This window comes from Halomonas salinarum, assembly GCF_012062845.1.
GTDB lineage: Bacteria > Pseudomonadota > Gammaproteobacteria > Pseudomonadales > Halomonadaceae > Onishia > Onishia salinarum.
Genome location: NZ_WWNB01000005.1, coordinates 114,977 through 172,647 on the forward strand (window position 1 = coordinate 114,977; position 57,671 = coordinate 172,647).

Genomic DNA, 57,671 nt, shown 5'->3' on the forward strand with positions numbered 1-57,671 from the left:
TGACGGGGTCTTGCGAGCGGCGCTCGGCTCGGCGTCGCCTCAGCGCCCTAGCAGCTGGCTCACATCCTTGGCTTCCCAATGCGGGAAGTACTTGCGCACCAGGGCGTTGAGCTCGACCTCGAAGGCTTGCCAGTCGACCTCACCCTTGACCTGGCCACTGCCCTTGGACGTACCACGGATCATGCCGGCGCCGACGGTGACGTTGGTCAGGCGGTCGACGACGATGAAGCTGCCGGTCCCCGGGCTACGGCGGTAGTCATCCACCGGCACCTCGGTGGTCAGCTCCACCTGACAGCGACCGATGGCGTTGAGCTCGAGCCGCTCGGCCGGCTTGTGCTCGAGACTGTTGACGTCGACCTGATAGTCGATCTGGCTCACCTGGCCGGTCAGGTCGCGGGTGGCGAGCTTGAGATCATACGGCCGCCCAGGCTCTAGCGCGGTTTCATGCATCCAGACGATATCGGCCTCGAAGGCGTTGGACATCGGTACCTCGTCATCCACGCCAACCAGCCAGTCCCCGCGCGAGATATCGATCTCGTCCTCAAGCGTCACCGTGATTGCCTGACCGGGGTAGGCCGCATCCAGGTCGCCATCGAAGGTGACAATGCGCTCGACCTTGCTCGTCTTGTTGGACGGCAGCGCCTTGACGGGATGACCGGGACGCAAGACGCCAGCGGCCAGGGTGCCGCAGTAGCCACGGAAGTCGAGATTCGGACGGTTGACGTACTGCACCGGCAGGCGCAGGTCGGTGAGATTGCTGTCGTGGGCGACCTCGACGGTCTCCAGCAGCGAGAGCAGCGGCTCGCCATCGAACCAGTCCATCTGCTCACTGGCGTTGACCACGTTGTCGCCGGTCAGCGCGGACAGCGGCACGAAGCGGATGTCCGGGGCGTTGAGGTTTCCGGCGAAGGCCTGATATTCGGCGACGATCTCGTTGAAGCGCGCTTCACTGAAGTCGACCAGATCCATCTTGTTGACCGCGATCACCAGATGCTGGATGCCCAGCAAGTCGGCGATATAGCTGTGGCGCCGCGTCTGCGTCTGCACGCCATAGCGCGCATCGATCAGAATCACCGCCAGACTCGCGGTAGAGGCCCCGGTGGCCATGTTGCGGGTGTACTGCTCGTGCCCCGGGGTGTCGGCGATGATGAACTTGCGCTTGTCGGTGGAGAAGAAGCGATAGGCGACATCGATGGTGATGCCCTGCTCCCGCTCGGACTGCAGGCCGTCGACCAGCAGGGCCAGGTCGACCTGGTCACCGGTGGTGCCGCTGGTCTTGGAGGCCTGGGTAATGGCGGCGAGCTGATCTTCGTAGATCATCTTGGAGTCATGCAGCAGTCGCCCGATCAGGGTCGACTTGCCGTCATCGACGCTGCCGCAGGTAATGAAGCGCAGCAGGTCCTTGTTCTCGTGCTCGAGCAGGTACTGCTCGATGTTGTCGGCGATCAGATTTGATTGATGAGCCATGACATATCCCGGAAGAGTCTGGCCGACGGGCGAGACGCGCAGTGATCAAGCGCGGCGCGCCGGTCGGCGGAAAAAGGCGAACGAAAAAGGCGGTGGCGCGAGCCTAGAAGTAGCCCTCGCGCTTCTTCCTCTCCATTGAACCGGCCTGGTCGTGGTCGATGGCACGACCGCTGCGCTCGGAGGTGCGGGTCAAGAGCATCTCCTGAATGATCTCGGGCAGCGTGGTGGCCGTGGATTCAACGGCCCCGGTCAGCGGATAGCACCCCAGGGTACGGAAGCGCACCCACTTCTCTTCGGGGACCTCGCCTTCGGCAAGCGGCATCCGCTCATCGTCGACCATGATGTCCATGCCATCGCGATTCACCACCGGGCGCGGCGCGGAGAAGTACAGCGGCACGATGGGGATCGATTCGAGGTAGATGTACTGCCAGATATCGAGCTCGGTCCAGTTGGAAAGCGGGAAGACGCGGATCGACTCGCCCTTGTCGACCTTGGCGTTGTAGATGCTCCACAGCTCCGGGCGCTGCTTCTTAGGATCCCAACGGTGGAACTTGTCACGGAAGGAGTAGACACGCTCCTTGGCGCGACTGGCTTCCTCGTCACGACGTGCGCCACCAAAGGCCGCATCGAAACCATGCTTGTCGAGCGCCTGCTTGAGCGAGGCGGTCTTCATGATGTCGGTGTACTTGGAGCTGCCGTGGTCGAACGGGTTGATGCCCGCCTCGACACCTTCCTGGTTGATGTGCTCGATCAGCTCCATGCCGGCCTCTTTGGCCATGCGGTCACGGAACTCGATCATCTCGCGGAACTTCCAGGTGGTGTTGACGTGCATCAGCGGGAACGGCGGCGTGCCCGGATAGAAGGCCTTGCGCGCCAGATGCAGCATCACCGAGGAGTCCTTGCCGATCGAGTAGAGCATCACCGGATTGGCGAACTCGGCGGCCACCTCACGAATGATATGAATGGACTCGGCTTCGAGTTGCTTCAGATGGGTCAGGCGTTCTGGGGTTAACTCGGTCATCGGCGTTTCGGGCTCTATTGATGGGACACGACCAGCCGAGAATCCCTGCTGGTGCGGACTCGCGGCAGTGTAATGAGCCTAGGGTAACGAGGAGGCGCTGATAACGTCAAAGAATGAAGAACTATCTTTTAAGCTTCAAAAGCTATAAAGATGCCGAATCAGCCTTCCGGCCATGTCCAATGCTGTCACACGCCATGTGAAAGGACTGACATGTGAGAGGACTGAAAACAAGGCGCCCAGCAACGGCGCTAATGGAGGCGCTTGCTTCAGGCGGTGATACAGCGGCCGTCATAGATCGACACGTTCTATCCAGGTGGTCAGTTCATCCTCGTTGAAATCGACCACACGGTAACCGGGCCGCGAGGCCTCATCGACGGCGAAATCCGCCGAGCCACTCAGGAACTGATCCGTGGTGGCCGGGCAGCCAAAGACAGCCACTTCACCCTCGGCAAGCGACTCACGACTGGCGAAGGCCTGGTGGATATGGCCACAGAGGATTGCCCGCACCTGGCCATAGGCAGCGAGTGTCTGCCATAACGCTTCGCGATCAAGAAGGCCGATCTCGTCCATCCACTGCGAGCCGATGAGCACCGGCGGATGGTGCATCACCAGCATGGTCGGGCGATCATCGCCCTCGAGCTGATCGGCCAACGCCTGCAGCTTGGCCTGACCCAGCTCACCATGAGGCTGGCCATGGACACGGGTATCGAGCAGCAGCAGCCGCCAGTGGCCCAGATCGACCTCACTATTGAGCTGGCGATATTCTGCCATCAGTTCCGGCTGGTCATGGTTGCCGGGCAACCAGAACCAGGGGCAGCCAACCGAAGTAAAGGCCGCCTGAGCGTGATCATAAGAGGCCAGGGTCTCGTCCTGGCTGACATCACCGGTCACCATCAGTATGTCTGGCCGCTGTCGCTTCGCATGCTCGAGAACGGCATGGAGTTGGCGCAGCGGAAAGCCGTTACGCGAACGTGCCTTGGGGTCGGCATGCAGGTGTGTATCCGTGACTTGAATCAGACGCATCAGCGCAGCACCGGGACATCAAAGGAGTGACCGTGCGCCATGCCGTGCTCGAGCCATTCGCCCAGGAAGCGATTGAGCTGAAGCTTCTCGTCGGGCTGGTGCATGCGCGCATTGGGATAGCGGTAGCGGCCGTGAAAATGACGCTGACGCTGGAAATCGGTGACCTCGGCCATGCGCACATCATGGTAGAGGTGCACCCGCATGCAGGGCGGGTCGATGACCGCATCGAGCACACCGGACTGGCTGACACGCACGATGGTCGTGTAAGGGGCATGCTCGAGCACCTCGAGGTGTAGCGTGCCGAAGCGCTGATCGCGTCCGGACAGGGCGACATCGCGCTGTTCGCCAGCCCCAAGCTCGCCCAGCAAACGGCTGAGCCGCAGGTAGTTGGCGCTGCATTCGCCCTGCAAGGTCTTCAAATCGGTGACGTAGGCGGTTCTGGCCACAGGGTTACCTCCGTGCGCGCAGTGAGGCCCGCTCGCGCGCCAACCAGTGGAAGGCGATCAGGCACATGGCATTGTCGAGTCGACCAGCGTCGAGCAACTCCCAAGCCTTCAGATACGGTAGCACATGAACCTGAATGTCTTCGTGCTCCTCATCGAGCCCATGCACGCCCCCGAGCGAAGAACTGTCGACCAGGCCACAGAACAGGGTGACCTGCTCATTGCAGGCGCCAGGGCTCGGGTAATAGCGGTGCAGCTCGATCAGCTCATCAATTGGACAGTTGGCCTCTTCGATGGCTTCACGCCTGGCCACCTCGGCTGGCGACTCTCCCGGCTTGACCAGCCCGGCCACTGGCTCCAGCTTCCAGGGGCTGACGGCATCATCCAGGGCACCGGCGCGGATCTGTTCGACGAGCACCACGGCGTCGCGCTCGACGTCATAGAGCAACACGCCCACGGCATCGAAGCGAACATGCACTTCTCGCGCGATCTCGGGGCTCCATCCTCCCTCGAAGCGACGGTGGCGCAGACGCCGACGCTCGAGACGAAAGAAGCCCTGCTGCAGACACTCGTCTTCCAGGCGCTCGACATCAGCCTGACCGAAGCGCGGCTTAGCAAGATCGGGTGTCGGGTCGTGATGCTCGCCCATCGGGCCTCCGGGTCACAATCAAAAAGAGACATTATCCCGACCCGACCGCCCCCTGCCAACCTTGGACATGAGGTCCCTACCATGCGTCAGCGCTCGGCGCGGGGCGGGAAACGCACGTCAAAGCCGCGAGCGTCGAGTTGGCGCACCTCTTGGGGACGCCCCTGATCATCCAGGCGCACCAGGCCGATACCGGCGCCGTTCCACAGTCGCTCGCCGGCCTTGGCCCGGTCAGGGTCGCGTGGGCGAATCCGCAAATCCCGGCGCTTGGTGAGCCGATTGAGCGGCGAGCGCGGCGCATAAAGCCAGCGATTCAGCCGGTCGAACCAGTCGAGCAAAGTATCGGGGAAGGTGTTTTTCAAGCCGCTCGAGGTGATCTGCCAAAGTGTTGGCCCCTGCTCGCGGTGACGTACCTTGATGTCGTAGACAAAAGAGTAATGCACGTCGCCGGAGAGGATCACGTAGTTACCCGGCGTGCGTGAATGGCGGAAGATATTGAGCATCACACTGGCCGCCCCGCGATGGGCCATCCAGTTCTCGGCATCGACCAGCAACGGCTTGCCGGCCAGAGCGAAAAGCTTCTGCACGGTTTCGATCAGCTTGACGCCGAACATCGGGGCCGGCGACACGATCAACACCGAGGGCTCGCCGAGTAGCTCCTGCTGCAGATCGCACAGGGCCTCCCAGTCCATCAGCCCGGAAGGACGATGACGGCGTACTTCGCTGCGCCAGCGCCGGGTGCGGGTATCGAGCATCACAAGCTTGGGCGTGCCAGGTACGACAACCTCCCAGCCCTCGAAGCGCATCAGGTCGGCGATCACCCCATCTTGAGCCTCGGCGTCAAGCCATCCGCCGCTCGCGCTCGCGTAAGGCTGCCCGTCTTCGCGCAGCGTCGCCGCATCGTCTAGCAGGCCGGCCAGCGCCTCGACAGGCTCGGCGAGGCGGTCAGGGTCGTTGCCAACCCCCTGACAGAGCAGATACGCCAGCAGCGCGTTGCCGATGATTCGCCGCGAGAAGGGATGACCGTAGGCGGTTTCCTCCCAGGCAGCGGTGAGGTTCCAGTCATCGGTCACGTCATGATCATCGAAAATCATCAGGGTTGGCACATTGGCCATCACCCGTGCCGCGGCCGGCAAGCCGGCCACAAACTCCTCGATCACCACGGCCTCATCCTCGTACTGCTTGCGGTAGTTGGCATCGAGGGATGGCATCGCCGGTGTGATCAGCCGCCAGGGCACCGGTGACCAGACCAGAAGATACATCGCCAGCATTTCGGCAAAGGTAATCAGATGATTGTGTGCATGGGCGGTCGTGAAGACCGGCTTGCGTACCCCGCCGAAGAAGCGCTCACGTAGCGCCTCGGAGCTGTAAACATCGGGCAACAGCGTTTCACGGGCGTAGAAGCCCTTCGCCGAGGCATAAAGCTCAGGGCTATCTTTCACTTCGCCGCCTTCGAGCGCCTCATCATAAAGCCCAAGGCGTGCGATCAGTGCATGAATGGCGGCAAGCATCGGCCCGGCGACATCGTCGGCATAGATCTGATCACCGGTCATCAACAGCCAGGCCGGCCGCTCACCGGCCTCTGTAACGCGCTCGCCGAGCCATTCATCGGCACGCACCAGGCCATCGCCACCGGGATGATGAGGCTTACGACAGGAGCCGTGCAGCAACTGACCGATACGCGAGGCGATCACAAACCCCGGCAGTGCGGCATCCTCATAACACAGATGGGGCGCCCAGTCGGCAATGCTGCGCTCGCCGTCAGGCGCATCGCGGATCACCAGGTCATAATCGATGCGCACGTCTTCGGGGAGCGGTGTCGCAAGCGTGACGTCGAGCAGGTGAACGACCGCATGGCGCCCAACCGGCAGGCAGCGACACTGCGATTCATCCAGCACGTAGCGCCGGCGTTCGCCGCCATCCGCGGGCATCAGCACAAGCTCGAGGGGCAAGGCGCGCGTGCCTACCAGCCACAGCACCAGCCGCTCGGTACCTGAGCGGCGCAACAGCGGGCCAGCGAGCACATCGGGCAGAGAGGTAGGGTCATCAGTCGGCATCATGGGCACCAAGCGTATCGCAGCCACTGGCAGCGCGTCTTGCATGCGATGGCGACTGCACCTTCTTGCCTACTTTCTTGCCTACTTTCTTGCCTAGCTTCTTGCCTAGTTCTGCCCCGTTCAATAGCGCCCTGCCGGCAGGTTTTTGCAGGGCTTTGTCCACACTATCGGCATAATTGCGATCATCGGCGTTTGAGCGCTTCCGCGTTCATTATCCACGCTTGGCGAGCCGGCGAATGGCCAGCTCGCGCAAGGCCTCGTCGGTCGCCACGCGAGCTTTCCGAGACTGGCCGACGATGGCGCGTTTAAGATGCGCCCAAGCTTCATCCAGCCGCCCTTCTTCCTCAAGGAAGGTGGCAAAATAGAAATGCACGTCGATACCCGTGGGGCGAATTGCCAGCGCCCGCTCGAACATGCGCTCGGCCGTCGCCTCATCGCCAAAGGCCAGCGGCCAGCCCGGTGCCCGGTCGTATAGCGCTCCCAGGGTCACATAGGCCGAGCCCTGGACTCCTTCGGAGTCGAGTTTAACGGCGCGCTCCAGCACCTCTCTGGCTTCCTTGGCGAGCCCCAGCGCGCTGACACCCCCTCTGGCACGTGCTTCGGAGGCGAAGATGATGCCCTGCCACACCAGAACGTCCGCCCGGCTGGGGTAGCGCTCCCCGAGGCCACGCGCCTCGTCGGCCAGCACCTCGAGGGCTTCTGCCTGCTCATCCCCTGAGAGAGTGGTGCTGATACGCTCAAACCGCGCCCGTAGTGCATTCACCTGGCCCCGCCAGGGAGTGGTGGACGTCTGCGACTCGCCCTGAACACTCGTGTTTGACGCCTTGAGAGACGCCGACTGATCCTGGACTGCGTCATCGGCCTGAACGAGTCCCGACATCGACAGGCAGCCCCCGAGGGCCAAGGCAGCAAGTAGCGCGATAGGTGATGACATGGCGAGCGTCCTCTATGACAGGATGGGTGTGATGATCATCACAATCTAACGAACGTTTGATTGCCTCCCTGCGCGACTTGTGTCGTAGGCCTTGCCAAGCACAGCCAGGGCTTGGTGCACCGACACGGCTTGCGTAAGGTACCCAACAATACTGCCAAGAGGGCCATGCCATGAAAGGTCGCAACATGACACGCTGGCGAGATCCCGCCAAGGATCCGCGTCAGGAGCCCAAGAGCCGCCTGATCACCGCCGAGGGCCATGCCCGCCTCAAGGGGATACTCGATCACCTGTCACGGGTAAAGCGCCCTGCCCTTTCAACCAAGGTTGGCGAGGCAGCGGCGCTCGGCGATCGCAGCGAGAACGCCGACTATACCTACAACAAGAAAGAGCTGAACCGTGTCATCGCGCGCATTCGCTACCTGACCAAGCGGCTGGACGAATTGCAGGTGGTGGATCGCTTGCCGGCAGACACCAGCAAGGTCTATTTCGGGGCCTTCGTCACCCTTGAGGATGAGAACGGTGATGAACTCGAGATCCGCATCGTCGGCCACGACGAAACCCGCAGCGACCAGCATTGGATCAGCGTCGATGCCCCCCTGGCCAAGGCCCTGCTAGGCAAGGCACTGGACGAAGAAGCGACGGTCGCGGCCCCTGCCGGAGAAACCACCTACGTGATCACCGACATCCAGTACCGCGACCCGCAGGGCAACTGACCCGCCCTCCGACCGCCCTACTGAACAGGAATGCCTGGAGACGCGGCATCCGCGCCTGCGCGCCGCGCGTTACCCGCGGCGCTTTTTCGCCCGATATACCCGAAAGCGTCGATCATCGGCGAGGATCTCGAAGCCACCGAAGGCCGCCTCGAGCAGGTCGGGATAAGGCAGGAAGGCATTGGCCACCATCACCAGCTGACCGCCGGGAGCCAGATGCGCGGGTGCCTCACGGATCAAGCGTGCGGCCGGGCCATAATCGATCGCTCGCTCCTGATGGAACGGCGGATTGCTGACGATGGTGTCGAAGCGGCGCCCTTCGAGCCGAGAATAGACATCGCTTTCCAGGGCCTCACCTGGCAAGTGATTGGCAGCAAGGGTGCGGCGTGTCGCTTCTACCGCGAAGGCATTGACATCTACTGCCGTCACCGAGGCACCGCGGCGCGCCAGCCAGGCTGAGAGAATGCCGTCGCCGCAGCCCACATCGAGTACGCAAGCGCCAGTCTGGCCCTCACTCTGGGCGCCGGCATCAAGATCAGGCAATGCCTGCGGCAGCGTCTCGAGCAGCAGCCGAGTCCCATCATCAAGCTTGCCGTGACCAAATACGCCGGGGTGGCTCTTGAGCGTCAAGCCTTCTGCGTCGAACTGCGTCCAGGCCAGGTCGGGATCAAGATTCACGGGCTCGAGGCAGGTCTCGAACAGCGTGCAACGACGGGCACTGTCTCGCTGGCGACAGCCAAGTCCCAGCGCCGCCAACACCTTGAGGACACGCTTGATACCGCCCTTGTTTTCACCCACTACCTGTAAGGGGGTGCCGGCAGGAAGCGCCTGGCAGAGTCTGAGCAACCACCACTCCCCCAGGGCATGGGCTTTAGGCCAGAACAAGACCGCACCCGCCGGTGCTGGCAGCGTGGTTTCCAGGGCCGAGAAAGCCACCTTGCCCTGCATCTTCCAACTTTCCACGACGCTGTGATCGGCAGACAGCAATTGCCCGTCGCCATCCTTAAGCCACGTATCCTCGGGTGGTGCCACCCACAGCCAGTCACGGTAATCCATGGATTGGCGTTCCAACAGCTGGCACGTGGGCGTCTCGGCAGACATCAGTCAGGCTCCGGTGGGCGATGAAGAAAAGGATGAAGACACCTCGGCGGTATCGACCGGCCGGGTCAGGGTGTAAAGCAGGTAGCGGCCAAGGCGCCAATGAGGTTCGACATCGCAGTAGCGTCGCTCAAGCTCCACCAGCTTGTCGAGCGCCTCAGGCTCGAGCTCGCGCGCCTTGAGATAATCATGGAAGACACGTACGCCAGCGCAGGCCGTGAGAGTCAGCCCTGCTTCGCTGGCCCAGGTCTCGATCTGGCCATGCGTCAGCGGCGAGATCGGCGTCAGGCGCTGACGCTGGCCGGTGCCCGCGAGTCGGTCATCAAGCACCTTGTCGAAATTGCCTTTGACCACATTAGACAGACGCAGGGCATCACGATTGAAGACCATCAGCGACAGTTGGCCACCGGGCGCCAACGCATCCGCCAGCCGCATCAGCGCACCTCGCGGATCGGACAGCCACTCCAGCACCGCATGGCAGACAATCAGCGGCCAGGGGCCCGGCGCCTGATCCGCCAGATCCTGCAACGGAGCCTGAATCACCCCCACATCATGGGCAGCCAGCATCTCTCGTCCCCGAGCCAGCATCTCGCCCGAGGGCTCGAGCAGCGTCACCGGATGCCCCCGTTCAGCGAACCAGCGCGCCATCTGGCCGAGTCCTCCGCCCACATCCAGCGCGGGTTGGCCAGACAGTGCAAGAAACCTCGGCAACAGATGATCCAGTACGGCTAGGCGAATATCGCCTCGCACACTGCCATAGAGCCCCGTCGCAAACTTGTCGGCCAAGCCATCAAAATGGCGATCGCCATGCCCGGACAGATACGTCGTCGGCGAGTGGGAGGGGGAGCTTGCAGCCATATGGATTCCTGGCAGAGGAAAAGGCGCATATTCTAGACGAAAACGACAATCAGCTCATCGTATTCAGGGAGACACATGGCCGACTCTGTAGGCAATACAGTATAATTAAAAGACTAATGAAAAATAATGAAAATTCTAATGATTTAATTGACAGAAATCATTAATGGCCGCCTATGTTCATGAAAGAATAGCCGGTCAATAATGTGTTCACGCCGGGAGGCCACCATTGACCCACCTTGCCACCCTGCCCGACCAACTAACCAGACTGCTTGATACGCCCGGCCAGGCAATTTCAGTGGCCGACGGCGATATTCAAGACTCCCCCCTGATTTACGTCAACGAGGCCTTCGAGACGCTCACCGGGTATCGCCGCGAAGACGTCATTGGTCGCTCCTGCCGTTTTCTTCAAGACGAGGACACCGACCCGTCAGCCATTCAGCAACTTCGCACGGCCATTCGACAGAGCACGCCAATCACCCTGACGCTAAAAAACCGGCGCAGGGATGGCAGCGAGTTCTGGAATGAATTGAGTCTCTCGGCACTTTATGGCGACTCGGGACGACGCTACCTGGTCGGGCTACAGCGGGATGTCTCCGAGCGCGAGCGAGCCTGGCAACAAATGAAGTTGAACCAGGCCGTATTCCACAATACGCATGACGGCATTCTGGTCACCGATGCCCAGAAACGGATTGTCGATACCAACCCGGCGTTCACCCGACTGACCGGCTATTCGCGCGAAGAAGTGTTGGGCAAGCAGCCCAACCTATTGTCTTCAGGCAAGCATGACTCAGGGTTCTACCAGAGCATGTTCGCCGCGGTCGAGGCGCGCGGCTTCTGGACCGGCGATATATGGAATACGCGCAAGGATGGTAGCCAGCTGATCGAAAATACGACGATTTCAGCCATCCGCGACGGCAATGGCGTGATCATCAACTATATCGGGGTATTTCGCGACATCACCCAGCGCCATATGAATCAGGCGCGACTCGAGCGCATGGCCAGCTACGACATGCTGACCGGTCTTTTCAATCGCAGCCACTTCGACATCCTGCTCGAGCGACAGCTCGAGAGCCTGGAGTTTACGCAGACCGGCATTGCCGTTCTGTTTCTCGACCTCGATGATTTCAAGCCGATCAATGACCGTTTCGGCCATTCCACGGGTGACGAATTGCTGGTCGAGATCAGCCGACGACTCAAGCGACTGATGCGCGCCAATGACCTGACGGCTCGATTCGGTGGCGATGAATTCGTGATTGCACTGAGCGGCCTCGGCACGGTCGACAAGGCGAGCAAGGTCGCACAGAAGGTGCTCGATGACATCATCCAGCCCTATGCCCTCGACAACGGCGAAAAGGTCACGGTATCGGCCTCGATCGGCATTGCCTTTACGACCACGCACGAGACGGGCAGCTCGGCCCTGCTGGACGCCGCCGATGCCGCCATGTATGACGCCAAGCAGAAAGGCAAGAATCGCATTGCCGTAGCGGATACGCAGCGGACCGAGTCCATGGCCGAAGATGCCTATGTGCGAATCAAGGCGGCCTTTGAGCGAGGCGAGCTCGAACTGTATTTCCAGCCTATCCTGTCCATGGCGACCGATGAAATCGTCAGTGTTGAAGCGCTGGTTCGTTGGCGGCATCCCGACCAGGGCATGCTAGGCTCCCAGCATTTCATCGATACCCTTCTGCATTCGTCGCTGAGCCTGCCATTTGGGCGCTGGCTGATTGATCAAGCCGGCCAGGTGGCAAGCCGACTGCGACAACTGGATTATCATGTCATGGTCAGTGTCAATCTGAGTCAAGACCAGATCGAGACGGGCGCCTTCATCGAAGCACTATCTGCCACACGTCACCGCTATGACCTCAACACCCCCTTCCTGGTCGCCGAAGTCCTCGAGTCCACGCACTTCCATGACCTGGACTTGGCGTGCAGTCTTCTCAGCGAAGCCCGACAGCTGGGTGCACTCGTCGCCCTGGATGACTTCGGCTCCGGCATTTCCTCCATTACCTACGCAAGCCAACTCCCCCTGAACACGATCAAGATCGACCGCAGCGCGATCATGCATGTAGATGCGCGCCAGGATCAGCGTCTGTTTATCAGCGGTATCATCGCCATGGGACATGCCATGCAGCGCCAGGTGCTCGCCGAGGGTATCGAGACCGAAGAACAACTGAGCAACGTAAGGGCGCTGGGATGCGATATGGCACAGGGCTATTGGATCGACAAGCCGATGCCCTATGACCAACTGCATGAGCGCTACATGGCACCCTCGGCCTCGTCCCGTTACCCGTTGAGACGGGGGTAAACAGCAAGATACGGGTTTATCTGGCGCCATCAGATGCTTATAATGCAGCCCTTTCCCCGCCCCCTTAGCTCAGCTGGATAGAGCAATCCCCTCCTAAGGGATAGGTCGAAGGTTCAAATCCTTCAGGGGGCGCCATACAATCCCATGGTAGCCACATGTTCTGGACTCCTCGGACACTGCTCCGATGGCAAGATAAGCAGATACAAGATGGATACCATGGGAAAAGCCCCGGCCATTTGGTCGGGGCTTTTCCTTGGACAAGACGCGGATTATGACATCCCGAAGCTGGTGAGCTATCCGCACTATTGCAAAGGCCACTGACCAGCGTTGCGACGCAAAGAGCACGCGCTCACTGCAATAATCAACATCAACCTACGACCGTTGAACTGCCAGTGCTTTCAGCACTTTCCGGCCATGGCGAGCCATCAGACTGACAAGCCACTTTCAATTATCTGGTTGCGCCCCTGCCGCTTGGCCTGATAGCTGGCATCGTCGGCGCGGGCCAGAATCTCGTCGATGGTCGTGTCAGACGAGAGGAAGCAGGCAGATCCCAAGCTCAAGGTCACGCTATAGTCCTTGTTCTCAGCTGACACGCGCAGATCCGACACCGTTTCCAGCAACCGCCTCGATACGGTTCGCGCCTGCTCAAGCGTACAGCTTGGCATAAGCACCGCGAACTCATCACCCCCTTGGCGCGCCACATAGTCACTCTTGCGTACCAGCGGCGTCATGGCCTCGGCAATGGCCCGCAGCATCTCATCACCCAGAGCGTGCCCCCCTTCGTCATTGATGGGTTTGAAGTGATCGAGATCAAACATCATCAATACCGATTGTTGATGTTGCTGCTGCCACTCGAGAAAGGCCTCTTCAAGGCGACGCTCGAAACCGCGACGATTGAGCAGGCCAGTCAGCGGGTCGTGCTCGGCCTCCCAGCGCTGCAGGGCCTCTTGTTCACGGCGCCGCGTAATATCTTTGACGGTACCCACGTGACCCAGCACCGCTGTTCCCTTGCGCACCTGGCCGGCATGCACCTCTAGCCAAAGCACCTCCCCACTCGTTAGCACGTACCGGAACTGCCTTATAAAGTCACGTTCTCTGTACACGGCGTCGCGCCACAGATCGACAAAATCATCATGATCATCGGGGTGAATATACAACATCCAATTCACGTTCTGCTGATCGTCAATCTGATGTCCCGTGAGCTCAGCAAGCGCCGGGTTGACGTATTCCACCTGCCCCTTTGGTGATGCCACAAACATGCCTACCGGAGAAGAAGCCAACACCGCATCGAGAAAGGCCTGGCGCTCATTGAGGCTTGCGGTGGCCTCTTCGCGCTGGCGCTGAAGACGATTGAAGGTGGTAGCCAACTGGCTCAGCTCCCGCAAATTGCTGCGTATGTCGACGCGCTGGCGCTCACCGGCGGTCACCTGGCCTATCTGATATTCAAGACGATGCAGCGATGCCAACGCCAACTTCAACAGCCACCAGATGAGCGGCATCAACAACACGATGGTTGCCAGGCCCGCCCACCAGAGATTGTTCACCAGAAGCGCTATCGGCGCCTGCACTTGGTTCATGGGCTGAGTCACCTTGACGACCCAGCCTGGAGTCCAGGCTTGAGCATAGGCATGCAAGGCCCTATCACCACTCGCCAGCACGCCTTCTCCGGCGCCATGCCAGCCAAGCAGCGCGAGATTCAGCAGATTGTCGTCACTGCTGTCGCGAAGTGTCTTCATCACCAGGTCATCGTCAGGGTGGGAAATCACGATGCCAGAGGAGCTGATCAGAGAAGCAAAGCCATCATTGCCGATACGAACACGGTTCAAACTATCGAAGAAATTGCTGGAATCGACACTGACAGCACCGAGCAATTGGCCGGCAAAATCCCCCTCGTTATCCGCCAGGGGCACAGCAATGGAGATAATCGGCTCTCCCGACCCTCGGCTGATAAGAGGTTCGCTGATGTGAGGTCTGCCCACTGCCCGGCCAAAACGAAAATAGTCACGATCGCTGACGTCAACGCCTTGCAGGCTTTCCAGTTGAGGGTAACTGTCGACCATGCGGCCTTCGGATGAGACCACGGCCAGACGGTCAAATTTTACCAACAATGACGGGATGTCGATCAGTGACTCGCCAGGGGCTAGCGGCATCTTTGGAGCCACTTGCTCGGCAAGATACTCGAGCATGGAAATACGCTGATCGATGGATCGATCCACCTGACGAGCGATCAGGCTGGCTTCATAATTCAAGTGACTGATATTGGCCTGGCGGATTAGCTCACTACCCGTCAAGTAAGTAAAAGCCAAGGTCGAAACGACCAGCACGCTCCAGCCGATGCCAATCCACAACATGAGACGGGAATGAAGCGTACCGAAGATTCGCAGCATACTCTTGGCAACCAATCACTCGTGAATATGGCCGCCACTTTATCATGAAAGAAGTCGGTTAATACTACTCCTGGCACCGCCCCTTTTTCTGATTCTACTACTAGCTGCGTGCGACTTAGCTACGGGTATCGCCAGATAGCCAGTGTCAAAGTAGCGCCAAGCTCGACGTGTTGTTCTCACCTAATCAGGCTTCGACAAGCAAGGCAGGTTCGGCAGAGCTTTCCACACGATGCCTGTAAGGTATTCATCATTGCCGCCACCAAGACTCAAGGCCCACGACAGGGCCTTGAAGATGAAGCCTTGTGATATCAACACTACGAGGCTCGATTACTACTAGGCCCCATCCAGCGGTTGAAACGGCAGGGGCAATAAAGCGAGGTACAACATGAAGACGCTCATTTACGTTAAGGCCATGACCGCAGGCGTGCTGGCTTCTCTCTTGATGGCCGGTACTGCACTGGCGATGGATTCAGTTGTCGTGGAAGAACGCATGGAGGAAATAAGCGAGCAGACGTCCACATCGGATAAACCCCGAGTCGAGGCCCTGGAAGCCCAGGTAGAGGAGCTGGAAGCCTTGATCCGCATGATGCTGGAAGAACGTCACGACAGTTGAGGCTATCAGGCACCGCTCATAAAGAAGGGTCTGCCAAGACGGCCAGACCCTTACTCTACCGCTTACCTATCACCCCCTGATTCAGTGCCGCAAGCGCGCATACTCACAAGGCGCCAGGCAGTCACAGTGGTCGTTAGTCGAGCTGGCGAATACGTAGCTCATAGTTATTGACGCCGCTCATCGCCGAGCCAAATTTCTGACCGTTGACCCAGACACGATACTGACCCGGCTCCAGGCGCGCCTCGAGATCCACATCGCCATCGAAACCTTCACCGGCATCGCGAGCCACGACTCGACCGGCGTCATCCCGCACTTCAAGTTCGATCCGGTAGGTATCTTCATAGCCGCTTGGGTAGGTCGAGGTCGTGATGGCGACGGTGCCGGCCTCTTGCACCGCAAAGGAAAGCACCGCCTTCCGTGCGCGAATCTTCACATCGGTCACGATTTCCTGGAACGCCTGATCCTGACTCGGCTGCGCGGCATTTGAGGGCTCTGCCGGCTCGGCGGCGGGCTCGGGCGCTGAGGGGTCTGCCGCATTCTCGCTGGCCGTTGCTGGCTCTGGTGCATTGGGTGTTACTGCCCCTGACGGCGCCGACAAGGCAGCCACGGTATCGCCGTTGCGGATAAAGGCACTGCGCTCGCCCTCCGCACTTTCTCGGACAAAGAGACCCTCGCCATCGCTCACGGCATCGGTGCGATTACCCTGGGTATCGATGCCCGCGACGGTGATAAAGTAGCTGTTGCCCTGCTTGCCCTTCGAGCCATATTTCTGGCCCTCGACCCGCAACACATAGTCACCGGGCTCAAGGCGCTGACGCATGGCAAGGCCACCACTCTGTCCAAGGCCCTGGCCGCGGGCGATCACGGCACCCTCGTCATCGAGTAGCGTCGCCTCGACGCGATAATCGTCGGACTGACCTCCAGGCACTCTGCTTTCAAGCAGGTACTCGCCGGCTGAGTCGACGCTGAAGGCATGCTCGTATTGACCGTCGTAGTTGAAGTTCTGGCTGCGGGCATCGTTTTCCGACTTGAAGAAGCCGGTCAGATCCATGCCGCGTCCTTCCTCGCGAAAACGTTCTTCGGCGGTACTGGCCAAGGCCGTGGCGCTGGCAATGGATAGGCCTAGGGCAATGAGTACCCCGGTGACAATAGGCTGTTTCATGGAACCTCGCATCAAGACGAAAAAAGCCGGCCCAAGGGCCGGCTTTCGTTATATAAGCCTGAGGCTGCGGGGTCAAACCCCGCATGCGGCAGTCTTAGAAGAGATAGGTGATACCGGTAGCGAAACCGTCGTCTTCGTCGTTGGCCTTGTCGTAGGTCGCGACTTCGGCCCAGGTGTACATGGCGCTGGAGATATTGTAGGTAGCGCCAAGAATAACTTCGTTACGAGTATCGTTACGATCCTGCTCGTCCTGAACAGTCTGGTCCAGTTCGCTCAGGAAGGTTCCTGCACCCACGTCGACGTACTGATAGGCACCGTAGATATCGCCCATGCCATAGCCGTAACGTGCGCCAATACCATAGTAGTTGACGTCACTGACGTCATCTTCTTCAGCCTGGAAACGCTCAAGCTTCAAGGCAACGCGCAGAGCGTTCATGGTGTACTGAGCGGTGATACCGTACTGGTCGCCAGCATCGTACTCCTGACCAGCGGTGTAATCAGCGCTAGTGCCGGCAGATTCGATAGTAGCGTCGTAGTTATCGAGGTTGTCGTAAGCTGCGGCGATGGAGAAAGCGCCCGCAGTGTACTTGGCACCACCGAAGAAGGAAGCGTTAGAATCAGCTTTAACTGTGTACTCTTCGTTGTCAGCAGCGCTGCCAAATTCGTTTTCTTCGTTATCGCCCTTGAACTGGGTACCCAGGGCGAACTGCAGACCACCGAAGGACGGTGAAGTGTAGGTCACTTTGTCGCCTTCGCGATCATTAGTGCCGACAGCGGCGATCTGGCTGTTAGAGTCAGAAGCATCGAAGTATTCGTTGTTGGTAACCGGATCCTGAATCCAGTCGTCGATCAGCGGGTCATAGGAGCCGAGACGCACGTCACCAAAGTAGCCCTTGGCACCAACGTAGGCTTGGTCACCAGAGTCACGGCCGGCAATTTTCTGCTCGTCAGCCTGGAAGTCGTCAAACTCGAGCTTCAGGTAGCCGGTCACATCGCTGCTGACCGCGTGCTCTGCAGCGAAGCCGAAGGTGGAACCGTTATCGGCGATTTCGTCGGTGGATTCACCGTCGGAACCGTTGGTGTTGGCATAGGCAATCTGGATGTTGCCGTAGATGTCGAGCTTGGTGCCGTCCTGGTTATAGACGGTAGCAGCGGAAGCGGAGGCGGAAACTACCATGGCACCGGCGATAGCAGTCGCTAGGAGTGTCTTTTTCATCGCGATAAGTCCTTTATGTGACTAATTATGTAACTAGCTTAAGGTTTCGATCGTACTTGCTGCTTGAAGCAGCCGGCCTTTCGGCTTTTCCCGCCAGGGCAATTTGCTTAGAGCCCAAACGTCTATCCGATTGTGGCCTTGTTATAATCCAATGCTCGCAGGCAAACCATATACCGGGATTTTGCGGAGTGCAACAAGAAAAAACACTGTTTTTAATCTCGATGCACTGCGCATATGGAACCCTTACCCCGCGAGTCTGTCCGCTGGCGGATCATTCAGCATCCAGAGCCTGGCACGCACGAATGACACCGCTATGACGGCCAGCGGCATCACATCATCCATAGGGGAAGCGTCGACACCAAGCCTTTGGTATCAACGCTTTCTGGTGTCAGCGCGGGGAGTGCTTGGCGAGCAGCGCCCCGAGCTTGCGCTCCAGGCGATCAGCGGGGGCATCCGAGGCTGAAACCTCTGAGGGTTCAGTCACAGGCACCGTCGGCCGGGTATCATGGGCGCCATCATGCTTGGCATCTTGGGCAGGCGCTCTACCCCGCTCAGCGCCCTTTGGCCGGCCGGCCTTCGTCGACGGCTTGCCAGCCGCTTGACTGTTCTGGCCATGGCGTTGCCTGGGCTCTCGCTTATCTTCTTTCGCCTTGTCAGCCGTCTTTTCAGCACTGCGCTTCGCACCCGAGCGCTCGTTCTGCTGCTGGGCACGCAGCTCATCGAGCTTCTTGCGTGCATAGCGCGCCTCGCCTTCGGTAACCGGTCCAGCGGCTTCGCCATCAAGCCCGACCCGCTCGGCGTTCTCGCGTACCGCCTTCAAGTAACGCGGCAGGTGGACATAACAGGCAAGCGCGCGGCGGACAAGCTTCTCGGGCCAGGGCTCACGGCTTAGCAGGTCCTCATGAATCCCGACCCGCAGAGGGCGAGTATGCCCCTTGAAGAAGGCATCGGGATAACGGCGATACCATTGGTTCAGGAGCGCCTGGGGGGATGGTAGCTCACCTTCCGGCAGCGAAGCCTGCGGTGCTGTTTCATTGGCATGTGGCTCAGGAAGCGACGCCCCCGATGGCTCGCCACCTGGCGTGCTTGTCGACGCCGCATGGCGGCTTTCAGGCAATGAACCATCAACCGGCGTCTCATCCAGGCTTACCGCTGGCGCCTCTTGATTCCCTGGCCGAGCCCGGTGCGACAGCAAGGCTTTAAGTCCCTGACTGCGCGGATGGGCATGGCCATCCGCGGTATGCGGTGCGCGCGCAAACTTTTCTTCAAGCTCACGGCACTTCTCTTCAAGCGCCTGGTGCTTGAGGGCAAGTTCATGATGTTGCTGCTTAAGCTCATGGCTACGTCGCTCAAGCTCAAGACTATGCTGTTCGAGCTCGCGATTGCGGACTTCCAGCTGACGCTTCTGCTCTTGCAGTGCCACGACCTGATTCCGCGCCCTGACTAACGCATCAAGATGCTCGTTGGCGCAGACTTCAAGCGTCGCCAGCAAGGTCGCGGTACGTTCATTATTCAAGGCATGCCCCTCCATGCGCGTCTCACAATAATCGGCTATTCCAGATCAACTGGACCAAGCCAACCACCACGAGTCTCTCAGGCCGAGTCACTCAGGCCGGGTCACTAGGCCAAGCCGCTCGGACTGATTCGTTTAGCCTGGGTCATCCAGGCCGGTTCGACCAAAGATTGACCGCTCGAATGCCTTTCAGACGAGGCCCGTCGATTTGAACGGTTCCAGGCAAGTGTGTGCCAACCCGGCATTCCTGACAAACCCTGGCCGGGCGAAATCACCACTGGCAAACAACGCCCGCCAGGTTTCCTCGACAACCACTAGCGCTAATCGACAACCGCCAGCGCTGATCAACGCCACTAGATGCGTTGATACACGCAGAAGGCATAGGCCGGCTGCCCCTCTGCAGGCTCACCGTCAACGGCCTGCTGCTGGTGCCAGGATGCATGCTCGAACTCGGGGAAGAAGGCATCACCCTCAAGGGTGATATCGACTTCGGTGAGGTAGAGTCTGCTGGCATATGACAAGGCCTGAGCATAGATCTGAGCACCACCCATCACCATGATTTCCTCGACGCCATCGATGATCGCCTGCTGGTCAGCAAGATCAAGCGCACTGACCAGATCATGACAGACACTCACCCCCGGATGCTCGAAGTCGGGATCGCGGGTGATGACGATATTGCGTCGTCCCGGCAACGGACGGCCGATCGATTCGAAGGTCTTGCGACCCATGACAAGGGGTTTGCCCTGGGTCATGACCTTGAAGAACTTGAGATCCTCGGGAAGATACCAGGGCAGCTGATTATCTACCCCGATCACCCGGTTACGGGACATGGCAGCAATCATCGCCACCGGCACGACGGTCTCGAAAGTTTCCAGGGCGTCATTCATAGGGGTCTCGCTCATACCGCCACCTTGGCCTTGATAGGGGGATGTGCCTCGTAGCCATCAATACGAATGTCATCGAAACGGAAAGCGAACAGGTCGTTGATTTCCGGATTGAGCCACAGCGAAGGAGCGGCCAGCGGCGTGCGGGAGAGCTGCAACTCTGCCTGTTCCAGATGGTTCGTGTAGAGGTGGGCATCCCCCAGGGTATGAATGAACTCCCCCGGGGCGAGACCGCAGACCTGCGCGATCATCTGGGTCAGCAGTGCGTAGCTTGCTATGTTGAAGGGCACGCCCAGGAAAATATCGGCGCTGCGCTGATAGAGCTGGCAGGACAAACGACCGTCGTTGACATAAAACTGGAAGAGCGCATGACACGGTGGCAGCGCCATCTCGTCGACCAGTGCCGGGTTCCAGGCAGAAACGATCAGACGGCGCGAATCTGGGTTGTGCTTGATCTGTTCGATCAACTTGGCGATCTGGTCGACATGCCCACCGCTGGGATGCGGCCAGCTACGCCATTGATACCCGTATACCGGCCCCAGATCGCCGTTTTCATCGGCCCATTCGTCCCATATCCGCACACCATGCTCTTTCAGGTAAGCGATATTGGTATCGCCGGCCAGAAACCACAGCAACTCATGAATGATCGAGCGCAGGTGCAACTTCTTGGTGGTCAGCAACGGAAAGCCACGGGCAAGATCGAAGCGCATCTGGTGGCCGAACACACTCTGGGTGCCGACACCTGTGCGGTCATGTTTTAACGCGCCATGCTCAAGCACATGGCGCATCAGATCCAGATAGGGTTGCTCGAGCGCCAAAGCGGCACCCGAGGCTGTCTTATGCGGGTCGTCGGACATCAGGGGATCGCCGAAGGTTGTGGCAAAAAGGCCTAGTGTACTGAGTCAGCGAATCGGCGGCCAATGCTTCAGGAAAACCTCTTGATGCTGAAAGTGCCACCCTATTAAGGCTCAGGCACTCGCCGGACCGGAGCTGCGCATATCGTCTACCCCGCGATGGCGAGACCAGAGCATCAGCAGTAAGCCACCAAGGATCATCGGCAGTGATAGCAGCATGCCCATGGTCAGCCAGTTCCAGGCGATAAAGCCAAGCTGCGGGTCCGGCAACCGCACGAACTCGACCAGAAAGCGGAAACTGCCGTAACCCGTGAGAAAAAGCCCTGATACCAGGCCACGGCGTCGCGGCGTCGCGGAAACCCACCACAGAATCACGAAGAGCACCACGCCTTCGAGCAAGGCCTCGTAAAGCGAAGAGGGATGACGGGGGGCAGGCCCCATGCCCGGAAACGGCATGCCCCAGGGCAGGTCGGTCACCCGCCCGGGAAGCTCGGCATTGATAAAATTCCCCATGCGCCCTGCCCCCAGGCCGATAGGAACCAGCGGTGCCACGAAATCCGTCAGCTGCAAGAAGGCCAGGCGATGCTTGCGTGCAAACAACAGGGCAGCCACCAGCACGCCAATCAAGCCACCGTGAAAGCTCATACCGCCATCCCAGACCTGAAACAGCCATAGCGGGTCCGCAAGCAAACGATCAAGCCCATAAAAAAAGGCATACCCCAGCCGGCCGCCAACAATGACACCGACAGCGGAATAGAAAATCAGATCCCCCACATCATCGCCGGTTAGCCCAACCCGGCTGGCACGACGCCGACCCAGCCACCAGGCAGCGATGAAACCAATCACGTACATCAGGCCATACCAATGCACCTTGAAGGGGCCTAGGGCAATGGCCACCGGGTCGATCGTGGGGTAATTCAGCATCTTGCATCCAAGCGTAGTGAAGAAAGAGTAAAGAAAAGAGTGACGACAAGAGAAACCGGAAAAGCCTTGATTGCAGGCGCTGCCCTCAATCTGAGGGCAGCTCGAGCCCCGGCAGCCAACGCCTGACCATCTTGACCAGGGCCTGCGGCCGGTAAGGCTTGGCCAGATGATCGTCCATACCCGCCGCCTTGAAGTTGTCACGGTCGGCTTCGCTTGCATTGGCGGTCAAGGCGATCAGCACGCTGCGCTCATCTCCGCCGTTTTCAGCTTCGAGGGCTCGCCAGCGACGACTGGTCTCCAGGCCATCAAGCGTCGGCATGTAAATATCCATGAACACCAGGTCATAGAACCGGTCTGCCATCAGCGTCAGCGCCTGTTCGCCGCTCTCGGCCACATCGACATTAAACCCTTCGGACTCAAGGACATTACGCGCCAGCATGCTATTCACTGGCCCATCGTCGACCACCAGGACGCTAGGCCAGTACGGCGCACGGGCAGGCTGCGCCGCCGTATCGGATTTGCCCAGTAACTCGGGCGTCGGCTCAGAAAGGTTGGTGACCAGGGCGGCAATATCGGCCAATCGCTCGCGCAGGCGCTCCTGCCCGGGAGACGTGCCCTCATCAGTAAAATACTCGCGGAGTTCTTGCACGACAGGTTCGAGCTCGCGCTGCAACAGACTCATGTAAGTGGACTTGAGGCGCGAATCCTCGCGCGCTCGATCACGTGCCTGGACTAACTGGCCAGAATAATCCGGCGCATTGTCCTGCGTGTCGAGGATACCCAGCTCATGATCGTGACGGTCGCGCAACGACAGCATGCGCAAGCCGTGCCAGCCTCCCTGACTATCATGCAACCTCACCTTGGTCCATTCGGCACCAGGTTCTTCGCAGCGAAGCATGCACTGGGTACCCAGCCCCTTGAGATCCGCCTTGGTGCAGCCCATCAGTTTCTCAAAGGCCGTGTTGGCGTCAACCAACATGTCATTGCGCATGATGAAGGCCGGCATTGGCAAGCCGACCAGCATCTGCTCGAGCTGAGGACGTTCGGTCAGTCGGCTCAATAGGGTATCGAGGCTGTCGAGCAGCGATTCCAGCCGCGTTACTGGGCTTCCCGTCTGGGCCCCGCCGAGTTGAACGCGCTTCGGCTTCAACCAACTGGGCAGCTCTTTTTGAACTTCGCGCAGAAGCCTCTCGAGGCGTTCATAGGGAACGCCGAGATGAGTTTCCCAGCGCTGTAGACGATGCCGAACCATGACCAGAAAAATGCTGACAATCAGTCCTGTACCAACAAGCATCACCAGCATCAGCAAGGCCAACGCAAGAGACGCACTCTGCGCTGAAAGCGATGCTCGCCAGATCATGATCCAGGCGACACCACACAGCGTGACCAGACACGCCTCAGCCAACAACAGAGGCCAAAGCACCGGCCAGATCAGTCGCTGCCATAGGCTATCCGGGCGGGTATCCACTCGCATTGACTGCCTTTTGGTTCATCGATCGAAGATAGTTGGCAGTGTACGTGGACACGTGAACCCTGTCATGAAACTGATGGACACTGTAGGCAATCGCCTACATATAAAATGCGTCCCTCCCCTCACTGGTAACCCCTCATGCCCATCATACCCACCTGATGACCTTGGCCATGGCCAAGCCTAGACGTAAGACAGAACCATGCCGTCAAAAACACTGACCTCGTCACACGATCACCAGGCTTTGCGACTTCATCCCTGCGGGGTAAAGTAATTCCATGTGCCTGATCGCTTTAGACTACCGCCCCGACAGCCCTGCCTGGTTGCGCCTGCTTGCCAACCGGGATGAATGCTTTGCGCGTCCCACTGCATCCCTGGGGGCATGGACCGAAGACCCAGATATCATCGGCGGTCGCGACCTGGTTGCCGGCGGCAGCTGGCTAGCTCTGCATCGCCGAGGGCGATTCGCTGCGATCACCAATGTCCGCGATACGGCACTGGCTTCCCCATCCGACGGCCCCAGTCGCGGCCACCTGGTGCCCAAGGCGCTTAACGCCGATGACTTGCTCGCCTGGCTCGAAGACCTGGTTAACGGTGAAGCATGGAGCTACGCAGGGTTCAACTTGCTCGTTGGCGATCGCTCGGGACTTTGGCACCTGCATCGCGGCCGCGATGCCCTCAAGCTCAACCGCCTACCCGCCGGTCTTTACGGGCTCTCCAATGCAGGTCTGAACACCCCCTGGCCCAAGCTCAAGCTGGCACGCCAGGGGCTTGCCGAAAGCCTCAGTACCAGCACCTGGCCACAAAGCGCACTTGCGGTGATGCATCAGCAGCAGCTCGACATCAATGATCAGGCACTGCCAGACACCGGTGTCGGCCTTGCCGTGGAGCGCCAGTTGGCGCCTCCCTTCATCACGGGTGAGACCTATGGCACCCGCGCAACCACTTGGCTGGAATGGCGCCAGAACGGCAACCTTGAGATAAACGAGCGTCGCTTTGGCCCAAACGCGCAACACTTAGGCGAGACACATCTCTCACTATCGAAAGAGTGCTGGTATGCGCCGCATCAAGCGTAAACGCTTGCCCCGTGCGTAGAAGCCCAGCCTCCGCAAGCGCCTGGGCTGACTCTGCCACCACCTCGTTGCTGCCGGCACCTAGTCTGTGGGGGGTAGCAGGTGTGCCAACTGCCACTCACTCAAGCGGGCAACGAGATGAGCACGCACCTTCGTGGGTGCATCAAGCGAAAGCGCTTCCTTGACCAGCTCCTGGGCCGCCGGCAACGACACACGCCGGATGGCGGCTCGCACACGCGGCAGGCTCGGGGCGTTCATCGAGAGCGTATCGAACCCCATGCCCATCAGTAGCAAAGCACCGGCCGGGTCCCCGGCGAGCTCACCGCATACCGACGTCGGCACGTTGAGCGCAGAGGTTTCTTCGGCAAGGCGAGCAAGCGCGGACAAGACGCCTGGATGACAGGGGTTGTAAAGCTCGGCTACTCGCGGGTTATTGCGATCTACCGCCAGCAGGTACTGCGTCAGATCATTGCTGCCCACCGAGAAGAAATCCACGCGTTCGGCCAGGGCTCCAAGCTGAAAAAGCGTCGCCGGCACTTCGATCATCACACCGATGCGAGGGCGCCCGACCTCGAACCCTTCTTCTGCGAGCTCGGCCTGTGCGCGATCGATCAGGCGCAAGGCACTATCGACTTCTTCGACATTGGTGATCATCGGCAGCAGAATCTGCAGATTATCGAGGCCATGAGACGCCCGCAGCATGGCCCGCAACTGCACCATCAGCACCTCAGGATGATCCAGCGTCACGCGAATACCCCGCCAACCGAGGAAAGGGTTGGCCTCCTCAATAGGGAAATAGGGCAGATCCTTATCACCACCGATATCGAGGGTACGCATCACCACCGGCAGCGGCGCAAAGCTTTCTAACTGATCGCGATAGAGCCGCGTCTGCTCCTGTTCGCCCGGGAATCGCTCGGTGATCATGAAAGGCACTTCCGTGCGATATAGCCCTACCCCGCTGACACGCGTCTTGAGTGATGCTACCGCATCCACGGCAAGCCCCGTATTGACCATCAACGGCATGACATGGCCATCCGGCGTCTCGCTGGGCAGATCCTGCTCGTGTTCGAGCACCTCGGACAGCGCATCTTCCTCGGCGATCAGGTTCTGATAATGCTGACTGAGCTCCTCTGTCGGGCGCACAAACAGGCGCCCACGATGACCATCAAGGATCACTTTCGCGCCGTTTAGCCGCGTCAATGGCAGATCGACCATGCCGAGTACTGTCGGCACTCCCATCGCGCGCGCCAGGATGGCCACATGTGAGGTGCTGGAGCCACGAATCGCCACCAGGCCGGCGAGCTTGCCGCGAGGCACCTCGCCGAGGGTGGCGACGCTAATTTCATCGCCGACCAATATGGTGCGATCGGGATAGGTAGCAGGCGTTTCGGCGCTTTCCTCCTGAAGGTGCGCCAGTACGCGGCGCCCCAGGTCGCGCACATCGGCGGCACGCTCGCGCAGGTAATTATCGTCGACACGCTCCAGGTACTGCACATGGCGACGCACCACATCGGCTAGCGCTCCGGGCGCCCATTGCCCTTCGCGGATGCGCTTTTCGACCTCTTGACCAAGAGCCGCCTCGCTCAGCATCTGCTGATACACCTCGAACAGCGCCAGCTCCTGAGCACTGATGCGGCTAGCAAGCCGCTCGCCGGTCGATCTAAGTTCATCGCGGACCTTGAGAATCGCCTCTTTCAGCCTGGCGATTTCAAAGTCGATATCGGTGGGAATCAGATCAGGCACGCTGTCCAGGTCAGCGGGAGGGGCAACCACCACGGCATCGCCGATCACCATGCCGGGCGATGCGGCCACACCGATAAATACGGCCTGACCATCCGCACTGACAGGCCGCGTCAAAGCACCGGTGGCCAATGCATGCGCCAGCACGCCGCCAAGCTGGGCGGCCATGGTCACCAGAAACGCTTCATCCCCCTCGTCATAGCGTCGCTTGTCCTGCTGTTGCACGACCAAGACACCCAGCATGCGTCGCTGATGGATGATTGGCACACCAAGGAAGCTCGAGAAACGCTCTTCGCCGGTTTCCTCGAAGTAGCGAAAATGCGGGTGTGCCGGGGCATCTTCGAGATTAAGGGGTTCTTCGCGCTGACCGACAAGACCCACCAGGCCTTCGCCAAGGGGCAACCTGACATGCTTCACGGCCCGCGCGTACAGACCGATGGTTTCCATCAGCACCAGGCGCTCAAGCTCCACGTCGTAAAGATAAAAGGAGCAGACGTCAGTACGCATGGCCTTGCGGATGCGACGAACCATGGTCGAGAGCGCGGCATCCAGATTGCGCGCCTCGTTGACCTCCTGGACGATACGACGTAATACGTCGAGCATGAGCGTTCTTCTTGTCACTGTCGGTTGAATATCGACCGGCTTGAATGTAGACGCCGACTCGGGAGATCAGTCGCCTCCCAGAGCCAGTCGCTGCGCTCGCGGGGCCAACTCGCGCAACGCGCGGCGATAGACCTCCCGCTTAAAGGGCACCACCTGACCCAGAGGGTACCAATAACTGACCCAGCGCCAGCCATCAAACTCAGGCTTGGGCGTGGTATCCATGCAGACCCGACTGTCGGTACAGCGAATCCTCAGCAAAAACCATTTCTGTTTCTGGCCGATGCATATCGGCCGTGAATGGGTTCGTATCATGCGTCGTGGCAGACGGTAGCGCAGCCACCCTCGGGTACAGGCGAGCAGTTCGACGTCGGCTTCAGTGAGGCCGACTTCCTCTTCCAACTCGCGGTACAGGGCCTGTTGCGGTGTCTCGTTGGCCTGGATGCCTCCCTGGGGAAACTGCCACGCATTCTGTCCTACCCGACGCGCCCAAAGCAGCTGGCCCGCGTGGTTGACAATGATGATGCCAACATTGGGGCGGAAGCCGTCAGCGTCGATCACGGACATCACCTTATGAATCCAATATTAAAGCCATTCTTCCACAAAGCTGGAAAGGGCATCAATACACTTCACAGTAGCCGCTCGCGGCGGTGTTCAACGCCGAACCACTCTGCAATAATTCGCCACTTATTCATCTGCCTCCCGGCGACAGATGCATCTCACTCGACGCACTGCCTGTCGTCCGCCGCAAACACAAGAAGGAGTGTGCCTTGAGCCTGGCCATCTTCGATCTCGACAACACCCTGATCGGCATCGACAGCGATCATGCGTGGGGTGAGTTTCTGCTCGAACAGGGCGCAGTCGACCCGGTTGCCTATCGAGAGGCCAATGAGCGCTTCATGCGCGACTATGAGAACGGCACACTCGACATGCATGCCTTTCTCGAAGTCGCCCTCAAGCCGTTGGCAGAGAATACCCCCGAACAGTTGGCCGCCTGGCACCAGCAGTTCATGGCCTCAAAGATCGAGCCCGCCATCCTGGCCCGGGGTGAAGAGTTGGTCGCACGCCACCGCACCCGCGGCGACACCTTGATGATCATCACGGCCACCAATCGCTTCATCACCGGGCCCATCGCCGAGCGACTGGGTATCGACCACCTGATTGCCGTCGAGCCGGAAATTCACAATGGACGCTATACCGGCCAAGTGACCGGCATACCAAGCTATAAAGAAGGCAAGGTCACGCGTCTCGAGCAATGGCTAGAGGCACGCGGAATGACGCTGGATGGCGCCTGGTTCTATAGCGACTCTCATAATGACCTCCCTTTGCTGGAGCAGGTCGATCACCCGGTCGCGGTCGATCCCGACCCCACCCTGCGCCAGCATGCGCTGGACAACGGCTGGCGAGTCATCAGCCTGCGCTGAAGACCTGGGCGAGTTGGGCCTCACCACACGGTAAGGCTAGCAGATAGGGCCAAGCCCCTCATTGGCCCTCCGCCCCCACCTATTGCCCCCCCTTTCCAAGCCTCATTCGCTCTCTACGACGTTGGCCATGCATGACGTTTCGGTGATTCATGGCTATGATAAATATTATCCATTGATGCAACGCAGCATGCTCAAGGCTCGACAGAAAAAACATAACCTCTTGTTTTTTATTGATAAAATCGTATAGCACCTACCCAAGGTATTCCTTATAGGGTTCCTCTTCAGCATAAAGTCGAGCTTTGGGATGGATTTTATTTGTCGGCGAAGTCGCTATAATGCGTTTCATGCTTCACGTCGACCCTGCCGGCGACAGCGCCTCGCCAGCAGGCTCAGGGCCTCCGAAACTATCTCGGAGGGTACGTCCCGCACCAAGACAAGCGAGAGACCCCATGACTACCCCGACCTACGATGTGCTGATTGTCGGAGGCGGCGTTTCTGGCACCGCCCTGCTGTATGAACTGGCCCGTTACACTGACCTCAAGGCTATCGGTCTGGTCGAGAAGTACGATCATGTGGCGATCGTCAACTCTCACGGCCGCAACAACAGCCAGACGATCCACTGCGGCGATATCGAGACCAACTACACGCTCGAAAAAGCCAAAGTCACCAAGCGTACCGCTGGCATGGTGATTAACTTTTCTACCAAGCTGACCCCGGCCAAGCGTGACAAGGTGGTTTATAAGTATCCCAAGATGGTACTTGGCGTTGGCGAACGTGAGGTCGACTTCCTGCGCAACCGTTTCACGCGGTTTTCTGAACTGTTTCCCAACATGAAACTGCTTGAGCGCGATGATATCGCCGAGCTCGAGCCGAAACTTGTCGAAGGACGTCGCCCGGAAGAGCCTATCGTTGCCATGGGGTCAACCGGGGAGTACACCGCCGTCAACTACACCACCCTCTCGGAGGCCTTTGTCGAGGAAGGTCAGAAAGCGGCCGACGAGAAGGGCATGGACTACGATGTGCACCTGTCCACCGCCGTCAAGAAGATTCGTCAGGAAGGCGATCTGTTCAAGGTCGAGACGCCGAACAAGGGCACCCTGACCGCGCGCTACGTGGTGGTCAGTGCCGGCGGCCACTCATTGCTCTTCGCTCACCAGATGGGCTATGGCCTCGACAAATCCTGCTTGCCGATGGCCGGCTCCTTCTACTTCACGCCCAAGGTGCTCAACGGCAAGGTCTACACGGTCCAGAATGAGAACCTGCCGTTTGCCGCCGTCCACGGCGACCCGGACGTGCTGGTCGAGGACAAGACGCGCTTTGGCCCCACAGCGCTGATGTTGCCGCTTCTCGAACGCTACAACGGCAAGACGTTCATCGAATTCCTGAAGGTTCTGCGCCTGGATCAAAACGTGGTCAAGGCACTGTGGGACCTGCTCAAGGTGCGCGACATCCGCCACTACATCTTCAAGAACTTCATGTTCGAGGTGCCGTGGTTGCGCGAGCGTCTGTTCCTTAAAGACGTCAAGAAGATCGTGCCGAGCCTGTCCGTCAAGGACGTCAGTTTCGCCAAGGGCTTCGGCGGCGTTCGCCCGCAGCTGATCGACAAGGAAAAGAAAAAGTTGGTCATGGGTGAGGCCAAGATCAATCCGGGCACGGGGATCATCTTCAATATGACCCCCTCTCCCGGCGGCACCAGCTGTCTTGGCAATGCCGAGAAGGACATGTTCCTGGCGCAGCAGTTCCTTGGCTTCAACATCGATACCGAGGCTTTCGAGCAAGACCTGCTGACCGGGGAGGTACCACTGACCGACCTGGAGCGCCCCGAGGCCTCCTCACTGATGTGATCTCGCATTCCCTATCACATCCCTGAACGCAAAACGCCCCGGCCATGCCGGGGCGTTTTGGTCTGTAATGGCGAGACACGATTCGAGGCGATCATCTGTCTTCAAGGTTCGATCAATACCACAGCCCTCAGGTACTGGTCATGCTGATCGCTTTCTGAGCCCCCGGCGGCGGGGAATGGGCAGCATGCAAACGCCCGATCAGCTGATCTTCCAGGTCAAAACGCGTTTCCAGGCCACGTGCCAGACGATCAAGCCAGGCCGGCAAGCGACTGAGATAGAACTCGCAGCGGCTGGGAGTCGCGTAATCGGCATCGAAGGAAAGCACCAGTTCGGTGGACATTTCCAGACGCTCGAGCAGCTGATCGGCAATGGTCAACGCGCCATCATCACTGAAGGCCTTGGCCTCTTCGCGCAACTGGGGATAGATCTCGAAATGGCCGGCACTGATATAATCCATCAGTAGCTCGCTGAAACCATCTATCTGAGCCTTGTCGACTGACTCAAGAGCTTCGTCACAGTCTCTCCTGAGCGCCACGAAACTGTTGAGCATCACCTGGCGCTCTTCGAGCCAGCGATCTATCAACCGATGGACGCCGCCCCAGCGTTCCAATGCGCTCTTGCAATCTTCAAGCATGGTGTCCTCCCAAGCCTCGGCTCTATGCCCTCACGGGTACTTCCGTTGAGAGCAAGACTCCGCTTCCGGGGCTGGACTGTCAATGCCAAGATCGTGATCCTCTTGATCCAGGACAACCCTGATTCAACGAAGGGAAGCTTCAGGCAGATACCTGGCGGCGGCGATCACGCAGGGCTGAAAACAGCATGCCGAGTGGCGCCAGCGCCAGCACCATAAAGCCAATCAGCGTCCAGCCCGGCAGCGACAGGCCCAACAGCCGACCGCCCACTTCCGCGCATTCACCTGACCCCATCAGGACCGTGTTCAGCACCTCCCTGAGCGGCAGGATCTCCAGCATGTAATCGAGCCCGGGACCGCAGCTGGGCACTTCGCTTGGCGGCAGCGACTGAAGCCACAGATGCCGCCAGGCAAGCCCCACACCAGCCCCTACAGTCACCAGCCCCAGGACCCCATAGACGGCGCCTGCCGATCCCCGTGGGCCGTGTAACGCCGCCAGACCCAGCACCAAGGCAGTGGCCAGCACCGCCACGCGCTGGAAGATGCATAACGGACAGGGTTCGAGACCCATGACGTGCTCCAGGAACAGGGCAACGCCCATCATCACCACACAGAAACCAAGCCCCACCAGGGCCCAGCGGCGCGTCGTCCACGCCTGGACAGATTGCATCATGCAGGAAACATCCTTGGAAAGAATCAGAGAGCATGGACCTCGACCAATTGAGCGAGGTCCGAACAGGCGTTTAGGTTTTGCTTAGCGGACGAGGTTCCTGAGCGCGTGCAAAGTATTGCGTCAGAAAATCGCCGAAGGTTTCCACGTCAGCGGCCTCAATCTCACCCTGCTGCTGCAGGGAGGTTTCACGAAGCTCCTCAAGCAGGGCCTCGCGGGCGCGGTCCATGGGCTTGGCGCGCCAGGCTTCTGCCTGCTCCCTTGCCAATGCAAGCGTTGCCTCGACAAAGTCTTCATCGTTTTCCTTGAGCCGAGCCGCCAGTTGGCCGGAAGGTGTCAGACTCGGATCATCGAGGCGTGGCGCCAGGTCACTGAGCGCCTGCTTGTGAGCCTCGCCGCCTTCAATGATGTCCAGCAGTTCAGCCACGCTCGAGAGTTCTGAAAAGATCACATGACCGCGTTCGGACAGACGTTGCACCTTGCCATCGATGGTCAGATGCAGGTCGGGGTCTCGGCCACGCTCGACGACGAGCCGACGGTTATCGTCGAGCCGGTCGCACTCCTCATCGGAAATCCAGGGGCTGTCGGCCAGCAGGCACCACATCAGGAAGGTATCCAGGAAGCGAATCTGGGTTTCGTCGATCCCGAGCGCCAGGAAGGGGTTGAGATCGAGACACCGCACCTCGATGTATTCGACGCCGCGCGCCTCGAGCGCCTGCGTAGGCGTCTCATCATGGCGCGCCACCCGCTTGGGGCGAATGTCGCTGTAGTACTCGTTCTCGATCTGCAGGATATTGGCATTGAGCTGTTGCCATTCGCCCCCCTCCCTGACGCCCTTCTCCTCATAGGCCCGCCAGGGGGTAGAGATAGCGTGGCGCAGAGTGCCCACATAGTTGGACAGGGAGTTGAAGCAGATCTTGAGCTGCTCCTGCACCTTGTTCTGGTAGCCCAGATCCGACATGCGAAGCGTCGTCGCATAGTCGGACAACAGCGTATGCCGGCCATGCTGATGGAGTTTTTCAGGTACCGCCTTGCCATCAAGGAAGCTGTCGTCGATGGCGGGTGATGCACCGAACAGATACATCAGCAGCCAGCTATTGCGACGAAAATGCCGAATCAGGCCGAAGTAGCGCAGGGAGCGATAGTCTCCCTCGATATCGTGACCCGCTTGACGATCGATCTCCTTGAGCAGCGGCCAGAGGTTTTCCGGCAACGAGACGTTGTAATGCAGCCCGGCAATGGCCTGCATGATGCGCCCGTAACGAACGTCCAATCCCTTGCGGTAGACATGCTTCATGGTACCGACGTTGGAATCACCGTAATCGGCGATCGTCACGCTGTCATTGCCATCGAGCTTGGTCGGCATGCTGGCCGGCCAGATCAGTTCATCACCCAGGTAGCGATAGCTGTAGCGGTGAAGGTCACCAAGAAACGCCAGTGCATCCGAGGGTCGGCAGTAGACCGGCGTGATGTACTCGAGCAGCGCCTCGGAGTAATCGGTGGTGATATACGGATGCGTCAGCTTCGATCCCAGATACCGCGGATGTGGCGTCGCGGCGATCATGCCGTGGGGATCGGCGCGCAGGCCTTCCTTCTCGATACCCCGGCGCAGTCGGCCGATCAGCCCCTGGCGGGCCGGCCCCTTGAGACGGGAGAGGACGGTGGCGAGTTGCTCGGACAAGGTGAACACCCCATGTCGTGGAAGGGTGGGGCCGCGCCCCTCTCTTCGCTCTTGAAAACGGAGCGAACGCCAAACGCTGGCGTTCGCACGAAACCGGACCCCGAAAGCCCGGCTCTCAAATAGGTGATTATGCGGCCTCGCCGACGGCTTTCAAGCCGCCATCAGCGAGCCATCACTTGCGTTGACGAATCAGTCTTTTGAATGCGTCTTGCGCTTGGCCTGAAGCAGAGCCTCACCGAGGGCGCCCACCGACGCATCGCTGCGGGCCGGTTCGCTTCCCTGGCGGCGTGGCTTGCGTTCTGTGGAGGCACTGCGCCGCGACTCGCCGCCGTTCTCGGCCTCGGCCTTGTGGGGGTCGTCATCCAGGCGCATCGACAGGCCGATGCGCTTGCGCGGAATGTCCACCGCCATCACCTTGACCCGCACAATATCGCCGGCCTTGACCACACTGCGCGGGTCCTCGACGAAACTGTGCGATAGCGCCGAGATGTGTACCAGACCGTCCTGATGGACGCCAATGTCAACGAAGGCACCAAAGTGCGTCACATTGGTGACACTGCCCTCAAGCACCATGCCAGGTTCGAGATCCTTGAGGGTCTCGACGCCTTCGCGAAACTCCGCCGCCTTGAATTCAGGGCGTGGGTCGCGGCCCGGCTTGTCGAGCTCCTTGAGGATATCGCTGATCGTCGGCACCCCGAAGCGTTCGTCGGCATAATCGGCGGGCTTGATCGCCTTGAGGGTGGCGCTGTCGCCGATCAGGCTCGCCACGTCGCAGCGACCAGCCTTGGCAATGCGCTCGACCAACGGATAGGCCTCGGGGTGCACGGCACTGGCGTCCAGCGGATTGTCGCCTTGCATGATGCGCAGAAAGCCGGCGCACTGCTCGAAGGTCTTGGGCCCCAGACGACTCACCTCGAGTAGCGCCTTGCGGTTCGAAAAGGCCCCCTCGGCATTACGGCGGGCCACGATGTTCTCGGCAAGCCCCGGATTGAGACCCGAGACGCGCGATAGCAACGCGCTGGAGGCCATATTAAGGTCCACCCCCACCGCATTGACGCAGTCCTCGATAACCGCCTCGAGGCTTCTGGAGAGCTGAACCTGAGAGACGTCGTGCTGATACTGGCCAACGCCAATCGACTTCGGCTCGATCTTGACCAGTTCCGCCAGCGGATCCTGCAGGCGACGGGCGATGGACACCGCCCCCCGGATGGTGACGTCGAGATCCGGGAACTCGCGTGCCGCATACTCTGATGCGGAGTACACCGATGCACCGGCTTCGCTGACCATCACCTTGCTGAGCGGACGCCCCCCTTGACCACCCAGCCGGGTGATCAGCTCGCCGGCCAGCTTGTCGGTCTCGCGACTCGCCGTGCCATTGCCGACCGCAATCAGCGCCACGCCGTGCTTCTCGACCAGCTTGCCAAGCACCGCCAGCGACTCGTCCCAGCGCTTCTGAGGCGCATGAGGATAGATGGTGGCATGCTCGATAAACTGACCGGTAGCGTCGACTACCGCGACCTTACAGCCGGTGCGCAGCCCCGGATCGATAGCCAAAGTGGCCTTGGGGCCTGCCGGTGCCGCCAGCAGCAGATCCTTCAGGTTGGCAGCGAAGACATTGATGGCCTCGAGCTCGGCTCGCTCGCGAAGCCTACCCATCAGCTCGGTTTCAAGGTGAGTGTACAGCTTGACCCGCCAGGTCCAGCGCACCACTTCGCGCAACCAGCGATCGGCCGGACGACCGGGTTGCTCGCCGGAAAGCTCGATGCCGGCCTGGCGGGCGATGGCCACCTCTGCCGGATGCACCGGCGCCTCATCCTCGCCGGGTAGCTTGAGGGCGAGCGCCAGCACCCCCTCGTTACGACCGCGAAACATCGCCAGGGCCCGGTGTGAGGGTGCCTTGGCAAGCGCCTCATCATGCTCGAAGTAATCCGAGAACTTGGCGCCCTCTTCGGCCTTGCCTTCTATCAGGCGAGCGCTGAGCTGGCCTTCGTCCCAGAAACGCTCGCGCAACCGCCCGACCAGTTCCGCATCTTCTGCGAAGCGCTCCATGAGAATCTGCTTGGCACCGTCGAGCGCCGCCTTGGCGTCCTCGATGGCCGGAACCTCCCCGTCAGCGGGACGCAGGTAGCCTTGGGCCTCCTGCTGCGGGTCGAGGGATGGATCGGCAAGCAGCGCATCGGCCAGCGGCTCGAGGCCCGCTTCACGGGCAATCTGGGCCTTGGTGCGCCGCTTCTTGCGATACGGCATATAGAGGTCTTCGAGACGCTGCTTGGTGTCAGCGTCGCGAATCAAGGTGGCGAGAGCGGGATCGAGCTTGCCCTGTTCGTCAATGGCGGCAAGCACCGATTCGCGGCGCTCTTCGAGCTCGCGACAATAGCGCAAACGCTCATCGAGCTGACGTAGCTGAGTGTCGTCAAGCCCGCCGGTGACTTCCTTGCGGTAGCGGGAGATGAAGGGAACGCTGGCCCCTGCGTCGAGCATTTCCACCGTGGCCGCCACTTGCTGGGGGCGAACGGCGAGTTCTTCGGCTAGGCGAGCATTGATCTTGGCTTGTGCGTCCATGGAGTCCTTGACGTTCGACCGACGAAAGATCGCGACAAGGTATCACAAACGCCAGGAGGTCGCTGCCATCGCAACGCCCCACCCATGAGGCGCTTCTCGGCAAGCTCCGCCATCAAGGGGATGGCACCATCAGACCGACCAGCTAGTGCAGTCGACATCGAATGCCGTGAGCGAGAGCCTACCCTCCTCTTCGACAACCGAGTCAAGCGCAACACGCTCGCCCGCCAGTTGGCCGGTAGATGAGTGGGAGGCACCCAAACCAAGTCGCAACCTAAATGAAGACGGCCAACGCTGCACCACCGGTTCAGGCCGCCACGAAACTCAATGCCAGCCCATTGTTACACCAGCGAAGGCCGGTGGGCTCCGGCCCATCGTCGAATACATGTCCCTGATGACCACCGCAGCGTGCACAGTGATACTCGGTGCGCGGCCAGATCGCCTTGTAATCGACCTGCGCCAGCAGGTGGCCTTCCACGTGGGTGAAGAAACTGGGCCAGCCGGTGCCGGAATCGTACTTCATGTCGCTCTTGAACAGCAGCAGATCACAGCCCGCACAGCGGAATTCCCCCGGGCGGGTTTCCTTGTCCAGCGGGCTCGAGTGAGCCGGCTCGGTGCCCGCCTCACGCAACACATGGAACTCTGCCTCGCTTAGCCGTTCGCGCCATTGCGCCTCACTGAGCTCCAGCACCTCGATCCCTGCGGCACGTTCGAGGTCGGGCTTGGGGCGAGCACTGGCAATAGCGGGGAACAGACTCGCCATGCTGCCGGCCGAGAGCAGACCGAGAAAATGTCGACGTTGCATTATTACCTCCACTGGGGCACCGCTTGATGCGTTGACGCGACTGCTCGCTTGAACGCACCACGGTGCCTGGATACGGCTGCCGGTAAAGGCGACACCCACAAAAAAGGGAAGCCCTGGCTTCCCTCATTCGACTCCGGATTGCCGCCAGGGTTCGTCCTGGCGACTCCCCTTCGACAGGTCGCACTTACGCCAAGCGCGGACCGGCCTTGACGATTGCCTCATCGACGCCGGCAAATTTCTTGAAGTTGTCGACGAACTTGGCGACCAGGTCCTGCATGTGACGATCATAGGCAGCGCGATCTTCCCAGGTTTCGCGCGGGTCAAGCAGGCGCGAGTCGACGCCCGGAACGGCCAGCGGGACCTCGAGGTTCAGGCCCTCGACGGTACGGGTCTCGATATCACGCAGCACTCCGGACTGAATGGCACTGATGATGCCCCGGGTAGTGGGGATCGCGAAGCGCGAACCGCCCTCACCATAGGCGCCACCGGTCCAGCCGGTGTTGACCAGATAGACGCGGGCGTCGTTCTCTTCGACGCGCTTGATCAGCAGGTCAGCATATTCGCGAGCCGGGCGTGGGAAGAAGGGGGCGCCGAAACAGGTCGAGAAGGTCGCTTCCAGGCCTGCCGAGGAGCCCATCTCGGTAGAGCCGACCTTGGCGGTGTAACCGGAAAGGAAATGGTAGGCCGCCGCTTCCTTGGACAGCAACGACACCGGCGGCAGCACGCCGGACATGTCGCAGGTCAGGAAGATGATGGCATTGGGCTCGCCGGCCCGGTTCTCCGGTACGCGTTTCTCGACGTGCTCGAGCGGATACGCCGCGCGGGAATTCTGGGTCAGACTCCCGTCGGTAAAGTCCGGGCTTCGACGGTCGTCGAGCACCACGTTCTCGAGCACGGCGCCAAATTGAATGGCCTTCCAGATCACCGGCTCATTTTTCTCGGAAAGATCGATGCACTTGGCGTAGCAACCGCCCTCGATATTGAACACCGTGCCCTTGCCCCAGCCATGCTCATCGTCACCGATCAGGTAGCGGGCCGGGTCGGCGGACAGGGTGGTCTTGCCGGTACCGGACAGACCGAAGAACAGCGTGGTCTCGCCATCTTCCCCGACATTGGCACTGCAGTGCATCGGCAGCACGTCATGGGCCGGCAGCAGGAAGTTCTGCACCGAGAACATGGCCTTCTTCATCTCGCCGGCATAACGCATGCCGGCGATCAGCACGCGGCGACCGGCGAAGTCGAGGATCACCGCCGCTTCGGAATTGGTGCCGTCTCGTGCCGGCTCACAGACGAAATTGGCGGCATTGAGAATGGTCCATTCATCCTTGGTGGCCGGATTGTAGGCCTCAGGACGCACGAACATGGTTCGACCGAACAGATTCTGCCAGGCCGTCTCGGTCGTCATCCTTACCGGCTGGTAATACTGCGGGTCGGCCCCTACGTGCAGCTCGGAAAAGAAGCTGTCGCATTCACCTAGATAGGTCTCGACCCGCTCCCACAGTGCCTCGAAAGCAGCCGCATCGAAGGGACGGTTGACGCTACCCCAGTCGATCTGTGAGCTGGTCGAGGGCTCATCGACAATAAAGCGATCCGCCGGTGAACGCCCCGTGCGTGCCCCGGTGTTCACCACCAGCGCACCATTGTCAGCAAGGTGGCCCTCACCACGCAGCAGGGCATGTTCGATAAGCTCTGCACTGCTCAGGTTGGTGAATGGCTGCTGACTGGCAGTCGCGTCAACGCGGGAGACGGCTTGGTTCGTGGTCATGTAGGTGTCCTGGGCCCGAAGGCACTTCTCTCTCGTTAGCCGGCGCGCAAAGACGCGCCTTCTGGATTCGCGCCGACGCCGGTGACAGGTGGGCCTGTTCTTTTAAGGCACGACGCCGGGCAGCTCGAATGGACAAGCATTATGGCAAAAAGGACCGCCCGGGAAAACGCCCCGTTTCGCCATCGTTCGTGTAGTTTTCCTACTACATAGAAGCACTTATCCGACGATGGCGTGAGTCGCTCAGTGCAACGTCGGCGAGGAGGCATCAGGCGACTCGATCAGCGCCTCGATTTCTGCCGCACCGAAATGATAGTGGGTATGACAGAAATGGCACTGGGTATCAACGGCCTGCTGTTCCTCGAGAATGCTGCGAAGCTCCTCCTCGCCCAGATTATGCAGTGCCCGGGCGATACGCTCCCGCGAACAGCTGCAGGCGAAATACAAGGGCTTGGGATCAAAAACCCGGACGGTTTCCTCATGATAGAGGCGGTGCAGCAACTCATGCTGCTCGAGACCCACAAGCTCTTCATCCTTCAAGGTGCTGGCCAGATACACGGCACGCTCCCAGGCATCCTGATCCTGGTTCTGGCTCTCACCGGGAAGACGCTGCAGCAGGAGACCACCGGCTCGGCGCTGTTCAGCATCCGCCGATAGCCAGAGTCTGGTGGGTAACTGTTCGGAGCGCGTGAAGTAATCTTCCAAACATCCAGCCAGGCTCTCTTCGCTGAGCTCGACGATGCCCTGGTAGCGATTGCCCTCACGCGGATCAAGGCTGATCACGATACGGCCATCGCCCAGCAGCTCGCGAAAACCGGCACCTTCAGCAGGCAACGACTGCTCTTCGTCGAGCCGCGCAATGCCACGCAGCTCGCCACCGGGATTGGATTCGGCCATCAGCAGGCCCAAAGGCCCATCGCCACGCACCTCAAGGCTCAGGGTACCGTCGAGCTTGACGGTTTCGGTAAGCAGCGCAGCAGCACTGAGCAGCTCACCCAAAAGCTTGGCCACCGGTGCCGGGTAGGTCTGGGTATCGAGTACCGCCGCGTAGGCAGCATCAAGGGTCATCAGCTCGCCGCGGACGTTGGTATCGTCGAGCAGGAAGCGTTGAATCTGGTCGGTCATATGAAGAATTCCGGTAACATCGAGTCTGGGAGGAGCGCGACCCACGACGGTCTTGGACGACGCCTAGTCGCCTGAGTCGCGCATGAAACGCTTGATCTCACGCCGGTCGCGTCGATCGGGCCGCTTGTAGGGATGCTGCATCGCCTGGTTGGCCAGCCGGCGCTGCTCGGTCTCCTTGGCACGGCGTGCAGCACTCTCTTCGGTCTCACGGTAAAGGGTGCGCGCTTCGGGGGCGCCCCGACGCTGCCCTGAAAGCTCCAGCACCTCAACCTCATAGGTATCGAAGCCCTGAGGCACACGGATCAGGGCGCCGACCTCCACGGTCTTGCTGGTCTTGGCGTGACCACCGTTATAGTGCACCTTGCCGCCTTCGATCGCTTTCTTGGCGAGTTGCCGCGTCTTGAAGAAGCGCGCCGCCCATAGCCACTTGTCGAGTCGTACCTCGGACATGCTCAGTCCTCCGCTTGGTGATGACTGATGACTGGCCGCTCACTTGGCAGGATGCTTGAGAAACGATCGAGGGCGATGAACTCCTCGAGGTCCCGTTCCGGTCGACGGCTGTCGGGCTGCTTGATGCCAAGCAGGTGGCGGATGCCAAACTCACGGGCGCTCTCGAGCACCGCCGGATTATCGTCGATGAAAAGCGTACGGGATGGATCGAAGGGCTCGATTTCCTGCAGGGCGAACCAGAATTCCTGCGCCTCCTTGGCCACGCCAACATCTGCCGATGACACGATCGCATCGAGGAAGTCCTCGAGTCCGGTCAGCGGCAACTTGATCGCCAGACTTTCACGGTCGGCATTGGTGGCGAGCACCACCCGCGGATGGGCTTGCTTGAGCCAGGTCAGGAAATCCAGAGCATCGCTACGCAGGCCGATCAGATGCTGCACTTCACGCTTCAGCGCGGCGATATCAACGCCCAGCTCGCGACTCCAGTAGGCCAGGCTATACCAGTTGAGGGTGCCCTGCTCCGAGATGATGCGCGAGCGGAGAGGCTCCTGACTGGCATCATCCAGACGATGCAGCTCGACATAGCGCCTAGGCAGATGTTCCAGCCAGAAGTGGCTGTCGAAATGCAGATCCAGCAGGGTACCGTCCATGTCCAGCAACACGGTATCAATGGCTCGCCAATCGATCATCGGCCAAGGGCTCCGCAGCAATGAATAGAGTGATATTGTACCCCTTCATGCCACCGCTGCCCACGGAGCCCCCATGCCACAAGCCACCGATTGGCCGCAAAAACCTCGCACCCTAGCCCGCCGCGAAGTCACCAGAAGCCGATTGTTCGCCATTGAAGAAATGCAACTGCGGTTCAGCAATGGGGCCGAGCGTACCTTCGAGCGTCTGATGCCAAGCGGCAATGGCACTGGCGCGGTGATGATGGTGGCGATGCCGGACCCGGAGCATGTGCTGCTGATTCGCGAGTACGCCGCTGGCTTTGACGACTACGTACTGACACTGCCCAAGGGCGTTGTCGACCCCGGCGAAGACATCGTCAGTGCGGCCAACCGTGAACTGATGGAAGAATGCGGCTTCGGCGCTCACCGCATTGAACCACTGGTGGAACTGTCGCTTGCTCCCAACTACATGCATCACCGCATGCAGGTCATGCTGGCAAGCGATCTTTACCCCCACCGGCTGGAAGGCGACGAGCCGGAGCCGTTGATCGTCGAGACCCACGCCATCGACTCACTGCCTGCCCTTCTCGCCCGGGAAGATTTCCACGAGGCTCGCGCCATCGCCGCACTCTATATCGCAAGAGATCGACTGCGCGAAGCCAACCCACCGACGAGTCTTTGGTAGCCAAACTCAGGCCCCCAAAACTGACGGGGGCTCTGGGGCGGCAAGGCTTTGTCCGAAAAGTCGACGAGCGAAGGATAGACAAGGCAAAAATCAGCGAAAAAACGGAGTTTACAAATAGTAAATGAGTATTTTGGACTGATTTTTAACGCCGTATAGCCGAGCGCAGACACTTTTCAGGCATAGCCTAGCGCTTTCGCATGCCCTGCCCCTCACTCAACTTCACCCAGCGCTGCTGTCGATAGCTGTCCAGACCCGCTTCCAGCAGCGTCATGACCTTGAGCGCCGAGCCGGCCTCGACCGGGTTCTCCGCTTGGCCGGCCATCGCATCCGCGATGCCCTGATAGTAGGCGAGATAATCGCCTGGCAGCGTCGGATGCTCACGAGCCACGAGCGACTGGGCGTTTTCATCCCAGGTACGCAGGGTGCCATGGTCCGTATCGACGCCCCACTCAGGCCCCGGTGTCTCGCCGGCCTTGAGCCGATCCTCCTGGGGGTCGAGGCCATACTTCACGTAGCTGCCCTGTGTGCCATGGGCGGCAAATCGCGGTGTCGGCTCGGCGATCAGTGCACTCGCCTTGAGCGTCACACGCCGCTCTTCATAGTCGAGCAGCGCCACGAAGTCGTCATCGGTCTTGGCGCCATCACGGCTGACGGCCAGGTCGAGGAGTATCCCCCGCGGCATGCCGAACAGTTCCAGCGCCTGGTCAAGCAGGTGCGGCCCCAGGTCGTACCAGATACCGCCACCGGGCTGCGCCTGCTCACGCCAACGGTCCTGCACGTCAGGGCGAAAGCGATCGAAGCGCGACTCAAGCGAGGTCAGCCGCCCCAGTTCACCGGAGGCCAGCAACGCCTTGAGGGTCAGGTAATCACTGTCCCAGCGGCGATTATGAAAGACCGAGAGCAGCCGGTCAGCTTCTTCGGCCAGCCCACGCAGTGTCTTCGCCTCCGAGACCGTCACGGTGAAGGGCTTGTCGACGACCACATGCTTGCCAGCGGCGAGTGCTGCCTTGGCTAGCGGGAAATGGGTCTGATTGGGGGTGGGAATCACCACCAGATCGATATCGCTGCGCGCAAACAACGCCTGGGGTTTGGCCTCTACCGCCACCTCGGGGAGGCTGGCGTGCACCTTGTCGGCGTCGCTCGAGGAGATCGCCACCAACTCAAGATTGGGTGTGGCCTGAATTAACGGCACGTGAAAGGTCTGGCTGGCGAAGCCGAAGCCCACCACGCCGACCGCAAACTTCTGCTTCATCTAAGATCCTTTAAACATATCGAAGAGATGGCCATCACAGGCGTGGAACTCGACACTATCGTGCTGCCACGCCCTTGCTCTGTAATAAACGTTCGGAAAACGTCGCATCGACTTTGGTTGGATTAACCATACGCAAGAATGGCCGTCCTTTTCCAGCGTCGTGGCCATTCAACATCAGAGAGATGGGATTGATGTGACACAGGCGAGCCATGGAGCTCGCCACTTGGGCGGCAACTCATCGCTAAGCCGAGTCTCATAAAGGCCCGCGCCCTGGATACGAGCCTTGGACGCGGGACTTGTCATTGGCGGCTCAGCCAGGACGGCGCTCAGTCGAGCTTATCGAGATCGCGTACCGCACCCTTGTCGGCAGAGGTCGCCAACAGCGCATAGGCCTTGAGGGCCGCCGACACCTTGCGGGTCCGCTCGATGGTAGGCTTCCAGGCCTTTTTGCCCCGCGCTTCCATGGCTTCGCGACGTGCCGTCAGGGTGGCATCATCGAGCAGCACGTCGATGCGGCGATGGGGAATATCGATGCGGATAGGATCGCCCTGCTCGACCAGCCCGATGGCACCACCGGCCGCCGCCTCCGGCGAGACATGGCCGATGGAAAGCCCCGAGGTGCCGCCCGAAAAGCGCCCGTCGGTCAACAGTGCACAGGCCTTGCCGAGCCCCTTGGACTTCAGATAGCTGGTCGGATAGAGCATCTCCTGCATGCCCGGGCCGCCTTTAGGGCCTTCGTAACGAATCACCACCACATCGCCCTCGCTGACCTTGTCGGCGAGGATGTGCTCGACCGCCTGGTCCTGGGACTCCACCACATGAGCACGGCCCTCGAAGACCAGGATGGAATCATCGACGCCGGCGGTCTTCACCACGCAGCCATCGACGGCGATATTGCCCTTGAGCACGGCAAGCCCGCCCTGGGTCGAGAAGGCATGGGCGAGATCGCGGATACAGCCGGTGGCACGATCACCATCCAGGCTCGGCCAACGCGCGCTCTGGGAAAATGCGGTCTGGGTGGGAATGCCGCCGGGGCCGGCGCGGAAGAACTCCACCACCTCGGGGCTTGGCGAGCGCATGATGTCCCACTCATCCAGCGCCTCGGCCAGGCTGTCGCCATAGACGGTCGGCACCCGGGTATCCAGCACCCCGGCCCGGTCGAGCTCGCCGAGAATCGCCATGATGCCGCCTGCCCGATGCACGTCCTCGATGTGGTACTTCTGGGTGTTGGGGGCCACCTTGCACAGCTGCGGGACTTCAAGGGACAGCCGGTCGATATCGGCCATGGTGAAGTCGACCTCGGCCTCCTGCGCCGCCGCCAGCAGATGCAGGATGGTGTTGGTGGAGCCGCCCATGGCGATATCCAGGGTCATGGCGTTCTTGAAGGCCGCCTTGTTGCCGATGGCGCGGGGCAACAGGTGCGCCTCATCGCCCTCGTAATAGCGCTTGGCCAGCTCGACGATGCGGTGACCGGCGGTCTCGAACAGGCGACGACGATCGGCGTGGGTGGCCAGCACCGTGCCGTTGCCGGGTAGCGCCAGGCCCAGGGCCTCGGTCAGGCAGTTCATCGAGTTGGCGGTGAACATGCCCGAGCAGCTGCCGCAGGTTGGGCAGGCGCTGCGCTCGACTTCGCTCAGCGTCTCGTCGTCGACGCTGTCATCGGCGGCCATCACCATGGCATCGACCAGGTCGAGGCCATGATCCAGCAGTTTGGTCTTGCCAGCCTCCATGGGCCCGCCGGAGACGAAGATCACCGGCACGTTGAGGCGCATGGCGGCCATCAACATGCCCGGGGTGATCTTGTCGCAGTTGGAGATGCACACCAGGGCATCGGCGCAGTGGGCGTTGACCATGTACTCGACGCTGTCGGCGATGATGTCGCGGCTGGGCAGCGAATAAAGCATGCCGTCATGGCCCATGGCGATGCCGTCGTCCACGGCGATGGTGTTGAATTCCTTGGCCACGCCTCCGGCCTTCTCGATCTCGCGGGCCACCAGCTGGCCCATGTCCTTGAGATGCACATGGCCCGGCACGAACTGGGTGAAGGAGTTGGCGACGGCGATGATCGGCTTGTGGAAGTCGTCATCCTTCATGCCTGTGGCACGCCACAGGGCCCGGGCGCCGGCCATATTACGACCAGCGGTAGTAGTGCGAGAGCGATATTCGGGCATGCGATCCTCGTGTCTTCATGCGCGTCTCGTGTTCAGAGACATTCGTATTATCTTGCCGCCATAATCGCTGCCGGGCGCCCGGAGTCCAGCAAGCCGCAGATTCTTACACGCCCCCGCCCGCCAGGGAAGTGCGCTTGCCGGGTTGCACTGTCTGGCGCATCTGACAAGCCTATGGCGTCACCAGTCGCCCCTCCACAAGCGGCAGGCGTCATTGAGCCAGGGCCTCGACATCTTCTGGATCATGGCTGACAACAGCACCGTCCTTTCATGAAAAGGGCCCCTTATGGGGCCCTGCTGCGCAACATTATTAAGCGCGATTGGCGACGGCTTGCTAAAAGGCCTAGAAGACCCGTTTGGCGATATCGCTGTAATGCTTGGCAAAGTGGACCGTCATGCCCTTGCGCAAGTAGTCCGGTAGCTCATCGTAATCGCGGCGATTGGCCTCGGGCAGGATGACCTCGAAGATATCACTGCGCCGGGCAGCGATGATCTTTTCGCGGATACCGCCTACCGGCAACACCTGGCCGGTCAGGGTCAGCTCCCCGGTCATGGCAAGTGAGCGGTCGATGGACTGATGGCGCGCCAGCGACAGCAGCGCCGTGGTCATGGTGACCCCCGCCGATGGACCATCCTTGGGCGTCGAGCCTTCGGGCACGTGCAGGTGGATGAAGGCATCGTTGAAGAAATCTGCATCGGCGCCGAACTCACCCAGGTGGCCCTGCACATAGCTGTAGGCAATATTGGCCGATTCCTTCATGACATCGCCAAGCTGGCCGGTCAGTTTGAAACCGCGATCCAGGGCGTGCACCTTGCCGGCCTCAACCGGCAGGGTCGCGCCGCCCATCGAGGTCCAGGCAAGCCCGGTGACCACACCTTCGCCCTTGAGTACCTCTTCCTTGCGGAACGGCGGCGCGCCGAGGAATGACTCGAGGTTGTTGACCGAGATCTTGACCGTTTTCTGATCGTGCTCGAGCAGCTTGACCGCCGCCTTGCGCACGATGCGGTGCAGCTGCTTCTCGAGTTGGCGCACGCCAGCCTCGCGGGCATAGCCCTCGATCACCTGGCGAAGCGCCGCATCGGTCAGGTTGATGCGCTTCTTGGGAATCCTGTCGCGCTTGAGCAGCTTCGGCCACAGGTGATGCTTGGCGATCGCCACCTTCTCCTCGGCGATATAGCCAGACAGACGGATCTGTTCCATGCGGTCAAGCAGCGCGCCGGGGATCGAGTCGAGGGTGTTGGCGGTGCACACAAAGAGCACCTTCGACAGGTCCAGCCTCACATCGAGATAGTGATCGAGGAAGTCGACGTTCTGCTCGGGGTCGAGCACCTCGAGCAGCGCCGAGGCCGGGTCACCCTGGAAGGACTGACCCATCTTGTCGATCTCGTCGAGCATGATCACCGGGTTCTCGACTTCCACTTCCTTGATGGCCTGGACGAGCTTGCCGGGCATGGCGCCGACATAAGTGCGCCGGTGGCCCTTGATCTCGGCCTCATCGCGCATGCCACCCACCGAGAAACGGTAGAACTTGCGACCCAGGGCCTCGGCGATCGAGCGCCCTACCGAGGTCTTGCCAACCCCCGGCGGGCCGACAAGCATCAGGATCGAGCCCCCCACGTCACCCTTGAAGGTGCCTTCGGCGAGGAATTCGACGATGCGTTCCTTGACGTCGGAAAGGCCGTCATGATCGCGGTCCAGCACGGTGCGGGCATGCTTGAGATCGAGCTGATCATCACTGGTTACGCCCCAGGGCAGCGAGGTCAGCCAGTCGAGGTAGTTACGGGTGGTGCCATACTCCGGCGAGCCGGTCTCGAGCACCGAGAGCTTTTCGAGCTCGTCATTGATACGACTCATCACCCGCTCAGGCACCGTGAGATTCTCCAGCCGGCCCCGGAAGGTGTCGACGTCGTTGTCACGGTCGTCCTTGGAAATACCCAATTCGCGCTGAATGACCTTCAGCTGCTCGCGCAGGAAGAACTCGCGCTGGCGATCCTGCATCTGGGCATTGACCTGATCGCTGATCTCGCTTTGCAGCTGAGCGACCTCGATCTCCTTGCGAAGCAGCGGCAACACCTTCTGCATGCGCTCCATCACCGGCCAGGTCTCGAGAATGGCCTGCAACTCGGAGCCCTTGGCAGAGGTCATGGCGGCGGCAAAATCGGTCAGCGGCCCCGGCTCATGGGGGCTGAAGCGATTGAGGTAATGTTTGAGTTCCTCGCCGTAGAGCGGATTGATCGGCAGCAGTTCCTTGATGCCGTTGATCATCGCCATTGCGTAGGCGCGGGTCTCGTCCTCTTCGGCGTCGACCGGCTCCTTGGGGTAACTGACTTCGACCAGGTAAGGCGGCTTTTTCGACAACCAGCGCTGGATGCGAAAGCGCCTTACGCCCTGGGCAATGAACTGAATCTGGTCATCCTCACCCTGCACCTTGTGCATGCGCACAGCGGTGCCGGTGACCGGAAAATGGCCATGATCCAGCTCATCGATGTCGGTGTCACCGACATAGGCCAGACCCACAGTATGGTGAGTGGTGTTGCCGACCCGCTTGATGGTCTCTTCCCAGCGCGGGCGATGGATCACCAGCGGCTGCACCTGCGCCGGAAAGAAGGGACGGTTATGGATCGGCAATAGGTAGATACGCTCGGGGAGATAGTCCCGGGTCGGCACTACTGCACCGCTTTCGATATGCGTGTTTTCGTCCGGCGCTTCCTCGCTGGAAGCCCGGCCATCGCGCTCATAAAAGACTTGCTGCAGATCGTCGTCGTGCTCGCTCATGATCCATCCTGTGGTCCAGTTGGTCGTTTGACCCATGGCCAAGGGATGCGGGCGGCGAGCGCCAACTTCAAGTCATGCCCTGTGTCGCGGGCAAGCTGGGCCCAGCCAGCACTGGGCCCGATCATCTCAGAACAGGGGCGGCAGGGGGCGACCGTTGATGCTTGGCTGTCCGCTTTCGATAAGGATATCCAGGCGCTCGGTGGTCCTGGGCAGGCCCAACTGCATCAGCGCCATTGGCGGCACACCCTGCCATTCGAACTGACCATTGAATCGCCGTACCCAGCGCAGTTGCTGCTTGCGCTGATCGAGATGCTCAAGCGAAAGACGCTCAGCATCCTCGCCATCGAAGGTCAATTCACCGCTCAGGCGCGTATCCACATTCAGCATATCGCTCTGAACAGTGAGGTGCTTGAGCGTCAATTGGGGTGAATCATCAAGCAACGCCAGCAGGTGCGGCTCAAGTCGCTCGATCAATGCCTCAAGCTCGGCCTCGTCGAGCGCACCGACCGGTTTGCCCGCTTCAGTCTCAGCATCGATGGCGGTCTCGAGCGCACGCACGGCGTCGGCATTGACACGCGATAGCGAGAAGGCGAGTTCACCCGAAAGAAGGGGTTCATCGTCGACGCGCGCTTCGCCGAGCTTGAGGGTGCCGCCAAGCTGCAATTCCTCGGCACCGAGACTCAGCTCGCCCTGATAACTCAGCGCGTCGAGCGCTACGGAGGGCTTGTTATCGCGATCAAGCTTCAGGCTCTCCAGTGCAAAACTCGCCTGCTGCTCCCGCTCCGCAACTTCGTCATCCTGACGATAGTGCGAGGACAGGGTCAGGCGCCCCACTTCGATACTCTCCTGATGCTTCCGAATATTAAAGGGCGCGATCTCGCCCGACAGGCGCACGTCACCCGGCTTTCCTTCAAGCGTCAGGAAGCCGCCGTTCATCGCTAAATTAGCGCCATCGACCTGGCTCTCGAAGGTGGCAAGATCAAGCCGCCCGGTAAATTCACCGCTCAGGGTCTCGAGTTCAGCATGCCAGCGCGGCGGTGCCGCCTCGAGCTTGTCGGCGAACAGTGCCTGGTCATCAGGCCCCAAGGCCATTTCCAGTTCACCCGACAGACGCGTGTTCGTAACACCGTGTCGAGCGCTGTAGGGCAGGTGCAAACGCCAGCCTTCATCGGGCCTGGGCGTGACAACAATCTCGCCACGCGAGGTAAACCAGCCCTGCTCGGTCTTCTGACGCTCGATCGTGACACCATCGCTCTCGCTCAGCGACTCGAGGCTGCGCGAGAGCTCGTCATCGAACCGCTCACTCGAGTAGGCCTGAGCGGCAAGATAGCCGCCCCCGAGCACGACGACCGCGGTTACGGCCATGAATCCCTTGCGCATCGTGTTCCCTCACTGGCAATGATCATCGCTTGGCGATGGTGAATGAATGTGTCCGCATCCGAGACATGCTGACGACCTGTCGAGACCCCGCAGTGGCGTGGCGGCAGAAAGTCGTGGCGTAGCGGCGTGGCTCAGTGCAGCCACAGCCAGAGGTGAATCGTGCTCCAGGCATAGATACCCGCCAGCACGTCATCGATCATGATGCCGAAGCCGCCGGCTACGCGCCGGTCAGCCCAACGGATCGGCCAGGGCTTGTAGATGTCGAAGACACGGAAGATGGCAAAGCCCCAGAGCGCCGCCTCCCACGAAAACGGCACCGCCGCCATGGTGATCCAGTAGCCGACAAATTCGTCCCAGACGATCCCCGAATGGTCGTGAACGCCTAGATCACGGGAGGTGCGATCACACAGCCAAATTCCCAGGAAGTAGGCCACCACCACCACCCCGAGGTACCAGGATAGTGGCAAGTCGGTCATCAGCCAGTAGAAGGGTATGGCGGCCAGGGTGCCGAAGGTTCCTGGAGCAAAGGGAACCACACCGCTGCCCAGGCCAAAGGCCAGAAAGTGGCTGGGGCGTCGCCAAACGCTGCCCGGTGCACGATTCATGACGTGACTCCTGAAAAGTGTTGCCAGCCGCCAGGGCCGGTCGCTTCCACACCGTGAATGCCAGGCGCGGCAGTGAAGCGTCCGATAACCGTCAGTGGCACGCCGAGAGCATCCAGCGCCTGGCGGGCCGACTCAAGGGCTGCAGGTGGCAGGCCGATCAGCAGCTCGTAGTCATCGCCGCCGCTGAGTGCCGCCCGTTGTGCGCCCTCCCCCAATCGCTCGACTAGCCCCTTGGCAAGCGGGAGTGCCTCGATATCGAGGTCGGCGCCAAGCCCTGATGCATCGCAAAGATGCTGAAGATCGGCGAGCAGACCGTCTGACACATCGATCGCGGCACTGGCAAGCCCGCGTAGCGCCTGCCCGGCGTCGAGGCGCGGTTCAGGCAGAAGATAGGCGGCAAGCAACGGGTCGTCTAGCGAGCGCTCACCCGCCTGCCAGGCGGCGAGACCGCCGGCGCCGCCACCTAAGGTACCGGTAACGGCCAGCAGATCTCCCTCCCGGGCACCATGACGGGTCAGCGCTTCGCCGGGAGGCACCTCACCGTGCACGGTGACGCTCACCGACAGTGCGCCGCGCGTCACATCGCCACCCACCAGATCGGTGCCGGTGCGGGCACAAAGCTCATCGAAGCCTTGGGCGAAGGGTGCCAGCCAGGCATCGTCGGCGTGATCGAGGGTAAGCGCCATCAGACACCAGCGAGGCTTGGCGCCCATCGCTGCCAGATCGCTCAGGCTGACCGCCAGCGCCCGGTGGCCAATCGCCGAGGCAGGGGCCTCGCCAGGAAAGTGAACCTCGGCCACCGAGGTATCGACACTGACCGCCAGCTGCTGGCCCGGCGTGGGCGCAAGCAGGGTGCAGTCATCGCCGACGCCCAGCACCACGCCAGCGCTGCGTGCTGGACGCGTGAAGTGGCGAGCGATCATATCGAACTCGCTCGGCGAAGCACCCGAATCGGGGGATGGCGTCGGCGTCTGCATCACGGATGACATGTCAGCGGCGGGCGCTGACCTCAGAATAGCGCAGGCGCGCCGCGAGCTTGTCGAGTAGACCGTTGATGTACTTGTGGCCGTCGGTGGCACCAAACGACTTGGCAAGCTCCACGCCTTCGTTGATCACCGCCCGATAGGGGACCTCGAGACGGCGAGACAGCTCGTAAGTGCCCAGGCGAAGAATCGCCAGTTCAACACCGTCGAGGTCATCGAGTTGACGATCCAGCAGCGGCACGATCGACGCATCCAGTTCGGTCTGGAAGCGCACCACGTTGTGCACCAGCTCATGGAAGAGCGCCAGATCGGCGATCTCCATGACCTTGTGCCAGTTCTCGTGATCCTCGAGATCTTCATCGGCCGTCTGGCCTCGGAACTCGGCCTCGATGGTACTCACCGGTTTGCCGGTCATCTGCCACGTATAGATGGCCTGCACCGCCAGTTCGCGGGCAGCATGGCGGGCAAGCTGGCTCTTCGAAGGCGAGCGGCGCTCGTTATCCGAGGAACGGCTCATTCCTCACCTCCGAAATGCTTGAGCAACGAGACCATTTCCATGGCAGCCATGGCCGCCTCCGAGCCCTTGTTACCGGCCTTGGTGCCGGCGCGCTCGATGGCCTGCTCGATCGAATTGACGGTCAGCACGCCATTGGCGACCGGGGTATCGAACTCAAGCTGCAGGTTACTTAGCGCGCTGTTGCAGCTGCCGGCGACATGCTCGAAATGCGGAGTACCGCCGCGAATGACCGCGCCGAGGGCGATGACCGCATCCGGGCTTGCGACCTGGAGGGCACGCTTGACCGCCAGCGGCAGCTCCCAGGCACCCGGCACATGGACAATGTCGATGTGTTCGGAGTCCACGCCATGGCGAACCAGGCTGTCCACGGCACCTTCGACCAGGCTATCGACCACATGGTGGTTGAAGCGGCCGACCACGATTACATAGCGGCCATCAACGTCGGTGAAGTTACCTTCGACTTGGGAGATCGGTTGCATGCTTGTCATCCTGCTTGAATCTTTACGGCGCCCCGTGGGGCGCTTCTCGGGTGTTGCGTTCAGCGCCGTGGCATGGCGCTCGCTGAGCGATGCCACGGGCAGTACGGTATCAGGGCTCAGGGGCTCAGTCGCTCGACCACTTCCAGGTCGAAACCAGAGAGCGCCGAAAACTTCCAGGGCGAGCTCAGAAGACGCATCTTGCCGACACCCAGGTGCCTGAGGATCTGCGAACCGGTGCCGATGGTCAGGTAATTGCCGGCACCATCGGAGTCACTTGAGCGCGGTGCACGCTTGCGCTCGAGCAGGACATCAAGCTGATCTTTCAGGTCAGTGCTCTGGCGGGCGTCATCGAGCAGCACGAAGACGCCACTATCGGCTTGGGCGATCTCGGCAAGTGCCTGGTGAGCGGTCCAGCTCTGGTGGCCGGGGCGGGTCAAGGTCAAGATATCGCGCAGCGTGTCGGCCAGATGGACACGCACCGTGGTCAGCTCTTCGGGACGGGGCGTTCCCTTGACCAACGCCATATGATGGGCGCCCTGAATGCTGTCGCGGAAGACATGCAGGGTCAGCTCACCATGATCCGTTTCCACGGGCGTCGCTTCCAGATGATCCACGGTCTGCTCGGTATGGATGCGGTAGTGGATCAGATCCGCAATGGTGCCCATCTTCAGATCATGTTCGGCGGCGAAACGTTCGAGCTCCGGGCGACGCGCCATGCTGCCATCATCGTTCATCACTTCACATATCACACCGCTGGGGTCGAGCCCGGCGATCGACGCCAGATCGCATGCTGCCTCGGTGTGGCCCGCGCGACGCAATACGCCGCCCGGTTCTGCCATCAGCGGGAAGATATGACCCGGCTGTACGATATCGGCAGCCTTGGCATCGCGCGCCGAGGCAGCGCGTACGGTACGCGCCCGATCAGCCGCGGAGATGCCGGTCGAGACCCCCTCGGCGGCTTCGATGGAGAGGGTGAACTTGGTGCCAAAGCCCGAACCATTGTCGTGCACCATCAGCGGCAGCTTGAGACGCTCGCAGCGCTCGCGGGTCATCGGCAGGCAAATCAGGCCACGGGCATGTCGCGCCATGAAGTTGATATGCGCGGCCTCGACCTTTTCGGCGGCCATGATGACATCGCCTTCGTTCTCGCGATCCTCATCGTCCATGAGGATCACCATCTTGCCCTGACGGATGTCCTCGATCAGGTCCTCGATACGCGCCAGATCGCCGGCAGCTGGGGCTGTCTCGGCTTGATCATGCGAGCTCTGATCGTTCGCGGTCTGGGGAGCCGCGTCCTGAGAAGACAGGTCCTTGGAAAGCGCCATGAGGTCTCCGAATTACTGTGCGTACTGGCGTCAACGGGAGGCGCCGACTAGCGGGGCGCCATTGAAAAGCTGCCGCCTGAGGGCTGCCGATAAATGGTGCCAGAATAAGATCGGCGCTCAGGGTACCTTGGCAAGCCGTGCGGCGCCAGCATTGGGCCGCCGCAAGCCGACCTCAGGACGACTGACGCAATGGACGGGCAATGATTCGCCAGTCCCGCCCAACGGCACGCATGTCGAGTATCTCCAGCGGCCGCTGTTGCGCCATGCGCTCGAGCCCGGGCAAGGCGAATAGCGGACGCGCCTCGCCACCGAGCAGGGTCGGCGCCACGAACAGCTGCATCTCGTCGACAAGCTCGGCATCCAGCATGCCCCCGGCAAGGGTCGCGCCGGTTTCGAGCAACACTTCGTTGGCCTGTTCCTCGCGGGCCAGATGGTCGAGCAACGCGGCCAGATCGACGCGCCCCTGGTCGGTCGATGGCAAATGCAGCACCTCGGCACCTGCCGCCTCGAGGCGCGCCCGACGTTCGTCGTCTCGACTGCATGTCGCCACCAGGGTGCGTCCAGGCTCACTCAGACAGGCCGCCGCCAGAGGAAGGCGTAACTGGGAATCGACGATCACCCGCAGCGGCTGGCGGCGAGCGATCGCCTCACCGTCCTCCAGGTCGAGTTGAGAGGCCCGCACCGTGAGCCGAGAGTTGTCGAAGATGATCGAATCGACACCGCTGATCACGGCACTGGAACGGGCACGCAAGCGCTGCACCTCGGTACGCGCGCGAGGTCCCGTGATCCATTGGGATTCGCCGGATTGCATTGCTGTTCGCCCATCAAGGCTCATCGCCATCTTCATGCGCACGAACGGTCGCCCCCGTGTCATGCGCGAGAGAAAGCCCGGATTCAATGCCCTCGCCTCTTCCTCGAGCAGCCCGCACTCTACCTCGATGCCGGCCTCGCGCAGCATGGCAAAGCCCTGCCCGGCAACCGCTTCATGAGGGTCCTGCATCGCGGCCACGACCTTTTTCACCCCGGCCTTGATCAAGGCCTCGGCGCAGGGGCCCGTACGGCCATGATGCGCGCAGGGCTCGAGGGTCACATAGGCAGTGGCACCGTGAGCGGCATCGCCGGCATCAGACAACGCATGAATCTCGGCATGGGGCTCACCGGCGCGAGCATGATAGCCCTCACCGACAATACATCGACGCCTGACCAGCACACAGCCGACCCGCGGGTTCGGGTCGGTGGTGTAAAGACCGCGGCGTGCCAGCGTCAGGGCACGGGCCATAAAGGCTTCAGGCGTCGAGGTAGGCATGAGTATCCTGTATCGGGGAAGTGTCCGGGTCAGTGATCGTCCTGAGGGGGGAAGCTCGGCTCCTGGGCCAGGCGATCGATTTCGGCACGAAACTCGTCGATATCCTGGAAACGGCGATAGACCGATGCAAAGCGGATATAGGCAATCTGATCGAGGCGCTTCAAGGCATCCATTACCTCCTGGCCGACCTCGATGGCCTCAATTTCGCGCTCGCCTCGGGCACGCAGCCGCTGGCGGATACGCTCGACGGCGGCCTCGATCGACTCGATGCTGACCGGGCGCTTTTCCAGCGCTCTGAGCATGCCGGCGCGCAGCTTGGCTTCATCGAACGTCTCCCGCGAACCGTCGGCCTTGACGACGCGCGGCATGACAAGCTCGGCCGTCTCGTAGGTCGTGAAGCGCTCACCGCAGGCCGCACATTGACGTCGGCGACGCACCTGATCGCCCTCGACGACCAACCGCGAATCGGTGACCTTGGTGTCATGGGTACCGCAGAAAGGACAATGCATCGGCTGGGTTCCGGCCTGTTCGACACAACAACTATTACTCTATTGTAACGACTTGGCCGCAAGGCGCCCAGCCACCTTCACCCTTGGCACGCCCCCTGCATAATGACAAGGATGCGTCCGATGGCCTGCCAGGCTCGCGACCTGGCCCCTCAAGGAGTTGATCATGCGTTCATCCCTGCCCCCTACCCTCCCACGACAGCTGGACGAAACCGGCTTCGTCAGCGCCGCCCGGGCCCGGCTGGAGGAGGTCTATGGCCCCCGCAGCGAGGCCATCCTGCGCCGGCTAGTCACCCTGATATCGCACCAGCGTGGTGCCATCGATGCCACGCCACGCCCATTATGGAGCGAACGCGATCAGTGGCTGATCACCTACGGTGATAGCCTGCTCGATGGTGATCGTGCACCGCTTGAGGTGCTGCAGCGCTTTCTCGATGAGCGCATGGAAGACACCTTCAGTGGGGTGCACGTGCTGCCCTTCTTCCCCTGGAGCAGCGACGATGGCTTTTCGGTGGTGCACTACCGGGAGGTCAATCCGGCGCTGGGCGACTGGTCCCACATCCGCTCGTTATCCGAGCATCGCGACCTGATGGTCGATCTGGTGATCAACCACGTGTCGAGGGACTCACTGTGGTTCGTCGACTACCTGACCGACAGCCAACCCGGCCGCGACTATTTCATCGAGATGGACCCGGAGACCGACCTGTCTCAGGTCACGCGGCCGCGCAACTCGCCGCTGCTGGTGCCCATCAGCACCCGCCGTGGCACCCGCCATCTATGGGCCACCTTCTCGGAAGATCAGATCGATCTCAACTTCGACAACCCGGATGTGCTGATCGAGTTCGTCGCCATCCTGCTCTTTTACCTGCAGCAAGGCGCTCGCACCATTCGTCTGGATGCCATCGCCTATCTATGGAAAGAGGTCGGTACCTCCTGCATCCACCTCCCCCAGACGCATGCCATCGTGCGGCTGCTGCGAGCGGTCGTCGACTTCGTCGCACCAGGCACGCGCCTGATCACCGAGACCAACGTGCCGCATCGCGAAAACATGAGCTACCTGGGGCTCGAGCGTGCGGCGCAGGAAGGAACGCCCCCGGACGAGGCGCACCTGATCTATCAGTTCACTCTACCGCCCCTGCTGGTGCACACCCTGACCAGCGGCGATGCCACGGCACTGACGCAGTGGGCGCAAAGCCTGCCGGCCCTGCCCACTGGCTGCAGCTATTTCAACTTTACGGCCAGTCACGACGGCATCGGCGTCCGCGCCCTGGAAGGATTGCTGCCGCAGCATGAAATCGACGTCATGCTGGATCTGATGCACCGCTTCGGCGGCTTTGTCAGCATGAAGACCGATTCAGACGGCAAGGACTCGCCCTACGAGATCAACATTACCTACTTCGATGCCATGAAAGGCACCCGGCGTGGCGCCGATGCCTGGCAAGTCGAGCGTTTCCTGTTGAGCCAGAACCTGCTGCTGGCCCTGCAGGGCATTCCGGGCATCTACCTGCATTCGTTGACCGCGACCCTCAACGACCACGAGGGTGTGGAACGCAAGGGCCAGCTTCGGACCATCAACCGTCGCCGCTGGCAGCTTTCCGAACTCAACGAACTGATCGATAGCCGCAGTACGCCAACCCGGGAAGCCTTCGGCTCACTCAAGCAGCGCCTCAAGCGGCGCGCTGCCGAGCCCTGCTTCCATCCCGAGGCGCCGCAGCGGGTGCTCGAGACGCCACCGGGCGTCTTCGCGATCGAGCGCGGCCCGCTGCCGGACGGCCGCCGCCTGCTGGCGATCTACAACATCAGCGACCAGCGCCAACCCCTGAACATACCCGAGCTGGAACAGGGCCAATGGCTCGATGTGCTCGCCGACGGTGCTCCCTGGATGCCTAAGGAGCGCAATGTGCTACGCCCCTACCGCAGCCTGTGGCTGGTGCAGCCGGGCCCAGCCTGAGTAGCGCTCCGAGACGCCTCAGTGCTGACCGCTGGCTCGGCTTGCGAGGCGCCGGGCCAGCCACCAGCCGGCGACCATCGAGGCAAGCATCGCCACAAGCGGCAGGCTTGCGCCCGAAAGGGATGCCACCGCAGGGCCCGGGCAGTAGCCGGAGAGCCCCCAGCCAATACCGAACAGCGCCGCTCCGCCGAGCAGCCTGGCGTCAAGATCACGGCGCGTTGGCAACTGAAAGGCACCTGCCAGGAGGGGCGCGGCGCGGCGAAATACCAGGCGATACCCGATGAAGGTAGTGATCACGGCCCCGCCGAGCACGAACATCAGCGTCGGGTCCCAGGCCCCGGCAATATCGAGAAAACCGATCACGCGGGCAGGATCGGTCATACCGCCAACTGCCAGCCCCAGGCCAAACAGCAGACCGGCGAGGTAGCCCGCAACGGGCTTCAAAAGCGCAGCTTTCATGCCCCACCTCCCCACAGATGACGCATCACATAAACAGTCACGATACCGGCACCCAGGAAGGTCAGGGTCGCCGCCAATGAGCGGGGCGAGAGCCGCGACAAGCCGCAGACGCCATGGCCGCTGGTGCAGCCGCTGCCGATACCAGTCCCCAACCCGACCAGCAGCCCGGCGATGAGCATCAGTCCCACGCCGCCGGCGGGGGCACCGATCACGGCATACGGCTCGCCTGCAACGTTACCCAGGCCTCCGCCCAGCGCCATCAACACCAGCGGGCCACTGATCAACCCCAGCAAAAAGGTCAGGCGCCAGGCGGTGTCGCCTTCAGGTCTCTCCAGCACCAGGGCAGACAACACCCCGCTGATACCCGCGATGCGGCCCAGTGTGGCCATCAGCCACACGGCCGAGAGGCCGATCATCACACCGCCGGCCAGGCCATACAGACTCGAGGTCCAATCCAAGGTGGTCTCCTTCGTGATGTGCCATATGCGTTCGTGAGAGAGGTGCCCGGTTCAGGTTCCGGGCTTGCAGGTGCTGATACCCAACAAAGCATAGAGCGGGCAGCTACCCAGCAAACCGGTAACCAGTGGCACCACCCCGATCCAGCCCCAGGCACCGATGCTGCCGGTGACCACCAGGCCGATCAGGATGACACCAATGACGATGC

General features: G+C 60.9%; 50 protein-coding genes and 1 tRNA gene (1 of these 51 cut by a window edge). 9 read left to right on the forward strand and 42 right to left on the reverse strand.

The window, feature by feature from the left end:
* Positions 1 to 39 precede the first annotated feature (39 nt).
* The 7 genes from cysN to HF027_RS05750 form a co-directional block, all read right to left on the reverse strand.
* A complete protein-coding gene (gene cysN / locus HF027_RS05720) occupies positions 40 to 1,467 on the reverse strand; it encodes a sulfate adenylyltransferase subunit CysN (RefSeq protein ID WP_168013740.1) in 1,428 nt (475 codons plus the stop codon).
* A 103-nt stretch (positions 1,468 to 1,570) separates the two neighbouring features.
* Positions 1,571 to 2,488 (reverse strand): sulfate adenylyltransferase subunit CysD, encoded by a 918-nt coding sequence (gene cysD, locus HF027_RS05725; RefSeq protein WP_168013742.1) that lies wholly within the window; start codon positions 2,486 to 2,488, stop codon positions 1,571 to 1,573.
* Between the two features lie 288 nt (positions 2,489 to 2,776).
* A complete protein-coding gene (locus HF027_RS05730) occupies positions 2,777 to 3,511 on the reverse strand; it encodes a metallophosphoesterase (protein WP_168013744.1) in 735 nt (244 codons plus the stop codon).
* On the reverse strand, positions 3,511 to 3,957 hold the full coding sequence (locus tag HF027_RS05735) for a DUF1249 domain-containing protein (RefSeq protein ID WP_168013746.1): 447 nt from the start codon (positions 3,955 to 3,957) through the stop codon (positions 3,511 to 3,513). The genes HF027_RS05730 and HF027_RS05735 overlap by 1 nt, the downstream gene beginning before the upstream one ends.
* Positions 3,958 to 3,961: 4 nt before the next feature.
* Positions 3,962 to 4,603, reverse strand: coding sequence for an NUDIX domain-containing protein (locus HF027_RS05740; protein ID WP_168013748.1), 642 nt, complete (start codon positions 4,601 to 4,603; stop codon positions 3,962 to 3,964).
* 86 nt (positions 4,604 to 4,689) lie between these two features.
* Positions 4,690 to 6,657 carry an alkaline phosphatase D family protein gene (locus tag HF027_RS05745; protein WP_425338668.1) on the reverse strand — a complete coding sequence of 656 codons (1,968 nt, stop codon included), beginning with the start codon at positions 6,655 to 6,657 and terminating at the stop codon, positions 4,690 to 4,692.
* A 211-nt stretch (positions 6,658 to 6,868) separates the two neighbouring features.
* Positions 6,869 to 7,591, reverse strand: a complete 723-nt coding sequence (locus tag HF027_RS05750; protein WP_245184542.1) for a hypothetical protein — start codon at positions 7,589 to 7,591, stop codon at positions 6,869 to 6,871.
* Between the two features lie 170 nt (positions 7,592 to 7,761).
* On the opposite strand from HF027_RS05750, the gene greB reads away from it, so the two are divergent.
* Positions 7,762 to 8,304 carry a transcription elongation factor GreB gene (gene greB, locus HF027_RS05755; RefSeq protein WP_168013750.1) on the forward strand — a complete coding sequence of 181 codons (543 nt, stop codon included), beginning with the start codon at positions 7,762 to 7,764 and terminating at the stop codon, positions 8,302 to 8,304.
* 69 nt (positions 8,305 to 8,373) lie between these two features.
* Here the strand turns inward: greB and HF027_RS05760 are convergent, their stop codons facing one another.
* Positions 8,374 to 9,402 (reverse strand): methyltransferase, encoded by a 1,029-nt coding sequence (locus HF027_RS05760; protein WP_168013752.1) that lies wholly within the window; start codon positions 9,400 to 9,402, stop codon positions 8,374 to 8,376.
* A 3-nt stretch (positions 9,403 to 9,405) separates the two neighbouring features.
* A complete protein-coding gene (locus HF027_RS05765) occupies positions 9,406 to 10,257 on the reverse strand; it encodes a methyltransferase domain-containing protein (RefSeq protein ID WP_168013754.1) in 852 nt (283 codons plus the stop codon).
* 226 nt (positions 10,258 to 10,483) lie between these two features.
* Here HF027_RS05765 and HF027_RS05770 point away from each other — a divergent pair, with 226 nt between their 5' ends.
* Together HF027_RS05770 and HF027_RS05775 are read left to right on the forward strand one after the other, a co-directional pair.
* Entirely contained in the window at positions 10,484 to 12,562 is a 2,079-nt protein-coding gene (locus HF027_RS05770) for a putative bifunctional diguanylate cyclase/phosphodiesterase (RefSeq protein WP_168013756.1), read from the forward strand.
* A 58-nt stretch (positions 12,563 to 12,620) separates the two neighbouring features.
* Positions 12,621 to 12,697, forward strand: a tRNA-Arg gene (locus HF027_RS05775).
* A gap of 290 nt (positions 12,698 to 12,987) precedes the next feature.
* On the opposite strand, the gene HF027_RS05780 is transcribed toward HF027_RS05775, so the two are convergent.
* On the reverse strand, positions 12,988 to 14,949 hold the full coding sequence (locus tag HF027_RS05780; protein ID WP_168013766.1) for a sensor domain-containing diguanylate cyclase: 1,962 nt from the start codon (positions 14,947 to 14,949) through the stop codon (positions 12,988 to 12,990).
* 385 nt (positions 14,950 to 15,334) lie between these two features.
* Here HF027_RS05780 and HF027_RS05785 point away from each other — a divergent pair, with 385 nt between their 5' ends.
* Complete coding sequence (locus HF027_RS05785; protein ID WP_168013768.1) at positions 15,335 to 15,562, forward strand: hypothetical protein; 228 nt, start codon at positions 15,335 to 15,337, stop codon at positions 15,560 to 15,562.
* 133 nt (positions 15,563 to 15,695) lie between these two features.
* Here the strand turns inward: HF027_RS05785 and HF027_RS05790 are convergent, their stop codons facing one another.
* From HF027_RS05790 to HF027_RS05820, 7 genes are all read right to left on the reverse strand, one after another.
* Positions 15,696 to 16,724: a hypothetical protein gene (locus HF027_RS05790; RefSeq protein WP_168013770.1), complete on the reverse strand. Its 1,029-nt coding sequence runs from the start codon at positions 16,722 to 16,724 to the stop codon at positions 15,696 to 15,698.
* 94 nt (positions 16,725 to 16,818) lie between these two features.
* The gene (locus HF027_RS05795; RefSeq protein WP_168013772.1) at positions 16,819 to 17,940 is read right to left on the reverse strand and encodes a porin; all 1,122 of its coding nucleotides are present in this window, start codon (positions 17,938 to 17,940) and stop codon (positions 16,819 to 16,821) included.
* 388 nt (positions 17,941 to 18,328) lie between these two features.
* A complete protein-coding gene (locus HF027_RS05800) occupies positions 18,329 to 19,456 on the reverse strand; it encodes a ProQ/FINO family protein (RefSeq protein WP_245184544.1) in 1,128 nt (375 codons plus the stop codon).
* A 350-nt stretch (positions 19,457 to 19,806) separates the two neighbouring features.
* The gene (locus HF027_RS05805; protein ID WP_245184547.1) at positions 19,807 to 20,355 is read right to left on the reverse strand and encodes a dihydrofolate reductase; all 549 of its coding nucleotides are present in this window, start codon (positions 20,353 to 20,355) and stop codon (positions 19,807 to 19,809) included.
* Positions 20,352 to 21,194 carry a thymidylate synthase gene (locus HF027_RS05810; protein ID WP_168013776.1) on the reverse strand — a complete coding sequence of 281 codons (843 nt, stop codon included), beginning with the start codon at positions 21,192 to 21,194 and terminating at the stop codon, positions 20,352 to 20,354. The genes HF027_RS05805 and HF027_RS05810 overlap by 4 nt, the downstream gene beginning before the upstream one ends.
* A gap of 111 nt (positions 21,195 to 21,305) precedes the next feature.
* On the reverse strand, positions 21,306 to 22,115 hold the full coding sequence (lgt, locus tag HF027_RS05815) for a prolipoprotein diacylglyceryl transferase (protein ID WP_168013778.1): 810 nt from the start codon (positions 22,113 to 22,115) through the stop codon (positions 21,306 to 21,308).
* An 85-nt stretch (positions 22,116 to 22,200) separates the two neighbouring features.
* Positions 22,201 to 23,589, reverse strand: a complete 1,389-nt coding sequence (locus tag HF027_RS05820) for a response regulator (RefSeq protein WP_168013780.1) — start codon at positions 23,587 to 23,589, stop codon at positions 22,201 to 22,203.
* Between the two features lie 272 nt (positions 23,590 to 23,861).
* On the opposite strand from HF027_RS05820, the gene HF027_RS05825 reads away from it, so the two are divergent.
* Complete coding sequence (locus HF027_RS05825) at positions 23,862 to 24,659, forward strand: NRDE family protein (RefSeq protein WP_168013782.1); 798 nt, start codon at positions 23,862 to 23,864, stop codon at positions 24,657 to 24,659.
* 78 nt (positions 24,660 to 24,737) lie between these two features.
* On the opposite strand, the gene ptsP is transcribed toward HF027_RS05825, so the two are convergent.
* Positions 24,738 to 26,999 carry a phosphoenolpyruvate--protein phosphotransferase gene (gene ptsP / locus HF027_RS05830; protein WP_168013784.1) on the reverse strand — a complete coding sequence of 754 codons (2,262 nt, stop codon included), beginning with the start codon at positions 26,997 to 26,999 and terminating at the stop codon, positions 24,738 to 24,740.
* Between the two features lie 66 nt (positions 27,000 to 27,065).
* A complete protein-coding gene (locus HF027_RS05835) occupies positions 27,066 to 27,557 on the reverse strand; it encodes an RNA pyrophosphohydrolase (RefSeq protein ID WP_168013786.1) in 492 nt (163 codons plus the stop codon).
* Between the two features lie 209 nt (positions 27,558 to 27,766).
* Between HF027_RS05835 and HF027_RS05840 the strand changes: the two genes are divergently transcribed.
* Complete coding sequence (locus HF027_RS05840) at positions 27,767 to 28,420, forward strand: histidinol-phosphatase (RefSeq protein ID WP_168013788.1); 654 nt, start codon at positions 27,767 to 27,769, stop codon at positions 28,418 to 28,420.
* A 449-nt stretch (positions 28,421 to 28,869) separates the two neighbouring features.
* Positions 28,870 to 30,264 carry an FAD-dependent oxidoreductase gene (locus HF027_RS05845; RefSeq protein WP_168013790.1) on the forward strand — a complete coding sequence of 465 codons (1,395 nt, stop codon included), beginning with the start codon at positions 28,870 to 28,872 and terminating at the stop codon, positions 30,262 to 30,264.
* 127 nt (positions 30,265 to 30,391) lie between these two features.
* Here the strand turns inward: HF027_RS05845 and rsd are convergent, their stop codons facing one another.
* The 9 genes from rsd to yrfG form a co-directional block, all read right to left on the reverse strand.
* Entirely contained in the window at positions 30,392 to 30,898 is a 507-nt protein-coding gene (gene rsd, locus HF027_RS05850) for a sigma D regulator (protein WP_168013792.1), read from the reverse strand.
* A gap of 139 nt (positions 30,899 to 31,037) precedes the next feature.
* Positions 31,038 to 31,568: a disulfide bond formation protein B gene (locus tag HF027_RS05855; protein WP_168013794.1), complete on the reverse strand. Its 531-nt coding sequence runs from the start codon at positions 31,566 to 31,568 to the stop codon at positions 31,038 to 31,040.
* 70 nt (positions 31,569 to 31,638) lie between these two features.
* Positions 31,639 to 33,246, reverse strand: a complete 1,608-nt coding sequence (gene gshA / locus HF027_RS05860) for a glutamate--cysteine ligase (RefSeq protein ID WP_168013796.1) — start codon at positions 33,244 to 33,246, stop codon at positions 31,639 to 31,641.
* A gap of 189 nt (positions 33,247 to 33,435) precedes the next feature.
* Complete coding sequence (locus HF027_RS05865) at positions 33,436 to 35,808, reverse strand: Tex family protein (protein ID WP_168013798.1); 2,373 nt, start codon at positions 35,806 to 35,808, stop codon at positions 33,436 to 33,438.
* 304 nt (positions 35,809 to 36,112) lie between these two features.
* Positions 36,113 to 36,610: a peptide-methionine (R)-S-oxide reductase MsrB gene (msrB, locus tag HF027_RS05870; RefSeq protein ID WP_168013800.1), complete on the reverse strand. Its 498-nt coding sequence runs from the start codon at positions 36,608 to 36,610 to the stop codon at positions 36,113 to 36,115.
* A 184-nt stretch (positions 36,611 to 36,794) separates the two neighbouring features.
* On the reverse strand, positions 36,795 to 38,375 hold the full coding sequence (locus tag HF027_RS05875; protein WP_168013802.1) for a phosphoenolpyruvate carboxykinase: 1,581 nt from the start codon (positions 38,373 to 38,375) through the stop codon (positions 36,795 to 36,797).
* 240 nt (positions 38,376 to 38,615) lie between these two features.
* Positions 38,616 to 39,497, reverse strand: coding sequence for an Hsp33 family molecular chaperone HslO (gene hslO, locus HF027_RS05880; RefSeq protein WP_168013804.1), 882 nt, complete (start codon positions 39,495 to 39,497; stop codon positions 38,616 to 38,618).
* A 63-nt stretch (positions 39,498 to 39,560) separates the two neighbouring features.
* Positions 39,561 to 39,947, reverse strand: coding sequence for an RNA-binding S4 domain-containing protein (locus tag HF027_RS05885; RefSeq protein WP_168013806.1), 387 nt, complete (start codon positions 39,945 to 39,947; stop codon positions 39,561 to 39,563).
* A 2-nt stretch (positions 39,948 to 39,949) separates the two neighbouring features.
* A complete protein-coding gene (yrfG, locus tag HF027_RS05890) occupies positions 39,950 to 40,636 on the reverse strand; it encodes a GMP/IMP nucleotidase (RefSeq protein ID WP_168013807.1) in 687 nt (228 codons plus the stop codon).
* A gap of 73 nt (positions 40,637 to 40,709) precedes the next feature.
* Here yrfG and nudE point away from each other — a divergent pair, with 73 nt between their 5' ends.
* On the forward strand, positions 40,710 to 41,300 hold the full coding sequence (gene nudE / locus HF027_RS05895) for an ADP compounds hydrolase NudE (RefSeq protein WP_168013808.1): 591 nt from the start codon (positions 40,710 to 40,712) through the stop codon (positions 41,298 to 41,300).
* A 184-nt stretch (positions 41,301 to 41,484) separates the two neighbouring features.
* On the opposite strand, the gene HF027_RS05900 is transcribed toward nudE, so the two are convergent.
* The 11 genes from HF027_RS05900 to nrdR all read right to left on the reverse strand — a co-directional run bounded on the left by HF027_RS05900 (position 41,485) and on the right by nrdR (position 54,600).
* Complete coding sequence (locus HF027_RS05900; protein ID WP_168013809.1) at positions 41,485 to 42,552, reverse strand: oxidoreductase; 1,068 nt, start codon at positions 42,550 to 42,552, stop codon at positions 41,485 to 41,487.
* Between the two features lie 326 nt (positions 42,553 to 42,878).
* Complete coding sequence (gene ilvD / locus HF027_RS05905; protein ID WP_168013810.1) at positions 42,879 to 44,723, reverse strand: dihydroxy-acid dehydratase; 1,845 nt, start codon at positions 44,721 to 44,723, stop codon at positions 42,879 to 42,881.
* 340 nt (positions 44,724 to 45,063) lie between these two features.
* A complete protein-coding gene (gene lon / locus HF027_RS05910) occupies positions 45,064 to 47,496 on the reverse strand; it encodes an endopeptidase La (RefSeq protein ID WP_168013811.1) in 2,433 nt (810 codons plus the stop codon).
* Positions 47,497 to 47,622: 126 nt separating this feature from the next.
* Entirely contained in the window at positions 47,623 to 48,876 is a 1,254-nt protein-coding gene (locus tag HF027_RS05915; RefSeq protein ID WP_168013812.1) for a DUF945 family protein, read from the reverse strand.
* 131 nt (positions 48,877 to 49,007) lie between these two features.
* Complete coding sequence (locus HF027_RS05920) at positions 49,008 to 49,481, reverse strand: phosphatidylglycerophosphatase A family protein (RefSeq protein ID WP_112054714.1); 474 nt, start codon at positions 49,479 to 49,481, stop codon at positions 49,008 to 49,010.
* Positions 49,478 to 50,404: a thiamine-phosphate kinase gene (gene thiL, locus HF027_RS05925; RefSeq protein WP_245184548.1), complete on the reverse strand. Its 927-nt coding sequence runs from the start codon at positions 50,402 to 50,404 to the stop codon at positions 49,478 to 49,480. The genes HF027_RS05920 and thiL overlap by 4 nt, the downstream gene beginning before the upstream one ends.
* Positions 50,405 to 50,471: 67 nt before the next feature.
* Positions 50,472 to 50,981 (reverse strand): transcription antitermination factor NusB, encoded by a 510-nt coding sequence (gene nusB / locus HF027_RS05930; protein WP_168013813.1) that lies wholly within the window; start codon positions 50,979 to 50,981, stop codon positions 50,472 to 50,474.
* On the reverse strand, positions 50,978 to 51,460 hold the full coding sequence (gene ribH / locus HF027_RS05935) for a 6,7-dimethyl-8-ribityllumazine synthase (protein ID WP_168013814.1): 483 nt from the start codon (positions 51,458 to 51,460) through the stop codon (positions 50,978 to 50,980). The genes nusB and ribH overlap by 4 nt, the downstream gene beginning before the upstream one ends.
* 116 nt (positions 51,461 to 51,576) lie before the next feature.
* On the reverse strand, positions 51,577 to 52,785 hold the full coding sequence (ribBA, locus tag HF027_RS05940) for a bifunctional 3,4-dihydroxy-2-butanone-4-phosphate synthase/GTP cyclohydrolase II (protein ID WP_168013816.1): 1,209 nt from the start codon (positions 52,783 to 52,785) through the stop codon (positions 51,577 to 51,579).
* 172 nt (positions 52,786 to 52,957) lie between these two features.
* Positions 52,958 to 54,091 carry a bifunctional diaminohydroxyphosphoribosylaminopyrimidine deaminase/5-amino-6-(5-phosphoribosylamino)uracil reductase RibD gene (ribD, locus tag HF027_RS05945; RefSeq protein ID WP_168013818.1) on the reverse strand — a complete coding sequence of 378 codons (1,134 nt, stop codon included), beginning with the start codon at positions 54,089 to 54,091 and terminating at the stop codon, positions 52,958 to 52,960.
* A gap of 29 nt (positions 54,092 to 54,120) precedes the next feature.
* On the reverse strand, positions 54,121 to 54,600 hold the full coding sequence (gene nrdR / locus HF027_RS05950; protein ID WP_136253180.1) for a transcriptional regulator NrdR: 480 nt from the start codon (positions 54,598 to 54,600) through the stop codon (positions 54,121 to 54,123).
* A gap of 163 nt (positions 54,601 to 54,763) precedes the next feature.
* On the opposite strand from nrdR, the gene HF027_RS05955 reads away from it, so the two are divergent.
* Positions 54,764 to 56,548, forward strand: coding sequence for a sugar phosphorylase (locus HF027_RS05955; protein ID WP_168013820.1), 1,785 nt, complete (start codon positions 54,764 to 54,766; stop codon positions 56,546 to 56,548).
* Between the two features lie 18 nt (positions 56,549 to 56,566).
* Here the strand turns inward: HF027_RS05955 and HF027_RS05960 are convergent, their stop codons facing one another.
* The 3 genes in view from HF027_RS05960 to HF027_RS05970 are tightly spaced (at most 51 nt apart) and all read right to left on the reverse strand, a layout consistent with a single transcriptional unit that may run on beyond the window.
* On the reverse strand, positions 56,567 to 57,007 hold the full coding sequence (locus HF027_RS05960) for a DUF6691 family protein (RefSeq protein WP_168013822.1): 441 nt from the start codon (positions 57,005 to 57,007) through the stop codon (positions 56,567 to 56,569).
* The gene (locus HF027_RS05965; RefSeq protein WP_168013824.1) at positions 57,004 to 57,465 is read right to left on the reverse strand and encodes a YeeE/YedE family protein; all 462 of its coding nucleotides are present in this window, start codon (positions 57,463 to 57,465) and stop codon (positions 57,004 to 57,006) included. The genes HF027_RS05960 and HF027_RS05965 overlap by 4 nt, the downstream gene beginning before the upstream one ends.
* 51 nt (positions 57,466 to 57,516) lie before the next feature.
* Positions 57,517 to 57,671 carry the 3' portion of a YgaP family membrane protein gene (locus tag HF027_RS05970; RefSeq protein ID WP_168013826.1) on the reverse strand. The gene runs 37 nt beyond the window's last position, so 155 of the gene's 192 nt are visible here — the last part of the coding sequence; the start codon falls outside the window, past its right edge; its stop codon occupies positions 57,517 to 57,519.

Excerpts from the sequence above, each read along its gene's own strand:
- greB (WP_168013750.1), top strand. The coding sequence starts at position 7,762 with ATGAAAGGTCGCAACATGACACGCTGGCGAGATCCCGCCAAGGATCCG.
- HF027_RS05900 (WP_168013809.1), bottom strand. The coding sequence starts at position 42,552 with ATGAAGCAGAAGTTTGCGGTCGGCGTGGTGGGCTTCGGCTTCGCCAGC.
- lon (WP_168013811.1), bottom strand. The coding sequence starts at position 47,496 with ATGAGCGAGCACGACGACGATCTGCAGCAAGTCTTTTATGAGCGCGAT.
- yrfG (WP_168013807.1), bottom strand. The coding sequence starts at position 40,636 with ATGATCGATTGGCGAGCCATTGATACCGTGTTGCTGGACATGGACGGT.
- nudE (WP_168013808.1), top strand. The coding sequence starts at position 40,710 with ATGCCACAAGCCACCGATTGGCCGCAAAAACCTCGCACCCTAGCCCGC.
- HF027_RS05810 (WP_168013776.1), bottom strand. The coding sequence starts at position 21,194 with ATGTCCGACGACCCGCATAAGACAGCCTCGGGTGCCGCTTTGGCGCTC.
- HF027_RS05730 (WP_168013744.1), bottom strand. The coding sequence starts at position 3,511 with ATGCGTCTGATTCAAGTCACGGATACACACCTGCATGCCGACCCCAAG.
- ribD (WP_168013818.1), bottom strand. The coding sequence starts at position 54,091 with ATGCCTACCTCGACGCCTGAAGCCTTTATGGCCCGTGCCCTGACGCTG.
- HF027_RS05865 (WP_168013798.1), bottom strand. The coding sequence starts at position 35,808 with ATGGACGCACAAGCCAAGATCAATGCTCGCCTAGCCGAAGAACTCGCC.
- nusB (WP_168013813.1), bottom strand. The coding sequence starts at position 50,981 with ATGAGCCGTTCCTCGGATAACGAGCGCCGCTCGCCTTCGAAGAGCCAG.
- HF027_RS05765 (WP_168013754.1), bottom strand. The coding sequence starts at position 10,257 with ATGGCTGCAAGCTCCCCCTCCCACTCGCCGACGACGTATCTGTCCGGG.
- HF027_RS05785 (WP_168013768.1), top strand. The coding sequence starts at position 15,335 with ATGAAGACGCTCATTTACGTTAAGGCCATGACCGCAGGCGTGCTGGCT.
- HF027_RS05780 (WP_168013766.1), bottom strand. The coding sequence starts at position 14,949 with ATGCTGCGAATCTTCGGTACGCTTCATTCCCGTCTCATGTTGTGGATT.
- hslO (WP_168013804.1), bottom strand. The coding sequence starts at position 39,497 with ATGACCGACCAGATTCAACGCTTCCTGCTCGACGATACCAACGTCCGC.
- HF027_RS05825 (WP_168013782.1), top strand. The coding sequence starts at position 23,862 with ATGTGCCTGATCGCTTTAGACTACCGCCCCGACAGCCCTGCCTGGTTG.
- HF027_RS05845 (WP_168013790.1), top strand. The coding sequence starts at position 28,870 with ATGACTACCCCGACCTACGATGTGCTGATTGTCGGAGGCGGCGTTTCT.
- HF027_RS05915 (WP_168013812.1), bottom strand. The coding sequence starts at position 48,876 with ATGCGCAAGGGATTCATGGCCGTAACCGCGGTCGTCGTGCTCGGGGGC.
- HF027_RS05760 (WP_168013752.1), bottom strand. The coding sequence starts at position 9,402 with ATGTCTGCCGAGACGCCCACGTGCCAGCTGTTGGAACGCCAATCCATG.
- lgt (WP_168013778.1), bottom strand. The coding sequence starts at position 22,115 with ATGCTGAATTACCCCACGATCGACCCGGTGGCCATTGCCCTAGGCCCC.
- ribBA (WP_168013816.1), bottom strand. The coding sequence starts at position 52,785 with ATGGCGCTTTCCAAGGACCTGTCTTCTCAGGACGCGGCTCCCCAGACC.
- msrB (WP_168013800.1), bottom strand. The coding sequence starts at position 36,610 with ATGCAACGTCGACATTTTCTCGGTCTGCTCTCGGCCGGCAGCATGGCG.
- HF027_RS05805 (WP_245184547.1), bottom strand. The coding sequence starts at position 20,355 with ATGAGCGAGACCCCTATGAATGACGCCCTGGAAACTTTCGAGACCGTC.
- HF027_RS05750 (WP_245184542.1), bottom strand. The coding sequence starts at position 7,591 with ATGTCATCACCTATCGCGCTACTTGCTGCCTTGGCCCTCGGGGGCTGC.
- HF027_RS05955 (WP_168013820.1), top strand. The coding sequence starts at position 54,764 with ATGCGTTCATCCCTGCCCCCTACCCTCCCACGACAGCTGGACGAAACC.
- ilvD (WP_168013810.1), bottom strand. The coding sequence starts at position 44,723 with ATGCCCGAATATCGCTCTCGCACTACTACCGCTGGTCGTAATATGGCC.
- cysD (WP_168013742.1), bottom strand. The coding sequence starts at position 2,488 with ATGACCGAGTTAACCCCAGAACGCCTGACCCATCTGAAGCAACTCGAA.
- HF027_RS05790 (WP_168013770.1), bottom strand. The coding sequence starts at position 16,724 with ATGAAACAGCCTATTGTCACCGGGGTACTCATTGCCCTAGGCCTATCC.
- ptsP (WP_168013784.1), bottom strand. The coding sequence starts at position 26,999 with ATGCTCGACGTATTACGTCGTATCGTCCAGGAGGTCAACGAGGCGCGC.
- HF027_RS05960 (WP_168013822.1), bottom strand. The coding sequence starts at position 57,007 with ATGAAAGCTGCGCTTTTGAAGCCCGTTGCGGGCTACCTCGCCGGTCTG.
- nrdR (WP_136253180.1), bottom strand. The coding sequence starts at position 54,600 with ATGCATTGTCCTTTCTGCGGTACCCATGACACCAAGGTCACCGATTCG.
- HF027_RS05745 (WP_425338668.1), bottom strand. The coding sequence starts at position 6,657 with ATGCCGACTGATGACCCTACCTCTCTGCCCGATGTGCTCGCTGGCCCG.
- HF027_RS05740 (WP_168013748.1), bottom strand. The coding sequence starts at position 4,603 with ATGGGCGAGCATCACGACCCGACACCCGATCTTGCTAAGCCGCGCTTC.
- HF027_RS05875 (WP_168013802.1), bottom strand. The coding sequence starts at position 38,375 with ATGACCACGAACCAAGCCGTCTCCCGCGTTGACGCGACTGCCAGTCAG.
- HF027_RS05820 (WP_168013780.1), bottom strand. The coding sequence starts at position 23,589 with ATGCGAGTGGATACCCGCCCGGATAGCCTATGGCAGCGACTGATCTGG.
- cysN (WP_168013740.1), bottom strand. The coding sequence starts at position 1,467 with ATGGCTCATCAATCAAATCTGATCGCCGACAACATCGAGCAGTACCTG.
- HF027_RS05795 (WP_168013772.1), bottom strand. The coding sequence starts at position 17,940 with ATGAAAAAGACACTCCTAGCGACTGCTATCGCCGGTGCCATGGTAGTT.
- HF027_RS05920 (WP_112054714.1), bottom strand. The coding sequence starts at position 49,481 with ATGAATCGTGCACCGGGCAGCGTTTGGCGACGCCCCAGCCACTTTCTG.
- thiL (WP_245184548.1), bottom strand. The coding sequence starts at position 50,404 with ATGATCGCTCGCCACTTCACGCGTCCAGCACGCAGCGCTGGCGTGGTG.
- HF027_RS05885 (WP_168013806.1), bottom strand. The coding sequence starts at position 39,947 with ATGTCCGAGGTACGACTCGACAAGTGGCTATGGGCGGCGCGCTTCTTC.
- ribH (WP_168013814.1), bottom strand. The coding sequence starts at position 51,460 with ATGCAACCGATCTCCCAAGTCGAAGGTAACTTCACCGACGTTGATGGC.
- rsd (WP_168013792.1), bottom strand. The coding sequence starts at position 30,898 with ATGCTTGAAGATTGCAAGAGCGCATTGGAACGCTGGGGCGGCGTCCAT.
- HF027_RS05855 (WP_168013794.1), bottom strand. The coding sequence starts at position 31,568 with ATGATGCAATCTGTCCAGGCGTGGACGACGCGCCGCTGGGCCCTGGTG.